At 67.1% G+C, this 52,940-nt stretch carries 53 protein-coding genes and 1 pseudogene; 32 read left to right on the forward strand and 22 right to left on the reverse strand.

What is annotated here, in order from left to right; genetic code table 11:
- Positions 1 to 181 precede the first annotated feature (181 nt).
- The 6 genes from AC07FN_RS13985 (at position 182) to AC07FN_RS14010 (ending at position 5,996) form a co-directional block, all read left to right on the forward strand.
- Positions 182 to 1,636, forward strand: coding sequence for an aldehyde dehydrogenase family protein (locus AC07FN_RS13985; protein ID WP_478395961.1), 1,455 nt, complete (start codon positions 182 to 184; stop codon positions 1,634 to 1,636).
- Between the two features lie 49 nt (positions 1,637 to 1,685).
- On the forward strand, positions 1,686 to 3,305 hold the full coding sequence (locus AC07FN_RS13990; protein WP_478395962.1) for a GMC family oxidoreductase: 1,620 nt from the start codon (positions 1,686 to 1,688) through the stop codon (positions 3,303 to 3,305).
- Positions 3,302 to 3,832, forward strand: coding sequence for a hypothetical protein (locus tag AC07FN_RS13995; RefSeq protein WP_478395963.1), 531 nt, complete (start codon positions 3,302 to 3,304; stop codon positions 3,830 to 3,832). Before AC07FN_RS13990 ends, AC07FN_RS13995 begins: the two co-directional genes overlap by 4 nt.
- Entirely contained in the window at positions 3,829 to 3,996 is a 168-nt protein-coding gene (locus tag AC07FN_RS14000) for a hypothetical protein (protein ID WP_478395964.1), read from the forward strand. Before AC07FN_RS13995 ends, AC07FN_RS14000 begins: the two co-directional genes overlap by 4 nt.
- Before the next feature lie 10 nt (positions 3,997 to 4,006).
- Positions 4,007 to 5,041: a proline racemase family protein gene (locus AC07FN_RS14005; RefSeq protein ID WP_478395965.1), complete on the forward strand. Its 1,035-nt coding sequence runs from the start codon at positions 4,007 to 4,009 to the stop codon at positions 5,039 to 5,041.
- A 67-nt stretch (positions 5,042 to 5,108) separates the two neighbouring features.
- Entirely contained in the window at positions 5,109 to 5,996 is an 888-nt protein-coding gene (locus tag AC07FN_RS14010) for a dihydrodipicolinate synthase family protein (RefSeq protein ID WP_478395966.1), read from the forward strand.
- A 101-nt stretch (positions 5,997 to 6,097) separates the two neighbouring features.
- On the opposite strand, the gene AC07FN_RS14015 is transcribed toward AC07FN_RS14010, so the two are convergent.
- A complete protein-coding gene (locus tag AC07FN_RS14015; protein WP_478395967.1) occupies positions 6,098 to 6,808 on the reverse strand; it encodes a GntR family transcriptional regulator in 711 nt (236 codons plus the stop codon).
- 460 nt (positions 6,809 to 7,268) lie between these two features.
- On the opposite strand from AC07FN_RS14015, the gene AC07FN_RS14020 reads away from it, so the two are divergent.
- Positions 7,269 to 9,413: a N,N-dimethylformamidase beta subunit family domain-containing protein gene (locus AC07FN_RS14020; protein ID WP_478395968.1), complete on the forward strand. Its 2,145-nt coding sequence runs from the start codon at positions 7,269 to 7,271 to the stop codon at positions 9,411 to 9,413.
- A 456-nt stretch (positions 9,414 to 9,869) separates the two neighbouring features.
- Positions 9,870 to 10,286: a transposase gene (locus AC07FN_RS14025; RefSeq protein WP_478396017.1), complete on the forward strand. Its 417-nt coding sequence runs from the start codon at positions 9,870 to 9,872 to the stop codon at positions 10,284 to 10,286.
- A gap of 406 nt (positions 10,287 to 10,692) precedes the next feature.
- On the opposite strand, the gene AC07FN_RS14030 is transcribed toward AC07FN_RS14025, so the two are convergent.
- Both AC07FN_RS14030 and AC07FN_RS14035 read right to left on the reverse strand, forming a co-directional pair.
- On the reverse strand, positions 10,693 to 10,992 hold the full coding sequence (locus AC07FN_RS14030) for a hypothetical protein (protein WP_478395969.1): 300 nt from the start codon (positions 10,990 to 10,992) through the stop codon (positions 10,693 to 10,695).
- A 46-nt stretch (positions 10,993 to 11,038) separates the two neighbouring features.
- On the reverse strand, positions 11,039 to 11,680 hold the full coding sequence (locus AC07FN_RS14035) for an Lrp/AsnC family transcriptional regulator (protein WP_478395970.1): 642 nt from the start codon (positions 11,678 to 11,680) through the stop codon (positions 11,039 to 11,041).
- A gap of 325 nt (positions 11,681 to 12,005) precedes the next feature.
- Between AC07FN_RS14035 and AC07FN_RS14040 the strand changes: the two genes are divergently transcribed.
- From AC07FN_RS14040 to AC07FN_RS14050, 3 genes are all read left to right on the forward strand, one after another.
- Positions 12,006 to 12,191 (forward strand): hypothetical protein, encoded by a 186-nt coding sequence (locus AC07FN_RS14040; RefSeq protein ID WP_478395971.1) that lies wholly within the window; start codon positions 12,006 to 12,008, stop codon positions 12,189 to 12,191.
- 147 nt (positions 12,192 to 12,338) lie between these two features.
- A complete protein-coding gene (locus AC07FN_RS14045; RefSeq protein ID WP_478395972.1) occupies positions 12,339 to 13,061 on the forward strand; it encodes a GNAT family N-acetyltransferase in 723 nt (240 codons plus the stop codon).
- 162 nt (positions 13,062 to 13,223) lie between these two features.
- On the forward strand, positions 13,224 to 13,388 hold the full coding sequence (locus tag AC07FN_RS14050) for a hypothetical protein (protein WP_478395973.1): 165 nt from the start codon (positions 13,224 to 13,226) through the stop codon (positions 13,386 to 13,388).
- 145 nt (positions 13,389 to 13,533) lie between these two features.
- Here AC07FN_RS14050 and AC07FN_RS14055 read toward each other — a convergent pair whose 3' ends face one another.
- On the reverse strand, positions 13,534 to 13,656 hold the full coding sequence (locus AC07FN_RS14055) for a hypothetical protein (RefSeq protein ID WP_478395974.1): 123 nt from the start codon (positions 13,654 to 13,656) through the stop codon (positions 13,534 to 13,536).
- A 785-nt stretch (positions 13,657 to 14,441) separates the two neighbouring features.
- On the opposite strand from AC07FN_RS14055, the gene AC07FN_RS14060 reads away from it, so the two are divergent.
- Together AC07FN_RS14060 and AC07FN_RS14065 are read left to right on the forward strand one after the other, a co-directional pair.
- Positions 14,442 to 14,603 (forward strand): fumarylacetoacetate hydrolase family protein, encoded by a 162-nt coding sequence (locus tag AC07FN_RS14060; RefSeq protein WP_478395975.1) that lies wholly within the window; start codon positions 14,442 to 14,444, stop codon positions 14,601 to 14,603.
- Positions 14,528 to 14,782 (forward strand): fumarylacetoacetate hydrolase family protein, encoded by a 255-nt coding sequence (locus tag AC07FN_RS14065; protein WP_478396019.1) that lies wholly within the window; start codon positions 14,528 to 14,530, stop codon positions 14,780 to 14,782. The genes AC07FN_RS14060 and AC07FN_RS14065 overlap by 76 nt, the downstream gene beginning before the upstream one ends.
- 31 nt (positions 14,783 to 14,813) lie before the next feature.
- Here the strand turns inward: AC07FN_RS14065 and AC07FN_RS14070 are convergent, their stop codons facing one another.
- Together AC07FN_RS14070 and AC07FN_RS14075 are read right to left on the reverse strand one after the other, a co-directional pair.
- Complete coding sequence (locus tag AC07FN_RS14070; RefSeq protein WP_478395976.1) at positions 14,814 to 15,254, reverse strand: RNHCP domain-containing protein; 441 nt, start codon at positions 15,252 to 15,254, stop codon at positions 14,814 to 14,816.
- A 59-nt stretch (positions 15,255 to 15,313) separates the two neighbouring features.
- Positions 15,314 to 15,688 carry an RNHCP domain-containing protein gene (locus AC07FN_RS14075; protein ID WP_478395977.1) on the reverse strand — a complete coding sequence of 125 codons (375 nt, stop codon included), beginning with the start codon at positions 15,686 to 15,688 and terminating at the stop codon, positions 15,314 to 15,316.
- A gap of 227 nt (positions 15,689 to 15,915) precedes the next feature.
- Between AC07FN_RS14075 and AC07FN_RS14080 the strand changes: the two genes are divergently transcribed.
- The 13 genes from AC07FN_RS14080 to AC07FN_RS14140 all read left to right on the forward strand — a co-directional run bounded on the left by AC07FN_RS14080 (position 15,916) and on the right by AC07FN_RS14140 (position 31,465).
- Positions 15,916 to 16,515 (forward strand): TetR/AcrR family transcriptional regulator, encoded by a 600-nt coding sequence (locus AC07FN_RS14080; RefSeq protein ID WP_478395978.1) that lies wholly within the window; start codon positions 15,916 to 15,918, stop codon positions 16,513 to 16,515.
- A 184-nt stretch (positions 16,516 to 16,699) separates the two neighbouring features.
- Positions 16,700 to 18,229 carry a serine hydrolase domain-containing protein gene (locus tag AC07FN_RS14085; protein WP_478395979.1) on the forward strand — a complete coding sequence of 510 codons (1,530 nt, stop codon included), beginning with the start codon at positions 16,700 to 16,702 and terminating at the stop codon, positions 18,227 to 18,229.
- A gap of 94 nt (positions 18,230 to 18,323) precedes the next feature.
- Positions 18,324 to 19,874: an ABC transporter substrate-binding protein gene (locus AC07FN_RS14090; RefSeq protein ID WP_478395980.1), complete on the forward strand. Its 1,551-nt coding sequence runs from the start codon at positions 18,324 to 18,326 to the stop codon at positions 19,872 to 19,874.
- Complete coding sequence (locus tag AC07FN_RS14095; RefSeq protein WP_478395981.1) at positions 19,874 to 20,821, forward strand: ABC transporter permease; 948 nt, start codon at positions 19,874 to 19,876, stop codon at positions 20,819 to 20,821. Before AC07FN_RS14090 ends, AC07FN_RS14095 begins: the two co-directional genes overlap by 1 nt.
- Complete coding sequence (locus tag AC07FN_RS14100) at positions 20,818 to 21,678, forward strand: ABC transporter permease (RefSeq protein WP_478395982.1); 861 nt, start codon at positions 20,818 to 20,820, stop codon at positions 21,676 to 21,678. Before AC07FN_RS14095 ends, AC07FN_RS14100 begins: the two co-directional genes overlap by 4 nt.
- On the forward strand, positions 21,668 to 23,386 hold the full coding sequence (locus AC07FN_RS14105) for an oligopeptide/dipeptide ABC transporter ATP-binding protein (protein WP_478395983.1): 1,719 nt from the start codon (positions 21,668 to 21,670) through the stop codon (positions 23,384 to 23,386). The genes AC07FN_RS14100 and AC07FN_RS14105 overlap by 11 nt, the downstream gene beginning before the upstream one ends.
- A gap of 61 nt (positions 23,387 to 23,447) precedes the next feature.
- Positions 23,448 to 24,971 (forward strand): N-acyl-D-amino-acid deacylase family protein, encoded by a 1,524-nt coding sequence (locus AC07FN_RS14110; protein ID WP_478395984.1) that lies wholly within the window; start codon positions 23,448 to 23,450, stop codon positions 24,969 to 24,971.
- A complete protein-coding gene (locus AC07FN_RS14115; RefSeq protein WP_478395985.1) occupies positions 24,968 to 26,563 on the forward strand; it encodes a PucR family transcriptional regulator in 1,596 nt (531 codons plus the stop codon). Before AC07FN_RS14110 ends, AC07FN_RS14115 begins: the two co-directional genes overlap by 4 nt.
- A gap of 54 nt (positions 26,564 to 26,617) precedes the next feature.
- Positions 26,618 to 27,382 carry a GNAT family N-acetyltransferase gene (locus AC07FN_RS14120; protein ID WP_478395986.1) on the forward strand — a complete coding sequence of 255 codons (765 nt, stop codon included), beginning with the start codon at positions 26,618 to 26,620 and terminating at the stop codon, positions 27,380 to 27,382.
- A complete protein-coding gene (gene menC, locus AC07FN_RS14125) occupies positions 27,379 to 28,494 on the forward strand; it encodes an o-succinylbenzoate synthase (RefSeq protein WP_478395987.1) in 1,116 nt (371 codons plus the stop codon). Before AC07FN_RS14120 ends, menC begins: the two co-directional genes overlap by 4 nt.
- Before the next feature lie 327 nt (positions 28,495 to 28,821).
- Positions 28,822 to 29,985, forward strand: a complete 1,164-nt coding sequence (locus tag AC07FN_RS14130; protein WP_478395988.1) for a serine hydrolase domain-containing protein — start codon at positions 28,822 to 28,824, stop codon at positions 29,983 to 29,985.
- A gap of 308 nt (positions 29,986 to 30,293) precedes the next feature.
- Positions 30,294 to 31,262 carry an HAD-IC family P-type ATPase gene (locus AC07FN_RS14135; RefSeq protein WP_478395989.1) on the forward strand — a complete coding sequence of 323 codons (969 nt, stop codon included), beginning with the start codon at positions 30,294 to 30,296 and terminating at the stop codon, positions 31,260 to 31,262.
- Positions 31,262 to 31,465, forward strand: coding sequence for a hypothetical protein (locus AC07FN_RS14140; RefSeq protein WP_478395990.1), 204 nt, complete (start codon positions 31,262 to 31,264; stop codon positions 31,463 to 31,465). The genes AC07FN_RS14135 and AC07FN_RS14140 overlap by 1 nt, the downstream gene beginning before the upstream one ends.
- Before the next feature lie 658 nt (positions 31,466 to 32,123).
- Here the strand turns inward: AC07FN_RS14140 and AC07FN_RS14145 are convergent.
- Positions 32,124 to 32,426 carry an SDR family NAD(P)-dependent oxidoreductase gene (locus tag AC07FN_RS14145; protein ID WP_478395991.1) on the reverse strand — a complete coding sequence of 101 codons (303 nt, stop codon included), beginning with the start codon at positions 32,424 to 32,426 and terminating at the stop codon, positions 32,124 to 32,126.
- 162 nt (positions 32,427 to 32,588) lie between these two features.
- On the opposite strand from AC07FN_RS14145, the gene AC07FN_RS14150 reads away from it, so the two are divergent.
- Positions 32,589 to 34,151 (forward strand): flavin-containing monooxygenase, encoded by a 1,563-nt coding sequence (locus AC07FN_RS14150; RefSeq protein WP_478395992.1) that lies wholly within the window; start codon positions 32,589 to 32,591, stop codon positions 34,149 to 34,151.
- A gap of 734 nt (positions 34,152 to 34,885) precedes the next feature.
- On the opposite strand, the gene AC07FN_RS14155 is transcribed toward AC07FN_RS14150, so the two are convergent.
- Together AC07FN_RS14155 and AC07FN_RS14160 are read right to left on the reverse strand one after the other, a co-directional pair.
- Positions 34,886 to 35,779 (reverse strand): PaaX family transcriptional regulator C-terminal domain-containing protein, encoded by an 894-nt coding sequence (locus AC07FN_RS14155; RefSeq protein WP_478395993.1) that lies wholly within the window; start codon positions 35,777 to 35,779, stop codon positions 34,886 to 34,888.
- A 294-nt stretch (positions 35,780 to 36,073) separates the two neighbouring features.
- Positions 36,074 to 37,303 (reverse strand): saccharopine dehydrogenase family protein, encoded by a 1,230-nt coding sequence (locus tag AC07FN_RS14160; RefSeq protein ID WP_478395994.1) that lies wholly within the window; start codon positions 37,301 to 37,303, stop codon positions 36,074 to 36,076.
- 124 nt (positions 37,304 to 37,427) lie between these two features.
- Here AC07FN_RS14160 and AC07FN_RS14165 point away from each other — a divergent pair, with 124 nt between their 5' ends.
- Positions 37,428 to 38,051, forward strand: coding sequence for a YqeB family protein (locus tag AC07FN_RS14165; RefSeq protein ID WP_478395995.1), 624 nt, complete (start codon positions 37,428 to 37,430; stop codon positions 38,049 to 38,051).
- A 334-nt stretch (positions 38,052 to 38,385) separates the two neighbouring features.
- On the opposite strand, the gene AC07FN_RS14170 is transcribed toward AC07FN_RS14165, so the two are convergent.
- The 7 genes from AC07FN_RS14170 to AC07FN_RS14200 all read right to left on the reverse strand — a co-directional run bounded on the left by AC07FN_RS14170 (position 38,386) and on the right by AC07FN_RS14200 (position 44,916).
- Positions 38,386 to 39,267, reverse strand: a complete 882-nt coding sequence (locus tag AC07FN_RS14170; protein WP_478395996.1) for a PaaX family transcriptional regulator C-terminal domain-containing protein — start codon at positions 39,265 to 39,267, stop codon at positions 38,386 to 38,388.
- A 187-nt stretch (positions 39,268 to 39,454) separates the two neighbouring features.
- Entirely contained in the window at positions 39,455 to 39,646 is a 192-nt protein-coding gene (locus AC07FN_RS14175; protein ID WP_478395997.1) for a hypothetical protein, read from the reverse strand.
- A gap of 399 nt (positions 39,647 to 40,045) precedes the next feature.
- On the reverse strand, positions 40,046 to 40,609 hold the full coding sequence (locus AC07FN_RS14180; protein ID WP_478395998.1) for a saccharopine dehydrogenase NADP-binding domain-containing protein: 564 nt from the start codon (positions 40,607 to 40,609) through the stop codon (positions 40,046 to 40,048).
- A 387-nt stretch (positions 40,610 to 40,996) separates the two neighbouring features.
- Positions 40,997 to 42,208, reverse strand: coding sequence for a diguanylate cyclase domain-containing protein (locus tag AC07FN_RS14185; RefSeq protein ID WP_478395999.1), 1,212 nt, complete (start codon positions 42,206 to 42,208; stop codon positions 40,997 to 40,999).
- A gap of 497 nt (positions 42,209 to 42,705) precedes the next feature.
- Complete coding sequence (locus tag AC07FN_RS14190; protein ID WP_478396000.1) at positions 42,706 to 43,461, reverse strand: alpha/beta fold hydrolase; 756 nt, start codon at positions 43,459 to 43,461, stop codon at positions 42,706 to 42,708.
- Positions 43,454 to 43,900 (reverse strand): nuclear transport factor 2 family protein, encoded by a 447-nt coding sequence (locus tag AC07FN_RS14195; RefSeq protein WP_478396001.1) that lies wholly within the window; start codon positions 43,898 to 43,900, stop codon positions 43,454 to 43,456. The genes AC07FN_RS14190 and AC07FN_RS14195 overlap by 8 nt, the downstream gene beginning before the upstream one ends.
- A gap of 89 nt (positions 43,901 to 43,989) precedes the next feature.
- Complete coding sequence (locus tag AC07FN_RS14200) at positions 43,990 to 44,916, reverse strand: AraC family transcriptional regulator (RefSeq protein ID WP_478396002.1); 927 nt, start codon at positions 44,914 to 44,916, stop codon at positions 43,990 to 43,992.
- Between the two features lie 397 nt (positions 44,917 to 45,313).
- Between AC07FN_RS14200 and AC07FN_RS14205 the strand changes: the two genes are divergently transcribed.
- The 3 genes from AC07FN_RS14205 to AC07FN_RS14215 all read left to right on the forward strand — a co-directional run bounded on the left by AC07FN_RS14205 (position 45,314) and on the right by AC07FN_RS14215 (position 46,918).
- Complete coding sequence (locus AC07FN_RS14205) at positions 45,314 to 45,712, forward strand: arginase family protein (RefSeq protein ID WP_478396003.1); 399 nt, start codon at positions 45,314 to 45,316, stop codon at positions 45,710 to 45,712.
- Positions 45,713 to 46,222: 510 nt separating this feature from the next.
- Positions 46,223 to 46,522, forward strand: a complete 300-nt coding sequence (locus AC07FN_RS14210; protein WP_478396004.1) for a hypothetical protein — start codon at positions 46,223 to 46,225, stop codon at positions 46,520 to 46,522.
- Positions 46,523 to 46,561: 39 nt separating this feature from the next.
- Positions 46,562 to 46,918, forward strand: a complete 357-nt coding sequence (locus AC07FN_RS14215) for a hypothetical protein (RefSeq protein WP_478396005.1) — start codon at positions 46,562 to 46,564, stop codon at positions 46,916 to 46,918.
- A 412-nt stretch (positions 46,919 to 47,330) separates the two neighbouring features.
- On the opposite strand, the gene AC07FN_RS14220 is transcribed toward AC07FN_RS14215, so the two are convergent.
- Together AC07FN_RS14220 and AC07FN_RS14225 are read right to left on the reverse strand one after the other, a co-directional pair.
- On the reverse strand, positions 47,331 to 48,113 hold the full coding sequence (locus AC07FN_RS14220) for an SDR family NAD(P)-dependent oxidoreductase (RefSeq protein ID WP_478396006.1): 783 nt from the start codon (positions 48,111 to 48,113) through the stop codon (positions 47,331 to 47,333).
- Positions 48,110 to 48,709, reverse strand: a complete 600-nt coding sequence (locus AC07FN_RS14225; RefSeq protein WP_478396007.1) for a hypothetical protein — start codon at positions 48,707 to 48,709, stop codon at positions 48,110 to 48,112. Before AC07FN_RS14225 ends, AC07FN_RS14220 begins: the two co-directional genes overlap by 4 nt.
- A 166-nt stretch (positions 48,710 to 48,875) precedes the next feature.
- On the opposite strand from AC07FN_RS14225, the gene AC07FN_RS14230 reads away from it, so the two are divergent.
- On the forward strand, positions 48,876 to 49,811 hold the full coding sequence (locus AC07FN_RS14230) for a LysR family transcriptional regulator (protein WP_478396008.1): 936 nt from the start codon (positions 48,876 to 48,878) through the stop codon (positions 49,809 to 49,811).
- Between the two features lie 262 nt (positions 49,812 to 50,073).
- Here the strand turns inward: AC07FN_RS14230 and AC07FN_RS14235 are convergent.
- The 4 genes and pseudogenes from AC07FN_RS14235 to AC07FN_RS14250 form a co-directional block, all read right to left on the reverse strand.
- A pseudogene (locus AC07FN_RS14235) lies at positions 50,074 to 50,636 on the reverse strand (IMP dehydrogenase).
- A 28-nt stretch (positions 50,637 to 50,664) separates the two neighbouring features.
- Positions 50,665 to 50,874 (reverse strand): IMP dehydrogenase, encoded by a 210-nt coding sequence (locus AC07FN_RS14240; protein WP_478396018.1) that lies wholly within the window; start codon positions 50,872 to 50,874, stop codon positions 50,665 to 50,667.
- Between the two features lie 23 nt (positions 50,875 to 50,897).
- Positions 50,898 to 51,623, reverse strand: a complete 726-nt coding sequence (locus AC07FN_RS14245) for a GNAT family N-acetyltransferase (RefSeq protein WP_478396009.1) — start codon at positions 51,621 to 51,623, stop codon at positions 50,898 to 50,900.
- Between the two features lie 161 nt (positions 51,624 to 51,784).
- Positions 51,785 to 52,243, reverse strand: a complete 459-nt coding sequence (locus AC07FN_RS14250; RefSeq protein WP_478396010.1) for a GNAT family N-acetyltransferase — start codon at positions 52,241 to 52,243, stop codon at positions 51,785 to 51,787.
- Between the last annotated feature and the right edge of the window lie 697 nt (positions 52,244 to 52,940).

Here is a 52,940-nt window from a genome sequence, read left to right on the forward strand (position 1 = left end):
CACATGGCTTCGGTAGTGAGGCAGGCAATTTTCTCACGCGCAGCCCTTCGGCGCACGGGCTGACCTGCGGTTTCGGGATCGCCCTTGACCTCAAAGTGGCACAGTAATATGTTACCTGTTACATGTTGAACATTGCTTTCGGCTGATGCTGACGGCACGCCCAGAACTGAGGAGTACAAAGATGACGACGGCGCTGGACGCCCTGGATCGCGCGATCGAGAACTTCATCGACGGGAGCTGGTCCGCCGGCACAGGGGCCGAGACCGTGGAGGTGTTCGAACCCGCGACCGGCCAGGTGATCACCCGCTACCAGTCCGCAAGCCCCGCCGATGTCGACCGAGCCGTGAGTGCTGCCCGGCGCGCCCAGCCGGCCTGGGCGGCCAAGACTCCGCGTGAGCGCTCGGAAATCTTGCGGGCACTCGCCACGGCCTTTGCGGACCGGATCGACCACTTCGTCCGGCTGGAGGTGGCAGACGCAGGTAAACCCATCACCGCCACGCAGGACGGCGAATTCAACGACCTGGTGGACGCGATCCACCACTTCGCGGGCGCTGCACGTACGTTGGGCGGACAGGCGTCGGCCGAGTACGTGCCGGGAGCTACGACGCTCATCCGACGCGAGCCGGTGGGCGTGGTCGCCGCCATCACCCCGTGGAACTATCCCTTGTGGCAGGCGGTGTGGAAGATCGTTCCAGCTCTGGCCACCGGAAACGCGGTGGTGATCAAGCCGGCCGAGATCACCCCGGTCGGTACCACCGCGTTCGTGCGGCTGGCACAGGAGTTCCTGCCGGCAGGCGTGCTGAACCTGGTGCAGGGATACGGTCATACGGTCGGCGCGCACCTGATCGGGCACCCCGGCATCGACCTGATCTCGTTCACCGGATCGACCGCGACCGGGCGCGCCGTGGCGCAAGCCGCGGCCGAACGCCCCCTCCGCACCATCCTGGAACTCGGCGGAAACGCGCCGGTGGTCGTGTTCGAGGATGCGAACATCGATGCCACGGCAGCGGCCATCGTCGAAGCCGGCCTGGTCAACGCGGGCCAGGAGTGCATGGCGGCGACCCGTGTCCTCGCCCACAAGATGGTGGCCGATTCGCTCTCCGCGGCGATCCTCGCCCAGCTGGAAAAGATCGAGCTCGGTGACCCCTTTGATCCCCAGACGATTCTCGGCCCGGTGGTCTCGGCCGACCACCGTGATCGCGTCATGCAACTCATCGAGAACCGCCCTGCGCATGCACGCCTGCTGTACGGCGGGGAACGCGACCCCCGTCCCGGCTACTTCGTGCCCGCTACCTTCATTCGCGACCTTCGCCAGGATGACGACCTGGTCCAGCAGGAAATCTTCGGTCCCGTGCTGACGATGCAGACCTTCTCGACCGAGGAGGAAGCCATCGGCATGGCCAACGGTGTCCAATTCGGACTCGCGGGCTCGGTGTGGACGCGAGACGTCGCACGGGGAATCCGAGTCGTGAACGCCCTCAACTTCGGCAACGTGTGGATCAACAGCCATCTGCTGGTCGCCGCGGACATCCCGCTCGGCGGCTTCAACCAGTCCGGATACGGCAAGGAAGGCGGCCTCGCCGGAATCGAGGAGTTCACCCGCGTGAAGCAGATCGGGATTTCCCTGGATTCGTAGCCCGTTGCCGATTGGGCTTCGGCCGCGCCGACCCGGCAGAAGGAGAATTATGACCACTACATCGGACGCTGTGGATGTCCTGATCATCGGAGCGGGTCCGTCCGGGGCCGTCGTTGCCCACACCTTGGCAGCGAACGGGTTCACCGTGCTTTGCCTGGAGCAGGGCGACTGGGTCAACCCAGCGGATTTTCCGGGAAACCATCCGGAGTGGGAACTGCTCATCCAGAACCGCTGGCATCACGACCCGAACATCCGCCAGATGCCCGCGGACTATCCGCTCGAGGTAACCGACTCCGACATGACGCCCGTCATGTACAACGCGGTGGGTGGCGGCACGATCTTCTACGGTGCCGAGTGGCCACGTCTGATGCCTTCGGACTTTCGGGTCAAGACGGTCGACGGGGTGGCCGAGGACTGGCCCATCACCTACCGCGATCTAGCGCCCTACCACGACGAAGTCGACAAGTTCATCGGCGTGTCCGGGCTCGACGGGGACACCGCATACCCGGCCGACCTCAGCTATCCGATGCCTCCGCACCCGATCGGCAAGGTCGGGCGGAAAGCGGCGGAAGGGGTCAACAACCTGGGCTGGCACTGGTGGCCCGGATCCAACGCCATTCCCACGCACAAGCACAAAGCTCTAGAACCTTGTGTTCGCTGGGGAACCTGTGAGTTCGGTTGCCCGCAGGGGGCGAAGGCTTCGTTCGACCTGGCCTACTGGCCACATGCCATGCAGGCGGGCGCCAAGATCGTGACCGGTGCCCGGGTACGTACGATCGTGACCGGGAAAACCGGGCTCGCGGAGGGCGCGATCTGGCTCGATCGCGATGGCACCGAGCATCTCCAGCGGGCGACCGCGGTCGTCATGTGTGCGAACGGCATCGGAACGCCCAGGTTGCTCCTGCTCAGCGCCGACAACCGGTATCCGGACGGCCTGGCGAACTCCAGCGGTCTGGTCGGGCGCAACCTGATGTTGCATCCGAACTCGTCGGTTATCGGTTACTACGAAGAAGACTTGCAGAGCCATCGCGGGCCGGCAGGCCAGCTCATCTATTCGATGCAGTTCTACGAGACCGACCGCGCCCGTGGTTTCGTGCGCGGTTCGAAGATGCACGTCCTGCCGACCCCAGGCCCGTTGAACGCGATAGAAACTCACCGCGCCCTGGGCTTCGACAGGCTCTGGGGAGAAGGAATCCACCGAATTGCCGCGCGGGCACAGGGTGGTGTGATGTGGGCGGCGCAGGTCGAGGATCTGCCCGAGGAACACAACCGGATTACCCTGGACGAGACTCTGACCGATTCCAACGGCCTTCCCGCACCCAAGGTCCACTACCGGATCAGCGAGAACACCAGAAGGATCCTGAAGTTCACAGTGGACCGTCTGCAGGAGTTGCACCAGGCTTCGGGTGCCGTCGAAACACTGGCGACCGAGCTGTGGATCGACCAGCCCGGGCACCTGCTCGGCACAGCCCGGATGGGCAACGACCCGGCTACCTCGGTCACCGATCCTTATGGCCGGACACACGACGTTCCCAATCTGTACATCGCGGACGGCAGCTTGTTCGTCACCGGCGGTGCGGTCAATCCGACCGCCACGATCGCCGCCCTGGCATTGCGAGTCGCGCGTGGGATCGTCGAAGACGCCAAGTCGAATCGAGTGATGTCATGAATCAGGAAAACGGCTCGGTACGTCTTTCAGTGCACCCGCGTATGACCGCCCTGCCGGGAAAGCTGACGGAATCGCAGTACGACACGTTGATGGCGGTGGCCGATATTCTGATCCCGGCATCCGGTGACCAGCCGAGCGCCTCGGCGTCATTCGCGCAGCAGGGGCATCTCAACCTGGCGATCAGTGCACGGGCCGATTCTTTCCAGCGATTCGTCACGGTACTGGACGCATTATCGACGGTGGACCGCGGAATGCTGCGTCCCACGCTGAAGGCCGTGGCCGAAGGACAGGCCACGGAGGGCGCGACGACGCGGCCCTCCGGCCTAGGCTCGGCGGATTTCCACCTGCTGTCGTCGATCATCGCCGGCGCCTACTTCATGACGCCGGAGAATGCAAAACGCGTAGGATATCCCGGCCAGGGGCGAAATGCTCCGACCCCAACTGAAGCCGCGGATGACCTCGACGGCGGCATCCTCGATGCCGTGATCGATCGTGGCGAGATTTTTGTCTCCGGCGTCGGCGAATGATCCGCCACGGCATCGACCACTGGAACACCGACTCGAAGCCGTTCGCTTGGACCGCCGTCGACGAGATTCTCGCCAAGGTCCAACTCGTACAGGCCGACATCAAGAAGGTCGTCGACAACGAGGCCGAACAAAGACAACAGAATTACGACGCGCTAGAAGGGTGAACCAGTGCGATTGGACAACCTGCTCCACGTGGTGGGCTGCCACGCCGCAGGGGAAATCGGGAACGTGGTCGTCGGCGGAGTTGGAAATATTCCCGGCGACACGATGTTCGACAAGCGAAATTACTTGCAGGAAAACCGCGACGAGATCAGGCAAATCCTGCTAAGGGAACCGCGGGGGAGTGTCGCCTGCCACAGCGACATCATTTTCCCGTCAAATAACCCCGATGCCGATATGGGGTTCGTCATTCTCGAACCCACCGAGTATCCAGCCATGTCGGGCAGTAACCTGATGTGCGTCGCGACCGTCCTGCTGGAGACGGGGATCGTCCCGATGGTCGAGCCGGTCACCACCTTGACGCTGGAATCGCCTGCCGGGCTGATCACGGTCGAATGCCATTGTTCGCAAGGTCAGGTAACCAAGGTAAAGTTCACAAATCAACCCGCGTTCGTCTACCACCTCGGCGCGCAGATCGACGTTCCACAACTCGGGTCGCTGGCCGTGGATGTGGCCTGGGGCGGGATGGCCTACGTGCTGGTCGACGCTCCCTCGCTCGGGTTCAACCTCGTCCCCGAGGAGGCCCGAGAGCTCGCCGTGCTGGGCCAGCGCATCAAAGCGGCCGCCGCGGAACAGCTGTCGGCGGTACATCCCACGCATCCCGAGTACCCCGGCATCACCCAGACCGAATTCACCACCCCGGTCCAGCGCAAGGATGGGGTGCTGACCGCGCGGAACGGGGTCGTCATTTCGCCCGGCCGATTCGATCGGTCACCGTGCGGCACCGGAACGTCGGCTCGCCTTGCGGTACTGCACGCCCGTGGAGAAATCGAACCCGGCGAGACATTCGTGCACGAATCGATCATCGGCACGCGGTTCGAGGGGACTGTCCATTCGACCACTACGGTCGGCGAGGTTCCCGCGATTGTGCCCACCATCGCGGGACAAGCGTGGATCACGGGCTTCATGCAGTACGGGATCAGCCCCACGGACCCGTTCCCGGAAGGCTACGTTCTCGGCGACACCTGGATGCAACCGGTGACCGGCTGATTTCCCACCGCTCCGGTCCGCCATATTGCGCGGCAAGTGTAAAGCCGTAATGAGGAAGGAAATTTTCGTGATTTCGAAGCCCTGGCATGGGATCGTTGTTGCCTCGACATTGCCCTTCGCTGAAGACATGTCGATCGATTACGACAGATTCCAGGAACACGTTCGCTTTCTTGCCGAGAACGGCGCCGACGGCATTGCGCCGAACGGATCGCTGGGCGAGTACCAGGTCCTCACTCCACAGGAGCGAGCCCGCGTTGTCGAGCTGGCCGTCGAGGCGGCCCCGGCAGGCTTCCACGTCGTTCCCGGTGTCGGCGCGTACGGATCGGCCGAGTCGCGTCGGTGGACCGAGCAGGCCCAGGCCGCCGGTGCGCATGCCGTGCTGGCGTTGCCGCCGAATGCCTACCGCGCCAACGATGCCGAAATCGTTGCTCACTATCGGGAGATCGCCGAGGTCGGTCTGCCGATTGTCGCTTACAACAACCCGTTCGACACCCGGGTTGACCTGACCGCGGAGCTGCTGGGGCGCATCGCCGATATCGAGAACGTGGTCGCGGTCAAGGAATTCTCCAGCGATATTCGCCGCATCACCAGCATCCAGCAGAGTGCTCCACGGCTGGATGTGCTGGCCGGCGCTGATGACAACGTGCTGGAGGCCACCCTGATGGGGGTCGTGGGCTGGATCGGCGGTTTCTCCAACTCGATGCCCAAGGCATGTGCCAAGATCTTCGAACTGGGCACCGCCGGCCGCGTCGAAGAGGCGCGTACCCTGTACGCGCGCCTCCAGCCGGCATTCTTGTGGGACACCAAGCACACGTTTGTGCAAGCGATCAAACTGTCCCAGGAGGTCGCCGGTTTGTACGGTGGCCCGACTCGTCCGCCGCGCGGTCCCCTGGGAGAGGTCGACCATGCCCAGGTGGTGAAGGACGTCGAAGCAGCTTTGTCTGTCGGCGTCTGAGCACTGCCGACCGCATGGTTGTCCATCGAGCTGCCCCGGGCTGACCGGTTCAACCGGAGCCACCCCTAAGCGGCTCGGGTGGCTCTCCTTCCGGAGGAGCTCTACCGAGTAGAGCTCCGGAAGGGGAGCCACCTGTCGGCCGGGGTTCCGGCGCCCTGTGCATCTGCCCAATCACCTTTGATGTGGTCAAAATGCCGGTACATCAGGGAGTTGATCGCGCCCGCATCGCCGGCGACGATCGCGTCCAGAATCGGCAGGTGCTCCTCGGCCGAAGCGGTCAGGTCGCCCTGCTCGGACAGCTCATGCAGGCCGAACAAGCGGGTCTGATCGCGTAGCCCATCGACGGTGGCGACGAGGCGACTATTCCCGAAAAATCCGAGCAGGCCGAGGTGAAACCGACGATCCGCATCCAGATAGGCGATCAAATCCCCGGCCTTGGCGGCATCCACGATCTCGCCGGCGATCCGCCGGTACTGGGCGTAGGCGTCGTTCACCGAGGAGTTCCCGGCCAGGTTCACCATGGCGGGAATCTCGAGCAGCGCACGGAGTTCGTAGATCTCCCGCCGATCCGAGTCGTCGAAGGGAATCACCCGAAACCCGCGATTGCGCACCGCTTCCATCAGTCCTTGATTGACCAGAGTGAGCAGCGCTTCACGCACCGGGCCGGGCGACACACCAAGGTCGGCGGCGAGGGCGGTGGCGGAGTAAATCTCGCCGGGCTTGAGGTCGCCGGACACCATCGCCTCACGGATGACGGCAAGCGCCTGGTCGCGGAGGCTTGCGCGCTTGAGGCCCGTACTAGAAGAGATCATGTGCTGGCTTCCCCTGCGAAGAACGGATTTGGATGCTCGCGGCGGCATCGGCATCCAGGTAGCAAATAACATACTACCTTGTACTCGCGTTCGGGTTGTTAGGAGCATCGTCCAGGGAGGCGGCGCAGGCAGTGACCACGACGATCTCAGCGGTGAATCTCTGAGCGGGAGCCATGTTGCAGACCGACATCACGGCAACGAGCCCGGAGCTGGTCGCGGAGATCGTTGCCACGGCTGCTTCCAGTCATGCGGCGGGCAGGGGCGCGCGTCGGCGGTTCGCCGCTTCCTGCGGCCACTGACCTTCCAGAAGGCTCCGTCGGCTGTCCTGCCGGAGAGGCTCGGCGACGACTACACCCGAGTTCCCCGGTGCCTGTACAGGCCCCGATCCCCGCCGCAGCCTGACCGGGTGCACCGACACAGTTGACCAGCCGCGCGAATCGAAAGGAATACCATGCCGATAATGGGATACTCGGACCGGCTGAGCGGGGCAGCCGGGGACACCATGCATTTCTACGTAAGTGCCTCGGAGCCGGGTAGCTACCAGGCGCAACTCGTTCGTTTTCACGGCATCGACCAATCCGCCACGCCGGCCGTCGCCGTCGAGGAGAACCTCCCGGCGTCCGCGAACGGCAGGTACCCGGCCCGGCAGCAGCCGCTGACAACAGGGTCCTACCTGAAGATCCCTACCCCGGGCGCGCCCCTGAACGCGGAATTCGCGGTGACCCTCTGGTGTCAGCCGACCCTGCCGGGGCGCACCCGGCAAGTCTTGTTCGAGGCCGCGATGGCACCGGAAGCCCTACGGCTGACGATGGGTATCGACGAGGCCGGGTTCCTTTTCCTGGCGTTGAGCCAAGGATCCGAGGAACTGAGCGTCCTCCGCTGGCCCGAGCCCGTGGAGCGCGCCCGGTGGGTGCACCTCTCGGCTGAGGTCGGCCCGGACACCGTGCGGCTGGAGCTGGCCGGGGATGATGGGGCCCAGCACGCGGTCGTCAAGGACGGTGCAGCCGGCACGATGGCACATCAGGACTGGCTGTTTCGCCCCGATGTCCTCACCTTCGCCGCCGGTGTCGCCGGTTGCGATCACTTCAACGGCCGGATCGAGAACCCCGCGGTGTATTCCTCTCTGGCCGGGGCCGGGCGGGAGGCGCTCGCCGCATGGGACTTCAGCCTTGAGGTGTCCTCGGACAGGGTCATCGATACCGGGCCGTACGGCTGGCACGGAACCCTGATCAACCGCCCTGCCCGCGCAGTTCTGGGACATCGCTGGGACCGGGCGACCATTCGATACACAGACGACCCCGCGCAGTGGAACGCCATTCATTTCCACGACGACGATCTGGGCGATGCGGGCTGGTTGCCTGACTTTGCTTTGACGGTGCCGGATGGGATGCCTTCCGGAATATATGCGTTCAAACTGACCCAGCTGGACAAGACCGATTATCTTCCGTTTTATGTAACATCACGAGAGCCCAATTCCAAGATGCTGTTCATCGCGCCCACGAACACCTACGTCGCGTATGCGAGTGAACATTTGTGGGAGGGAGAACGCGGCGAGGCGCACACGAAGCTGATGGCAAGCCCCATCGTGCTGGATGACGCGGAGAAGACACTGAGGGAAAACCCCGGACTGGGTCGGTCTCTCTACGATACGCACTCCGACGGCAGCGGGGTGGCGTACGCGACCAAGCTCCGACCACTGGTCAATATGCGGCCCAATTACGTCAATTGGCTTTCGGCGGGCAGACGGCACTTCTCCGCCGATTTGTTCATCACCGGCTGGCTGGAGCATCTCGGTGTGGATTTCGACGTCATCACGGACGAAGGCCTCGATGAGCACGGCGTGGACGCGTTGCGGCACTACGATGTCGTCCTGACTGGAAGTCATCCAGAGTACCCGACACGCGGCGAGTTCGAAGCCGTAGAACGCTACCTCGAAAATGGCGGAAACGTCATGTATCTCGGTGGAAACGGATTCTACTGGGTCACCAGTTACACCGATGCAGCCCGGACGGCCATCGAGGTGCGGCGCGGGTACTCCGCGACCCGGAACTGGACCTCGCATCCAGCGGAGCTCCACCACAGTTCAACCGGCGAACTCGGCGGTGCCTGGCGGCACCGCGGCTACGATACGAACCCGGTTCTCGGGATAGGTATGAGCGCCGTGGGCTGGGCTGGTGCCTCGCCCTACCGGCGGACACCCGACAGTTTCTCCCCAGACCTAGAATGGGTTTTTGCGGGAGTCATCTCGGAAGTGATCGGTGAGAACGGCTTGGTGCTCGGCGGCGCGGCCGGGGACGAACTCGACTGTGCCGACCCGCGACGTGGTACCCCGGCGCACGCCCGGGTACTCCTGTCCTCCTCTCACAACGAGCTCTACTATCCCGCCATTGAGGTTCGCAGCGAAATCGGTCCCGGACTCGACGGCACCTCGAACCCAGATGTGCGGTCCGATGTCGTGCTGATCGAAGGGAATGGTCGGGGCTCGGTATTTTCGGTCGGCTCCATCTGCTGGGCGGGCGCGATGGCCTACGCTCGCTACGACAATGACGTCTCCCGGATCACCGAGAACGTGCTCCGGCGGTTCCTGAACTCCACGGGGAACTAGGAAGGACGGGCGAATGGCGTGACGACCGCCCGCGGCGACGGAAGATGCCGTCCTGGTAGTCCCTGTTCGCTTTCATTTCTTCCGATGCGGAACCTGGCTCACTCCCTCAGTGATAAGTATGGCGACCGGCTTGCCATTGCGGAGGGGGTTGATCGGCAAAGCCGGTAACCGGCCGGCAATGGGCGGGCGCCTGCCAGCAAACGGCACCAGCGCGGAACTTGTCACCAAGCCAGTCGCGATGCTTAACCTTGATCTTGAACCTGTGGAGTCTGCGGCGGGACGCGGTTGATCAGGAACGCAGCCCTGGTCGATCATTCGCTCTTGCGACAGAAGGAACTCGACTCAAGGGCTGCGCACTTCGTGGACCGCGGTGCTCGACGCCCTGCGGCTACCACCGGGTGCTGATGTCGCAGCGCCCTCACTACCGCCCAGCTCCGCGAGGTCATCGAGCGACTGATCGCCGCAGGCCAGTGGAAACAAGGCGATCCAGCGATCACGGTGGTGGCCGACGCAGGCTACGACCTACCCTGCATCGCCTATCTGCTCAGTGATCTGCCGGTCGAGATCGTGGGTCGGATGCGCTCAGGCCGGGTCCTGCGTCGGGCAGCACCACTCCGCGAGCCCGGCACAAGGGTGCGACCGCCCAGACACGGCACCGAGTTTGTGTTCGGTGATCCCGCTTCCTGGGGCCAGCCGCACGCCGCGACGACCACTGATACCCGACTGTATGGAACCGCGACCGCGCAGGCGCGGGACCGGTTGCATCCTCGGCTGACACAGCGCTGCGCCTGGAGTGGCCATGGCGGAGCATTGCCGATCATCGCCGGGCACCGTGATCCGCCTTCATGTCGAGCATCTGCCCAGCGGCGGTGAGGCGAAACCGGTGCGGCTGTGGTGGTCAGGAGTGAACGCCACAGCGGCCGATGTTGACCGGTGCTGGCAGGCATTCCTCCGCCGCTTTGACATGAGCACACTTTCCGGCTGTTCAAACAAACCCTCGGCTGGACCGCTCCCAAACTCCGCGACCCCGAGGCCGCCGATCGCTGGACCTGGCTGGTGATCACCTGCCACACCCAACTCCGCCTGGCGCGGCCGCTGACAACGGACCTCAGACGCCCCTGGGAAAAACCCACCCCGCCAGACAGACTCAGGCCCGCGTGGGTCCGACGCGGATTTCGGAACCTGTGCACGATGAGCCCGTCTCCGGCGCGTGCACCGAAACCCTCCCACCCGGGACCTGGACGACCCCGGGCTCAACCAAGCATCATCGAGCGAAGCGCTACAACGTGGGACGCATCCTTGCCACCGGCCAGCCATACAGCAGCCCCACCCACCACAACAAAGCACCAAACCCTGACGCTTTGCGGCCGCGGCCGTCCTCGGTGAACTGGCCCTCTGCAACAAGGCGCTTGATGCGCAGTCGGACTTGTTGGTCGCTCATCCCGAAGGCGTTGGCGTCATCGTAGAGCTCGCCGACGTCGATCGTGGCCACGTCGCGGATCAGGCTTTCGATTCCCCCAAAAAGATCACGCGGATCGCGGGCCGGATCCGGGCGACGCCGGTGGAGCTCAAAGACCATCCGTACCGCTCTCGCGAAGCTCGTGGGGCAATTTCATCGGCTGGTCTCAGTCGGCCTTTTCCTCGGGTACTGCGGCCCACGGGTCGGGCGGGATCACCTCGATACACCGGCCGTTCTCCTCCACCAGGCGGCCATAGATCTTCACCTGTCGCAGCTCCAGCCGCCGTTCGGTGACGGAAACGCCGGGGAACGCCATGGCGATCCGGATAAGCACTTCCTCCAGGTGCTCGAAAGAGCGCAGGTTGACGATCAAAGCGAGGTTGGTCGGGCTGGCCACAGCCGCACACATGCGGGTTTCCGGCCATCTTGCCACCTGGTGTCCCACGGTCCGCAGGTCGACGTCCGGGACGGTCAGCCACAGCAACGCCATGGTGTGCCATCCGGCGAGTCCCCGAGCGACGTCGCAGCGGAAAGCGATGTCGCCGTTCCGCTGGAGCCGGTCGAGCCGGCGCTGCACCGCCTTCGGCGTGGTGTCGAGTTCTTCGGCGAGATCGGTGTAGGTACGCCGCCCGTCACAGCCAAGGGCGAGGAACGACGCCCGGTCAAGTGCACCGAACGGGCGGATCTCCTGCGGTGGCGGACCAATGGCCTCACGTATCTGCTCGGTCTGCGAGTTGTTCATCACGCCGAGGCGCCACACCATTCCACCGAACAGGCTGCTTGTGCGGTATTGCCACGCCGCGCCCATCCCTGCAACGCATCCCGCTCGGCCTGGCTCAGTTTCAGCAAGGCCAGTTTCGGTCCACGACCATCGCCCATGCCGCACTCTAACAAGATGATAATGAATTAACGACTCAGGATACTAGGTGCCGCTTATCACGACGAACGGACTCCGGCACCGATCAACGGCGAGGCCGAGAATCCGGCCGCGACGATCGTCGAGCGCGAGCCGGCCGATTCGCGACAGTCGCCCACTGACCGAAACCAGGGCCGAACAGAAAGCTGGACGCATGCCAGGAGGTGCACCACAAGAGTACTGAGCGGCGACGGAGCAGTTGCCATCGAGGAGGATCATGACCAGCATCGCGTACACGGAACACGAGCCGGGCAGGGTCGGTGCTAAGACGCCCGTTACTGGCAAGCGAGCGGTGGCATCGAGCCAGCACACTGTCGTCACCAACAGCATGCTCGACACGCTTCGGACGGGGGGCAACGCCGTCGATGCTGCCATCGCTGGCTGCCTCATCAAGCGGTTCTGACGTTCGCTGACCTCCACGCGAAGGAAATCCGGCGATGAGCTCGTCCGAAAAATAGCTTGCGTACGATCCTCGAAACCTGCCACTGTTTCGCCGCCTCGGTCGACCGCGATCGACGCCGCAAACCACATGGACTAGAAAGCACAGCAATTGTTCCCTTCCGCAATCACCGACCTCTGGCTTTCCCCGCTCTCGAAGGGAGATCTCCTGTGCAGTGATGACACTCTCACCGTCACTGTCGACCCCGACCTGCCCGAGGACGAACGCCTTACAGTGCTGAAGACCACCGACGGGAAGATGCACGTTCTCCTCACCCCAGCGGTAGCTGCAGCGATGGGCCTGGCCCCCGGGCAGCGCTTCGACGAAGCGACCTTCCGTCAGAGATTGGAGATGTCCGGAATCACGCTGCACGGCGCCGATCACCTCTTCTACTACATGAGCGCGACGAGGGAGTCGCTGCTACGCGAACCGGATGACAGCTCGGTCCGCCAACTCACCGCAGACGACGCTTCGGCATTCGCCGACTTCAAGGCCTCGGCGTCGCCGCAGGACCTGGACGATGCCTACGTCGAACTGGACCACTGGGCCGTCTACGGCGTATTCGAAGACGGTCGGCTCGTCTGCGCGGCGAGCATGTACGCCTGGGGCGATGCGCCCGTCGCAGACCTCGGAGTCCTGACTCTGCCCCCGTTCCGCGGGAACGGCCACGGACGCCGCGTCGTGCGCGCAATCTCGCGACACGCCATCTCACGAGGCCACGAACCGCAGTACCGGTGTCAGCTCGACAACCACGCTTCCGCAGCATTGGCCAGATCAGCCGGGCTGACTCCATTCGGCACCTGGGACATCGTTTCCCCCGACTCGACCGCATAAGCTGCGCCCGGCGACGGCGAATTGTCGAGCATACCTCTTCCTTCTCGGCTTTGTGTGGGTAGTGCTCGGCCACTTTTGAGGGAGGTTTTGCTGCTGTGTAACGGGATGTGCACGGCTTGGCTGGGAGAGAGTTACGCGCACGTAGGTCACTCTAGGTTCGGGTTGCCTAGACAGTCCGAGGAGTTTCTCGCTGCGCTGTCCGGCCGGCCCGAGCTGGTGGTCGCCGACGGCGGGCCCGCGCTCGCCAAGGCCACCGCGGCGGCGGCCTGGCCGGGTGACACGGCCACGAGATTGCGCCGCTGCGAAGGCATCTGCTGCGCGGGCTGACCCAGTCCCTGCCCGAGGCCGTACGCACCGACCTAGCCCACCCGGTGACCCCAAGCCCCCGCCGACCTGCCTGACCAGCCCAGCGAACTGGGTGGCGTTGGAGAACACCCTGCACCGGATGTTAATGAGCCCGGCCCGCTCAACCTCATGGCGGAGCCAGCACCCAGGCTGCTTCCCCCAGCTCGGCAACCTTGGCGAACAGTGCCAGCAACGGCCGCTCGTCATTGGCGACCCGGCGCGAGAGCAACTGCCTGCCGTCGGTGTCCACAACGCAACGGTGATGATGCGTCTTGCCTGCATCGACGCCAACCCAGACGTTGGCTGAGGGACCGTAGGATCGCCGGGGCCATTGTTCATGGCCCGCCGCGGGGCACAGTGAACCGCGTTGAACCACAGGCCGAGGTTGGGAACGCCGCAGCTCAGCGCGATCAGCTCCAGTTCAGCACCGTAAGCGCTGAAGGTGTCCAAATTCCAAGTCGTTCAAGTGTAAACGCCGAGTTGCGCGTGGCTGGGCCACGCCAGCCTGCCGCCGATTCGAGCGGCGGAGGGAACCTGCGGCATGCGCCCCGCTCCCGCTATCCCTCGGCACGCTGGACGATGTGGTGCGCGGGTGCGCCGCGGCGCTGGATGCCGTACGTGATGCGGTGACAGGTACGCCCACCGTCCCGCTAGCAGGGGTGCGCTTGGGGCCACCACTGCGGCGCTTCAACCGGGACATTCTCTGCAGGGCTGGAACTTTTGGGACCACTTCGAGGAGTCGAGGGGCAAGCGCGAGGGCCAGGACCCGCCGGAGGTGCCGAAGCACCCGACGTTTTTCACCAAGGGACCCGACATGGTGATCGGTCCGGCGGACGACATCGCTTACGATGCCGGGCTGTCAGCGAAATGGGACCACGAGGCGGAGGTCGCGCTCGTCATCGGGCGCGACGGCCGGTCCATTCCGGAGGAACGCGCGTGGGAGCACGTGTTCGGTTTCTGCGTGGCCAACGACGTCTCCCAGCGCGACCTCCAGCGCACTGTCAGTGGCTCGAGGGCAAGAGCATCGACCGGACAATGCCGTTGGGGCCCTGGATCACCACCGCGGACGAGATCGAGGATCCCTACGATCTGCGCATCGAATGCGAGGTGAACGGGGAGGTGTGCTGCAGGACGCGTCGACGCAGCAGGTCGTCTTCCGGTTCGAACGCATCATCGCCGAGCTCAGCTTCGGGATGACCTTGCGCGCCGGTGATGTGGTGCTTACCGGAACCCCCAACGGTATCGGGAACGCCCGTTCGCCTCAGGTCTTCCTCGGCGAAGGGGACCTCGTGGTGACCCGGGTGTCCCAGCTCGGCACGTTGCGGAATCGGGTGGCCGAACGCGTTGGCGGCCTTCAGCATTCGCGGTGCCGCTAGTCGGCGTCGGGGTTGGCGGCGGAAGCAGTGATCAACGGACCGCTGCGTCCCGCGCCATTGGCGGCTTGACCGCAGTCCAAATGCGATGGAAGTCCGGGGAGATTGGTTGGGCGATGGGGGCGAGGATCAGGCGCACGAGTTGCAGGGGGTTGTCGTCCCCGGCGATCCGGTTCGTGCCGAGGCGCTGGCAGCGGGCGCACTGGTGCAGCAGTGCCCATTCGCCGTCGTCGTGGGCGATGACCGCGACGACGTCCATCCTCGCCCCGCATTGCGATCTGCGGTCGCCGGGGACGAGCTCGTCCACGTGCCTGCTGGCCAGGCACATGGGGCAGTGGTTGCGGTGGGCTGTCCCGGGGGCTGTCGCGGCGATGTCGAGGCGGCAGCCGACGCAGCGGAAGCTGCGCGGGGTCGTGTCGTGATGTGTGCGTTTGGCGCGCTGCGGTGCGCGGGCGCGCGACGTTCTTCTTGGCATGTCGAGGTGTGGTTCCTGGTTGTTTCGTTCAGACGGCGCCGCCACCGGGCCGTGCCTGTTCAGAGGTTGGCCAGGTGTTCGAGGGGGAAGGGTGTTTTCGCCAGTGGTCGGGTCGCCAGCCGGATCAGCAGCAGTTGGTTGTCGTCCTCCGCGACCGGGTTGATGGACAGGGAGTCGCATACCACGCAGCGGTGGATGATCCGCCACTCCTCGTCGCGAGCGACCGTGATGCCGATCAGGCGCATGCGGCCCTGGCAGTCCGCTTCCCGTGCGGCTTTCGTGTTCGTCGACATGTGCTTGCTGCTCAGGCAGTTCGGGCAGTGGTCGCGGAACCGGCGATCCGGGGAGTGCAAGGCCACCGATCGTCCACAGTGCACGCATTCGAACAGGTCGAGGGGCCGGTAGCCGCCGCTGTTGTTGGTCGTGGTGGTCATGGGTTCTCCTGTCGGTCGTCGGACCGTTCGGTCGGTTCGGCGAGGTGGTCCTCGGTCGTGGTGAGGGGCCGCGACCGCGCGCCACGCGTCCGGGGTCGCACGTCCTCGGTCGCGTGTCGCGTTGCTGTCGTCATAGCGGGCTGCTCCTATACTCGAGCCAGTAGAGTTGAGCGTATGTTCAAGTTGGATGCGTGTTCAAATCTTTTTCCGGGCGGGAGCGACGACGCATGGCATATCTGGCGCGTGACCGGCGTCGTGAGGCGATCCTGAAGGCGGCGGCCGAGATCATGATCACCGACGGGTTCCGCGCGGTGACCGCCCGTTCTGTCGCTGCCGGGATGGGCGCTTCCACCGGTATCGTGCACCACCACTTCGCCTCGATCGCCGATCTCGTCCGCGCCGCCTGGCAGTACCACACCGAGGCGTTGATCGAGGAGTTCACCGAAGCCGCCGCCGGCCTCTCCGCTGAGGACGCCGTCGAGCTGTTCATGGAGGACCTGATCTCGCCGGGTCGCGAGTCGCACGTGCAGATCTGGGCCGATGCCTGGCACGAGGCGCAATTCGACCCCGAGTTCGCCGAGGTCTACGCGAGGGTGTTCCGTGCCTGTCGTGACTGTCTCGCGGACGTGATCGCGGCAGGACGCGCTGCCGGTGCCTTCCGCAGCGACCGGGATTCGATCGCAAGCGCGCAGACCATCGTGACGATGGCGATGGCCGTCAGCGGACTGAGAGCCGTGCGCGCGCCACTGCTCGACCAAGCGCAGGCGCGGACGATGCTGGCCGAACTCCTCGGGCAGGAACTGGGCTACCGACCACAGTGGACGTAGAAGGCCGTCGCCAGTTGTTCTACGCCAGGTTCTGCACCACGAGTTCGCGACCTGTTCCGCGCCGACCGCACCCGCGTGGTCGTCCGCGTACTCGACGCCGGTGTGCGGGACTCCAAGCCCGGGGGCCAACAGTTTGCAGAGGAGGCCAAACCCGGCGAGGGCGAGGATCCGGATACTGGAAGATATGGATCTTGAACTGGTAGAGCGCGCCATCGTCGGCTTCACCCCCGACGGGCCGGACGCCCCGGGCCTCGCCGTGGGCGTCTACTCCGGCGGCCGGGTGCTGCTTACCGCCGCCAGGGGCGTGGCTACCGTGGAGTTCGGCGTTCCGATCGACGCCACGACCCGCTTCGACATCGCCTCGGCCTCCAAGCAGTTCACCGCGGCCTGCGTGCTCATGCTGGCCCACGAGGGCAGGCTGAGCCTGGACGACGACATCAGGAAGTACGTGCCGGAGCTGGCCCTGGAGCGCGAGGTCACGATCGCCCAGTGCCTGCTGCACACCGGCGGCCTCCCGGAGTGGTACGCACTGCATGCCATCACCGGGGTCCCGCTCCAAGTGCTGACCGAGGAGCGGCTCATGAAGATCATCAGCCGCATCCGCAGGACGACCTTCGAGCCGGGCACCGCCTTCTCCTACTCCAACACCGGTTACGTGCTCGCGGCCGTCGTGATCAGGCGAGTGACCGGGAAGTCGCTCGCCGAGTTTGCAGCCGAGCGGGTGTTCGGGCCGCTCGGTATGGACGACACCGTCTATCGCGACGACGCCTCGGTGCCGTTGCCGCGGATGGCGTTCGGCTACGCGGCCGGGCCGGTCAGGGCTGACACCGAGGAAGGGGCGGTGGGCGATGGCGGCCTGGTGACCAGCGTGAGCCAGCTCGCGCCGTGGTTCGGGTTCCTGGCGGATGGGCGGGTGCTGGGAACGCGGCTGCGTGACGCGCTGCTGGAGCGGGGGGTGCTGGCCGACGGGACCGTGCTGGGTTACGCGCACGGGATCTTCCATTCGATGGTGGGCGAGCTCGACGCGTTCGGCCACACCGGCGGCATGCACGGGTACCTCTCCAACCTCCTCTACCTGCCGGGGCCCGATCTCGGCGTGGCAGTGCTGACCAACCAGAGCGCCCTGGACGCGGTCGGTCTCAGCCGTCGGGTGGCCCTTGAGCTCACCGGCCAACAGGAACGTCTCGCTCAAGGGCGGACCCCCGCCTCGGTCCTGGGGCACTGGTACCAGGAGGCGATCGACGCTCCGATCACCGTCGCCGAGGCGGGTGCAGGCCGGGTCGCCATCGTGCAGGAGGAGGCCGAGTTCGCCCCAGGTACGGACGGCCGCTGGTACGGCGTGGGCGAGGAGAGCACCACTTGGCTGGCCGTCGAGGACGGCGATCTCATCATGGGAAGCATCCATTGGGACGAGCCTCCTATGACCTTCACGCCCTGCCCGGCCCCCGGCCAGGACGGGGCCCCGGACGGCGCCTGGCTCAGCGATGAGTACGACGTGCTGGCCTTGATCAAGGACGGCAGGTTCACCATGGGCCTGACCCTGGAACTCGAGATCGAGCCTGCCCCGGCGGGAGCCTGGCGAGCGGGCCCTTTCACCCTTCGCCTGGACGCGAGTGGAGATCTGACGATCAGCGGCGAGGGCTTTCGGCGCATGCGCCTCATCGCCCAGCCGGAGGGAACCAAGCCGGTGGGCATCCCCCCTGGCCTGGTCTAGCACGACCAGTTGGCCTCCAGGACGAGGGCGGCCGCCAGGAGTTTGGCTCCCGAGTCAGTGAACGTGGGACGTCTGCCTTCTAGCGTCCGATTTCATGGCATCGGTAACCGCGCTCGCCAGGGTGGCGATGGCCGCCCTCCTCCTGCTGTCGGCAGGTTGCGCCGGGCAGAAGCAGGACCCGGCAGACACCTTGCGCTGGGCGTTGATCGAGGCGCCCAGCAACCTCGACATCGCCCGCAGCTTCAACAACGCTTCCACGATCGTCCAGTTCGCCGTCTTGGACACCATGGTCACCCTCGGAAAGAAGGGGGAGGTGATCCCGAGCGTTGCCGAGTCCTGGACCCACCCCGACCCCCGCACGTACGTCTTCACCCTGCGCGATGGCGTGAAGTTCAGCGACGGATCGCCGGTCACCGCCGAGGACGCCGCCTTCTCCCTCAGCCGCCACGTCGACCCCAAGGTCGCCTCCCAGGCGGCTAGCTACGTCACCATGGTCGAGAAGGCCGAGGCCACCGACGCACGCACGGTCACGGTGACGTTGTCCAGGCCGAACCAGGCCTTTCTGCCCACGACCGCGCTCGCCTGGCAGATCGTGCCGAAGAAGCTGACCGAGGCGCACCCGGGGGACCTCGGATCGCCCGAGGTGGGCACGCTCGGTTCCGGCCCGTTCAAGGTCGCCAAATTCAGCCTCACCCAGGGCGTCACCCTGGAGCGCAACCCGCTGTACTGGGGCCCCAAGCCCGCGCTCCGCAAGATCGAGATCAGGGCGATCTCCGACCCCGAGACGCTCCGGCTGGCCGTCGCCTCAGGCGAAGTCGACGGCACCAGCGACGTACGGCCCAGCGAGGCGCGCAAGTGGACCTCCATGTCCGGCGTCACCACGAGCTTCTACCCGGCCGACAACATCGCCTACCTGTCGCTGGCGATCAACCAGGGCCCGCTCAAGGACGTGCACGTGCGCCGCGCCATCGCGCACGCCGTCGACAAGGCCGCCCTGGCCCAGCTCCTGACCGGCGGACACGGCACCCAGGCCGACCTCCTGCTGCCCAAGCCGCAGCTCACCGCCCTGTACGGCTCAGCCTGGCCCGTCCTACCCACCTACGCGCACGACCTCGAGGCGGCCAAGGCGGAGCTGGCCAAGTCCGCCTACCCAGGCGGCTTCACCCTTGCCACGCCATACGACGCCGGCGGCGTGGACATCAAGGCGATGCAGGCCGTCGCGGCCGACCTCGCCAAGATCGGGATAAAGCTGGAACTCGAGCCGCAGCCTACCGAGAAGTACAACACGCAGATCATGGACCACGAGGGCTTGGCGGTGCAGATGGTCAACCTTTTCTACAGTACCCCCGACCCGGGCGAGGTCCTGCCGGACCTGCTCAGCCGCGCCACCGCGCAGCCGCAGGGCTTCAACTTCAGCGGGTACGGCACTGCCGCCCTGGACGCCAAGCTCGACGATGTGGGCCGCCTGGAGGGCGAGGCCAGGCGGGAGGCGATCACGGAGGTGCTGGCCGAGGTGGCCGATCAGGTGCCCTACCTGCCGCTCTATCACAACGAGTCGGCCGTGGCGCTGAACAAGCGTTTCACCGGCGACGTCAGCACCTGGACGATCAACATCCTCGGCGCCGTGCGCCCGGCAGGTACGTGATGGCCTTCCTCGCCCGGCGCCTGGGCGCCGCCGTCCTGCTGCTCGGTGTGCTGTCGCTGCTCAGCTTCGTCATGCTGGCCGCCACCCCGGGCGACCCCGAGCACGTGCTGCTCGGGCCGCGCCCCTCCACGCCAGAGGCCCGCGCCGCCATCCGGGCGCAGTTCCACCTCGACGACCCCCTCCACGAGCGCTACCTGTCCTGGCTCGGCGGGGCCCTGCACGGTGACTTCGGCACCTCGATCTACACACGGGAGCCCGTCACGAACCTCATCACCGACCGCCTACCCGTCACCGCGGGTCTGGCCGCCTACGCGCTCATCCTCACGATCGGCATCGGGGTTCCGGTGGGTCTCGCCGCTGCCATGCGCCGCGGCGGCACGCTCGACCAGGGCATCACGCTCACCGCCCTCATCGCGATCGCCATCCCGCCGTTCGCGATGAGCATCCTGCTCCTGTACAGCTTCGCCGTCACGCTCGGCTGGTTCCCCGTATTCGGCGCGGGCGAGACGGCGGCCGAGCGGATCTCCCACCTCACCTTGCCTGCCGTGGCCCTGGCCACCGCGGAGGCCGCCATCGTCGTGCGGCAGATGCGCGCTGCCGCCCTCGACCTGGCCGGGCAGGATTACCTCACGTTCGCCAGGGCGCGCGGGCTGAGCCTGCCGCGCATCTGGATCAGCTACGCCCTGCGCAACACCGCGCTGCCGGTCCTCACAGTCGGCGGGCTGCTGCTGGCCGCCAACCTCGCAGGGGCGCTCTTCGTCGAACGGGCCTTCGGGCTGCGGGGGCTCGGAGAACTGCTCGTGTCCGCCGTCGCGCAGAAGGACATCCCCGTCGTCCAGGCCCTCGTGCTGCTCGGCGGCGCCGTGGTCGTAGTGGTCAACCTTCTGATCGACCTGGCCTACCTGGCCGTGGACCCGCGGGTCAGGCACGGGGCGGTGGCCTCATGACTGCCGTCTCGGGAACGCCCCTGCCCGGCGGGCGGGTGGCGCGGCTCCGCCGTACCAAGCCGGGGTTCCCGACCATCGCGTCGGCGGCGGTGCTGACACTCATGGCGCTGGCCGCGATCGGCGGCACGTGGATCGCCCCCTACGACCCGGCCGCGCAGGACCTCGCGCTCGGCGCGTCGATGCCGAACTGGGCGCATTGGGCGGGCACCGACGACCTCGGCCGCGACGTGCTCTCGCGCTGCCTGACCGGCGCGCGCTCGGCCCTGCTCTGGCCGGTGATCGTGACGCTGTGCACGTGCGCGATGAGCACCACGCTCGGGCTGCTCGCCGGTTACCGGCTCGGCCGGGTAGACGCGATCATGATGCGGGTCGTCGACCTGCTCATCGCCCTGCCGAGCATGCTCGTCCTCGTCGTGCTGGTCGGGGTGCTCGGCGGCGGGATCGGCTGGGCGGTGCTGGCGCTGGCCGTGCTGTTCACTCCCGGTGACATCCGCGTGGTCCGCAGCCTGACCATTGCCCAGCGCGAGCTGGCCTACGTCGAGGCCGCTCGCACGCTCGGGTTGAGCCCGGCGCGGATCATGTTCAGACACCTGCTGCCCAACGTCGCGCCGACGGTCGTCGCAGGCGCGCTGCTCAGCTTCGTCGCCGCGTTGGTCGCGCTCTCTGGGCTGTCGTTCCTCGGGATCGGGCTGCCCGCCGGGACCCCCGACTGGGGACTGATGATTGAGGAGAACCGCATGGTGCTCGACCTCAACCCGTGGGCCTCCGTCGTCCCTGCAGCGCTGGTCACCATCGCCGCCACCGCCGCGACCCTGCTGGGCGACCGGCTGTTCGAGAGGCTCTCCGATGCTGCTTGAGATCAACGAACTGACGATCACCGGGCCCGCCGGAACGATCGTCGACGGCGCCGGGCTCACCGTCGAGGCCGGGGAAACGGCCGGGCTGGTGGGCGAGTCCGGCAGCGGCAAGTCGCTGACCGCGCGCGCTGCAATCGGATTACTGCCCAAGGGCCTGCGTGCCTCCGGCTCCATCCGGGTCGGCGGGGTGGAGATCGTCGGAACGGCCAGCGAGCGGGTGCTGCGCGGCTTAAGGGGACGGCGCGTCTCGCTGCTGATGCAGGATCCGTTCTCCATGCTCAACCCGCTGCGCACGGCCGGGGCGCACATCGCCGAGACGATGCCGGGCCGGGCGACGCGCGAGGAGGTGGCGCGCAGGCTGGCCGAGGTCGGCATCGACGACCCGTCCGTCGCCAAGCGCTATCCCTTCCAGCTCTCCGGTGGCATGCGGCAGCGCGTGGCCCTGGCCGCCGCACTGGCCGGAGACCCGGAACTGCTGATCGCCGACGAGCCCACCACCGCCCTGGACGCCACCACCCAGCACGAGATCCTCGCCCTCCTGGCCAGGATCCAAGCCGACCGCGGCATGGGCGTGCTGCTGATCACTCACGACCTGCGGGTGGCCTTCGCCTTGTGCGACCGGGCTTCGGTGATGTACGCAGGACGCATCCTCGAACAGGGACCGGGCGCATCCCTGGCCCAGACGCCCGCCCATCCGTACACCGTCGGGCTGCTGCGCGCCCTCCCCGCGGTGGAGCACACGCTCGAACGCCTCACCGGCATCCCGGGCAGCGTCCCGCCGGCCGCGCAGGTGGCGTCGGAGTGCGCGTTCGCCGCCCGCTGTGACCACGCGACCGCGGAATGCAGCGCCTCTCGCCCACCGCTCCGCGAGATCGGCGGCGGGCGCCTGACCGCTTGCGTCCACGACACCGTCCTGCGGCTCACGGCCCGCGACGTCGCAACCGCCGCGCTCCCCACCGGGGCCGGCGCGCCGCTGCTCGTCGTGGACGACCTCGTCAAGCGGTACGGCACGCACACCGCGCTCGGCGGCGTCAGCCTCCGGGTGGCGGCGGGGGAGACGGTCGGGCTGGTCGGCGAATCGGGCTCCGGCAAGACAACCCTGGCCCGCTCCGTCCTCGGCCTGGTCGCCCCCGACCAGGGACGCGTCGAGCTGGATGGCCTCGACATCACCCGCCGTCGGGCCCTGACCAGGCAGGAGCGGGCTCGGGTCCACCGGCTGGTCCAGTGCGTGTTCCAGGATCCCAGTACCTCGCTCAACCCCGCCATGACCGTGGGCGCGACTCTCGCCGAGGCGGCCGCGCAGGCCGAACCGGAGGGACGGCTCGCGCCGGGCGACCTGCTGGAGCTGGTCGGCCTTCCTCCCGGTTACGCCACGCGGCGGCCTAAGGGGTTGTCGGGCGGCGAGCGGCAGCGGGTAGCCATCGCCAGGGCGCTGGCGGTGCGGCCGTTACTGCTCATCTGCGACGAGCCGGTGGCCTCGCTCGACGTCTCCGTCCAGGCCCACGTGCTGGAACTGCTGCGCCGCCTCAGCCGGGAGCTGGGCACCGGGATGCTCTTCATCACCCACGACCTCGCCGTGGTCCGGCAGATCGCGATCAAGACCGTGGTGCTGCTCAAGGGGCGGGTCGTCGAGGAGGGTGACACCGCGACGGTCCTGGACACCCCCACGCACGCCTACACCCGTCGGCTTGTCACAGCCATTCCATGAAATTGCAAATTGCATACCAAAAGACGAAGCAAACTCGGTCGCTTCAGGAAAGGCTTCCTCCATGCACGACCTCATCCTGCGCGCGGGCACGGTCCACGATGGATTCGGCTCGCCCGGCCGTACCGCCGACGTGGCCGTGAGCGGCGGACGGATCGCCGCGATCGGGCGCGAGCTCGGACCGGCCTCCCGCGTCACCGATGTGGACGGACTCATCGTCGCACCTGGCTTTGTCGACCCGCACAGCCACTCCGATACGGTGCCCTTCCTTGACGGCGAGCACCCGTTCAAGCTGCTGCAGGGCGTCACCACCGAGATCGTCGGCAACTGCGGCTTCTCCTGCGCGCCGATCACCCCGCTGACCTCGGCCCTCGCGCCGGAGATCCTGAGCGACCGGGCCTTCCCGGCCTTCGGCGATTACCTCGACGCTGTCGAACAGGCGGGGACGACCGGCAACCTCGCCGTTCTCGTCGGGCACAACACTCTGCGCGAAGCCGTCGCCGGGATGGACGCCGCCCTGCCGCCGGGCGCGCTCTCGACGATGGAACGGCTGGCGGCCGAGGCGTTCGAGGCGGGCGCGGTGGGGTTGTCGAGCGGGCTGGAGTACGTGCCCGGGGCCTACGCGGGCATCGAGGAGCTGATCGCGCTGGCCCGCGTCGCGCGCCGGTGGAACCTCGTCTACGCCACCCACATGCGCAGCGAGAGCGAGGGCCTGGCCGACGCGCTCGACGAGGCCATCGCCGTGGCCGAGGGGGCGGGGCTGCGGTTGCAGGTCTCGCACTGCAAGGCCTCGGGACGCGCTGTGCACGGGGACTCGGAGATGCTGCTGGCGAAGCTGACCCAGGCGCGGGCGCGTGGCGTCGATCTGCGCGCCGACGTCTACCCGTACCAGGCGTTCGGCACCGAGCTGGTGGCGTTGGTGCCGCCGATGGCCAGCGAGGGCGGGCAGGACGAGCTGCTCAGGCGACTGGGCGACCCCGGCGAACGCGCCAAGCTGCGCGCCCTCGCCGAGGACCCGCACCAGGGCAGCGGCGTCGGCCTGTGGCGCGAGGTCCACCCGGAGGACGTCCAGCTCATGAGCCTCGGAAAACGCCTGTCCGACGTGCTCGACGGCCGCGACCCTTGGGACGCGCTATGCGACCTGATCATGGACGACCCGCACGGCTCCGGCGTCTTCCACACAATGCACGAGGACGACGTCACGCGGATCATGCGGCACCCGCTGGTCTCCATCGGCTCCGACGGCGGGCCGCCGGTCGGGCCCAACCACCCGCGCACGTTCGGCACGTTCCCCGTCTTCCTCGGGTCCTACGTCCGCGAGCGCGGGGTCGTGCCGATGCCGGAGGCCATCCGCAAGATCACCTCGGCCACGGCCGCCCAGTTCGGGCTGGCCGACCGCGGATGGCTCGGAACGGGGGCCGTGGCCGACGTCTGCGTCTTCGACCCCGCGGCCATCAGGCACGATGGCTCCTACGAAGTTCCAGACGTTGCCCCGGTTGGCGTCACACACGTGCTCCTGGCCGGTCACCCCGTGATCGAGGGCGGCGAGTTCACCGGTGGAAGGCGCGGGCGGGTGCTGCGCCGGTGAGCGCCAACGGACGCGTCACGCTCGGCGTGCTGCTCGACAGCCTCGGCCCCGACGCCGTCACCGCGATCTGCCTGCCCGGCGGCAGGCAGACGTTGGTCGGCGCACCCGTCATCCACGGCGCGGGCGAGCCGCTCGCTAGCCCCGCCGAGGGCGCGCTCCTCCTGGTGACCGGCCGCCCCGACCCCGCCGACGTCCAGCAGGCCGCCGCCGCCGGGGTGGCCGCCGTAGTGGTCCGAGGCCCGGACGTTTCGGGAGGTTCGGTGGGTTTTGCGGCTCTGGAGGAGGCCGCAGGTGCGGCGAGGATCGCGCTTCTGGCGGCCGCTCCCGGCCTGTCGTGGGGTCAGCTCTACACCCTGGTCGACGCCCTGCTGGCCGTCGTCGCCCCGGCCGCAGACCTGGGCAGGACGACGGCGGCCGACCTGTTCGTCCTGGCCAACCAGGTGGCGGCGCGCGCGGGCGGAGCAGTGGCCATCGAGGACCTGGCCATGCGCGTCCTGGCCTACTCCACGGTCGGCGGGCAGCGGATCGACGACCTGCGCAGGGACGGGATCCTGGGTCGCAGGGTCCCCGAGCACCCGACCCATGCCGAGGAGTACGCCGCCGTCCTCCGCTCCGACGAAGCCGTCTGGAGCTACGAACCCCGCGAATACCTGCCCCGGCTGGCCATAGCGGTCCGGGCCGGGGGCGAGGCGCTCGGCACCATCTGGGTCATAGAGGCCGACACCCCGCTCGAACCCGACACGCCCCAGGTCCTGGCCGAGGCCGCGAGAAACGCCGCCCCGCACCTGGGCAGGCTCAACCTGGCCGCTGACGAGGCGCGCAGAACCAGGGACGAGTGGCTCGGCTGGCTGCTGCGCGGCCTCGGCCCGGTGGGCGAGCTGGCCACCTCGTTCGGCCTCAACCCGGGCGAACCGGTCGTCGTCGTCGCCATCGGATCGGGCGATGGCGACGCCTTCGCCGCAGGCCACGCCGGAGACCTCCTGCGCACCGCCTACCTCGCCTACCGCATCAGGGCCGCGGTGGGCGCAGTCGACGGCCGCGCCTACGCGGTCGTGGCCGCTGACTCCACCGCGCCCCTCCTGCGCAAGATCACCGCCGGAACGCTCGGCCAGATCGAGGAACGGCTGGGCGACAGGTGGCGGGCCGGGATCGGCAGGACCGTGCCCTCCGTGGTCCAGGCGCCGCTCAGCGCCCGCCAGGCCGATGAGGCACTGCGCGCGATGTGCGGGCCGTTCGCCACCGGCAGGGTAGGAGGGCACGAGGAGCTGGCGGCGGCGCTTTACCTGCAGGAGGTGGCGGCCTCCATGCGCGCCAGGCCCGCCCTCCTCGGCGAACCCCTGTCGGTGCTGGCCGAGCACGACGCCAGGCACGGCACCGACTGGGTGCACAGCCTGCGGGTGTGGATGGCGAAGCACTACGACGTGCCCAGGGCGGCCGAGACGATGTCGCTGCACCCCAACACCCTGCGCTACCGCCTGCGCAGGATCGGCGAGCTCATCGCCCTGGACGACCCTGACGTCCGGCTGGTCCTGGCACTGCAACTGCGACTAGCCCCGGCCGCACTGCGCCCGGGCACAAACGAGGACGGATGAATTTCTGCCTCCACGCCAACGCCTGAGCCCCGGCAGCGGCGGGATGCTGGGCCCATGGTCGAAACCCTCACCAGGGTGCGCGTCGCCTCGTTGCACGGCACCCCCCAACTCCAGGCCGCCGACCAGCTGCTGCGCCGCGTGTGGAACACCCAGGACGGCGATGCCCTTCCCGTCGCTGTCGACATCATGTGCGCCCTGGCCCACACCGGCGGCTACGTCGCAGGAGCCTTCCTCGGCGAGGAAATCGTCGGGGCGGCGGCAGGCTTCCTGGCGGCGGGAGAGAGCCTGCACTCCCATGTGACCGGCGTCGCCCCCGAAGCGCGGGGGCGGGGGATCGGACGGGCGATCAAGGAGCACCAGCGCAGGTGGGCGATCGAGCGCGGGCTCCGGTCGATCTCCTGGACCTTCGACCCGCTCGTACGCCGCAACGCCTACTTCAACCTCACCCGCCTGGGCGCGCGGGCCGAGCGCTACCTGATCGACTTCTACGGCCCGATGACCGACGGGATCAACGACGGCGACGTGTCGGACCGGTTGTTCGCCGAATGGCCCGTGGACGGCGCGCGGGCCGAATCCGCTGACAGCAGCGGGGCACGAGTGATCCTCGACTCCTCCGGCCGGGTGGCCGGGCCGGGCGGCTCCGCCGTACTGAAATGCGCGACCCCCGCCGACGTCGAACGGATGCGCCACGAGGACCCCGGCGCGGCACGGGCCTGGCGGGCCGCGCAGCGCGAGGCCCTGGGCGGCGCGCTGGCCGAGGGCTACCGCGTCACCGGCTTCACCCGCGACGGGTGGTATGTCCTGGAGCGTGCTGCATGAACCTCGCCGATCTCTCTGTGCGAACGGTCGTGCTCCCGCTGATCAGCCCGTTCCGCACCTCGCTCGGCACCCAGACCGTGCGCAACGCCCTGCTCGTGCGGGTGCGCGGCGCCGACGGCGAGGAAGGCTGGGGCGAGTGCGTGGCCGAAGACGACCCCACCTACAGCCCGGAGTACCTCCACGGGGCTGCTGACGTCATCACCCGCTTCTTCGCGCCCGCGCTGCGTGCCGTACCCGACCTCGACCCCGCGGGCGTCGGGCCCGCGCTCGCTCGTTTCCGCGGCCACCCCATGGCCAAAGCGGCGGTCGAGATGGCCGTCCTGGATGCCGTGCTGAGGTCGCGGGAGACGCCGCTCGCCGTCCACCTCGGAGGGGTGCGGCCGAGCGTGCGCGTGGGCGTCTCGGTGGGGATCGCCGACAGCCTCGACGCCCTCCTCGACGCCGTCGACCGGCACGTAGGCGCCGGCTACGCGCGGATCAAACTCAAGATCGAGCCCGGCTGGGACCTCGAACCGGTCCGCGTGGTGCGCGAGACGTTCGGCGCTGAACTGATGCTCACCGTGGACGCCAACACCGCCTACACCCCCGCCGAAGCCCGCCACCTGACCAGGCTGGACGCTTTCGGCCTGGCGCTCCTGGAGCAGCCCTTCGCCCCCGACGACCTCCAGGCCCACGCCGACCTGGCCGCGCGCATGGACACACCGATCTGCCTCGACGAGTCGATCACCTCGGCCCCTGACGCGGCAGCCGCCCTACGGGCCCGCGCCTGCTCGATCATCAACATCAAACCCGGCCGGGTCGGCGGCTACCTGGAAGCCCGCCGCATCCACGACCTGGCCCAAGCCAACGGGGTGCCCGTCTGGTGCGGCGGCATGCTGGAGACAGGCCTCGGGCGCGCCGGCAACCTGGCTCTGGCCTCGCTGCCGGGCTTCACGCTGCCGGGCGACATCTCCGCCACGGCTCGCTACTACGCCAGCGACATCACCAGGCCCTTCGTCCTGGAGGGCGACTCGATTGGCGTGCCCACCGGCCCCGGCCTCGGCGTCCGGCCCGACCCCGAGGCCCTGGAGCGCCTCACAACATCGCCCGCCGGACCAGCACGGTGTCTGTGAACTTTGATGGCGCTGCGATCCCGACCGGGGTTGCTCGCAGGAGGCCCGGTGATGCGCCGCGCAGCCCTGACAAAGGCCTCGGCGGTGCGCCGCTTGAGGGGCTCGGCTTTCTCACCGCACGCGCACCGCGCGCCTTGGCCGCACCTTGAAGAAGATCGCGGCTGCGCAGCATGCACAGGTCGGACTCGCCCGCCGGATCCCGGGGGGTCCGCGTCTCGCACAGATGCACTGCTTGGCGATCTAGCCAAAGAGCCGCCGCGGAACCGAATTCACAATGATGCGCGCTCCTCCAAGGAGGAAAGCCGCAGACCTCGCGAAAGGGCAGCGATGATCAGAGCACTCGTGCTGGCACTCAGCCTCCTCATGGGCGGGCTGGGCATCCTCCAATCGTCCGCAGCGGTGGCCCAGGCCAGCGAGGACCCGGTGCAGGCCGCCTTGGACAGGGCGTTCACCAGGGCGGCCGCGGCGGTCGGTGATCCCGGCGTCCAGGCGGTCGTGATGCGCGACGGCAAGGTGATCTGGTCGGCGAACTCCGGCGAGGCGATCAATGACCCGTCCTCGCCGGTCACCGGCTCGACGATGTTCGGCTTCGCCAGCTTCGGCAAGACGATCCTGGCCACGTACACCCTGCACCTGGTCGAGAGCGGCGTCCTGGCGCTGGACGAGCCAATCGCGGCCTATGTCGGCGAGGACGTGCCTGGCTCGGATGTGGTCACGCTCCGGATGCTGCTCACGCACACCGCGGGCTACGCGGACATTTACGACGTCCCCGAGACCGCCCCTCTGTTCGAGGGCGGCGACCAATACGATCCGAACAGGCCCTACACCTACGCCATGCTGGCGCCGGGCGTGCACGAGCCGGTCTCCCCCGGCAAGGAGTTCGCCTACTCCAACACCGGATTCATCATCCTGGCGCATGTGCTGAGCAGGGCGTCCGGTGGAGACGAGGCGCTCGAGCGCGGCATCCGGAGCTTCTTCCATAAGGCGGGGGAAACGAGCGACCTGCTGACCGCTGAGCGATCCGAGGACGCCTTCCTCCGGTTCGCCCACGGCTACACCGCCGGGACCGGCGACGTGCTGACCGACTACTTCACGGCCTACGGAGCCACGGGCATCCCCACCGACCTGTACGGCCTGCCGTTCGGGGACGGGATGTTCGCCGGCACCGCGCTCGGCGCCGCCCGGTTCCTCGACGCGCTGTTCATCGAGAATCAGCTCCTGCGACCCGACACGGTCACGGCGATGACCACGCCGTCACCGCAGTCGCTCGCGCAGGGCGGCACCTACGGGATGGCCACCAGCCGCACCGTGGTCGCGGAGCGTACCTGGCAGGGACACTCGGGCGCCTACGCCGGTTTCACCTCGATGGGAGGGACCGACGTGGCGCGAGGCGTGACCCTGATGGTCGTGGCCAACCGGATGGCACCTATGGAGGTCGCTGACACGATCTGGAAGCAGCTGGCCAACGCGTACGCCTCCGTCACCCCCTGACCCCGCCGGATTCGCGTCGGCGAATCCTCCTGACCGTCCGATGGCGGGTGTCATATTGATTCTGGGTGGAACAGCGCGGGTGGACCGGGAACTGTACCGGCAGACGATCGAACGTGGCCACCGGTGACGTGCCTGGCCCGCGGCGCCAGTTCGGCATCGCGGATGGTGCGCGACTGGTGGCCGCCGATCGGTGTGATCCTTCGGTGCACGAACCGCTGCTCGACCGTGGCTGGAACGCTCTCGTCGAGGCGTCTGTGGCCGAGTGGTGGCGTGGCCGTCGTCCACAGTGGCGCGCTCGTCGTCGGTGAGTGGGACGCTCGGCAGCATGCGCTGCTGGTTGTCCGTCGCCTCGAGCAGCTGGGTTTTGTCGAGTTCTTCGGCGTATAGAAGCACTTCGCGCAAGCCATCCGGGGGGGATTGCTCAAAGAAGGTGTAGGAGCACAAGCCGTAGTCCAGGTCATGATATTGCCGGGGTTCTCCGGTGGTCGCGGGAAGCGACCAAGAACATCGACGCCGTGGTACTGGACAAGACCGGCACGGTCACCGCCGGTCGAGTGTCCGTTATGGACATTCGGTGCGTCGATGACACGGACCGGGCCACCGCGCTGCGCCTGGCTCGCGCGTTGGAGGACGTCTCGGAACACGCCGTCGCGGCGGCCATCAGTGCCACGGCCCGTGAAGAGGCCGGGACGTTGCCTCGCGTGGAGCAGTTCACCAGCGAGCCCGGCCTGGGCGTGCACGGCATCGTCGAGGGGCGGGAGGTCGCCGTCGGGCGCGCCAAGCTGTTCACCGACCGCGGTCAACCCGTTGAGCTCGACCGGCAGCGCGAGGCGTGGGAACAGCAGGGGAGAACTGCGGTCTTCATCCAATGCGACGGCCAGATCGGGGCGGTCCTCGCGTTGGCCGACGAGGTCAAGCCGTCCGCAAAGCGAGCGATAGCCGAACTGCACCGCCTCGGCCTGCGCACGGTCCTGCTCACCGGCGATAACGACGCCACGGCACGGGGCGTGGTCGACGAGATCGGCATCGTTGAGATGATCTCCGAAGTGCTGCCCGCCGACAAGGTCGAGATCGTGGCACGCATGCGGCGAGCCGGCCGGACCGCCGTCATCGCGCTCACCTTCCTCTTCGGCGTTGGGAACGTCTTGACCCTGGGACTCCGGCTCGGAGTTCCGGCGTATGTGGCGCCGCTGGTGGCTCCCGCCGTCGGCCTGTCAGTCTTGGGTCTGCTGCTGGGCACGCTCCATCTCAGTTGCGCCCGGCGCAGCGCTTGTTGATGTTCGCCACTGCGGTCTCGCCGGCGTTGAACGTGGCGGACCCGATTTGCGAGGGCCAGTTCGGCAAGGCGGCCTTCGATACGGTCGGCCCGCTGCTGCTGATCGGGTGGGCGGAGGTCGGGCCAAGCATGTTGAGGTCCATTAACGAAGTTGATCGGTCTGGCCAAGAACACGCCCAGGCCGATCTGCTGGGCGGATTTTGAGACCGGCGAAGCACCAGCGCCGCGCACGGCTGTGAACAACGCTCCTGGTCAGCGTGATGTCAGCAAGAAGGATGGATCATTGGCGGGCAGCGAGAGTGAGGACCCGTTGATCAACGGTGCATGGCGCCTGGAGGTGAACACTGGGAGCGGCGTCACCGACCGATCTCTTCCGACGCCTTGCGGCGTGAACTCCGCGTTGGGTCCAGCGTGCTCGAATACTGGCCCGCCTCGTTCGGAGCACGAGCGGCTTGAATACGGCGTTGTCGTGGGTGTTGGCCGCGGAGGCACCGACCGTGAGCGGGATTGCCTGAGCGGTCGGACAGGGCGTGGATCTTGGAGCGGGTCTTGCCTCGATCAACCGGGTTCGGGCCGGTTGCAGTTCGCCTTTTCGCCCGTAGCGATGCTCCATCCAGCATCGCCCAGGAACATGGTCCTCCGCCGATGGCGGAGAGCTCAGAACTGCTCCAGGTGGTCATTCTCATGTCCCTCCACGTTTTCAGATTGAAAGGTGACTGTCCTCTTCGGACGGAAAGACGTCCGGATCCGCCGAAACCCGGTGTCACTCCCCGGGCGGGAAGTCCGTGGAGGCGGCGAGTTCCCGCTGCCCCTCGAAGTCGTCGATGCGCTTGCGCAGCGTTGCGAGGGTGCTCTCTAGTGCCTACGAGCCCAGCACCCTGCGCAGCGGCGCGGGCCCGACGTCGACGCTCTCGATGATCCGCGCGGCCATCCGCGCAGGGTCGCCGGGCGCCAGGCCGTTGGCCGGGTAGAGCATCTTCAGGAAGGCGTGCGCGGGGTTGCCGTCGTAGGCGGGCACGAGCTCGGCCACCTGCGCGCTGCCACAGCGGAATTCAGTGCGCACGCCGCCCGGCTCGACGATCGTCACTCCGATCCCGAACGGCGCGACCTCCTGCGCGACGGACTCGACGAAGCCGTTGATGCCCCACTTCGTCGCGCGCATCATCCTCGACTGGGCCTGCAGGGACGTATCCGCCGCGGGGGCCAAGGCCGGGAGGCGGGTTGCGTATCAGGGCGAAGCCGTTCCAAGTAAACTCTCATTACGCAGACGATCGTAAATTATATGATAGTTTTGTTTTCGATTGATGAGCTTGTGGGAGGAGTTGGGATGATGCCGAACGGGAGTCGGCCGAGCGCGGACAAGCGCTCGGTTCAGCGCCGCGGCACGGTCGAGCGGTCCGCTGACGCCCACGTCGACGTGCTGATCGTCGGTGCCGGTTTCGCCGGGATCGGTACTGCAATCCGGTTGCTGCAGAACGGGTTTCGCGATGTGATCGTGATCGAGCGGGAGAGCGAGGTGGGCGGCACCTGGCGTGATAACACCTACCCGGGCTGCGCGTGCGACGTTCCGTCCCGGCTCTATTCGTACTCCTTCGCGCCGAACCCCTCCTGGAGCAGGCGATACGCGTCTCAGCCGGAGATCGCCGACTATCTGCGCCGGTGCGCCGATGACTTCGGTGTGCGCCCGCACATCCGCTTCAAATGTGCGCTTGAGAACGCGGAGTGGGACGTCGAAAGCCGGGTGTGGCGCGTGCAGACCAGTACCGGTTCGCTAACTGCGAGTGTGCTGGTGCTGGCGCAGGGACCTCTGTCGGAGCCGGCGATCCCCGCGTTGCCAGGCCTCGACTCGTTCGGCGGGAAGATGTTTCATTCCGCGCGTTGGAACCACGATCTCGACCTCACCGGGCTGCGCGTGGGTGTTGTCGGAACCGGTGCCAGCGCAATCCAATTCATCCCGCATGTGCAGCGGCAGGCCGGGTATCTCACGGTCTTCCAGCGCACGCCCCCGTGGGTCACGCCACGGCACGACCGAGCAATCCCGGCATGGCGGCAGGAGTTGTACCGCCGCCTGCCGATTCTGGACCGGATCGCGCGGGGCATCGAGTACGTGCGACGCGAAGCGTCGGTGCCTGCGCTGATGGGCAACAGGGCGCTGCTCGATCTTGGTCGGCGGGAGGCCGAGTCGCACCTTCGGCGACAGGTCTGCGACCCGGTACTGCGGGCGAAGCTCAAGCCGAGCTACGCCCTGGGCTGCAAGCGAGTGCTGCTGTCCGACGACTATTATCCCGCGCTGACGCAGCCGAATGTCAGCGTCGTCACTGATTCGATCAGCCGGATCGAACCGGGACGGGTGATCACGACGGTTGCCGACGCTGATGCCGAGGCCCACGACCTGGACGTGTTGATCTTCAGCACTGGTTTCCGCGTCACCGACGGTTCGCACCAGCGGGTTGTCTTCGGCTCCGACGGGCGCTCGCTGGAGGAGGCGTGGCAGAGCAGTCCGCAAGCGTACCGAGGCACGACGGTCGCGGGCTTCCCGAACCTGTTCCTGATGGCCGGACCCAATACCGGCTTGGGGCACAACAGCCTCATCTACATGATCGAGTCCCAGATCGCTTACCTGGTTGGCTGCCTGCAGCTGATGCACAAGCAGCGGGTCGACGCCGTCGAGGTCCGGGCGAGCGTGCAGGAGTCGTACAACGCCCGCCTCCAGCGGCTGCTCGGCCCCACGGTCTGGGCCAATGGCGGCTGTGCCAGCTGGTACCAGGACGGCAAGAACCGGATCACCACTATCTGGCCAGGACATACCTGGCACTATCGCCGGGAAACCGCCATCTTCGATCCGGACGCCTATGAACTGACCATGGCGAACAACGCACCCGCGGCGTGATGGAAACCAGCGCGAACGGTCGCCGACGGGGGCTCGGGGTGCGACATCTGAGGCCCGCTCGGCGATTCGTCGTCTTCGAAGGGGCGAGTGCGCTGGTCCTCGCGGTCATAACGCTGCCGTTCTCGTAGCCCGAGGTGGGCGATCCGCCGGTGTGGGTGCAGCTGCTCGGCGCGGCGTTCATAACGCGATAGATCGCGGCCAGTGTCTACGCGTGGCGCACAGCCGTGGTGGGCAGCCTGCTAGCGCGGGGCGAGCTGGCGGGCTACCCCGCGGAGGCACGACGCCGTGCGCACGTCCGCGACGACCGGCGGCTGCGTGTGGCCGCGGTCATGTAACCCGGTGATGTTCCTTCCTCGTACTGCTGCCGTTGCCACAGGCCTGGCGATGGTTCTGGTTCGTTCTCACCGTGCTTGCCGCGTTGATGGGGGCGGTGTCACTGGTGCGGCTGCTGCGGTCGGAATCCGCTAGGTGACGACGAACGTGCGCGTCGAGGCTGCCTGCTGGCCCGCTGGCCGGACCGCGTTCTCCCGTTCGAAGACGACCCCCTGCGGACCCGACGACCGGGGATCTGGTTGTTGTGTCCGGGACCGCGGAACTACCCGAGTGCACGCAATGCTTGCTGGCCTGCTTCGAGCACCGCAGCTGAAAAGCCAATCCCGTAGTTTGGTCGCAGACGAGCGACAATTCCTGCAGTTGCCGCGGTAATCCGGGGAACACGGTACGGGAGTCCAAGGTCATGTGTCCTGGCCTCTGTCGGCTGCCATGGGGTTGGAGACCCCTGCAGCCACGTCCGAGTACCAGCGGAACAGCCGGATCTTTTCCGAAGGTTTCGACTTCAGCAGTTCCGACCAACAGGCCGCGACCGCGGCGCGGGCGGCGGTGCCGACCCAAGGTTGTGGCAGCAATTGAGGGGGCAGCAGCAGATCTGGCTCCACGGCGTTGGTGAAGGCCGCCGTAAGTTCGATGGCGATTGTGAGCGCTTCGATGTGGGTGGCGCCGCGCAGCGCCTGCAGGGAATGTTCGGCGATGTCGAGGAGTCGTCGATGGCCAGCGGCGACGCGGTCTAGGGACCACAGGCGCTCGGCGAGTTCGCGGGTGGCGACGATGTTGCCGATCGTCAGGTCGGTCGTGGTCAGTGTTGTGACGTAGTCGGTGACTCCGAGTTCGGTTGCGACCTCTCGAACGCGGGGCTCCAGTGGATTCGCCAACACGTAGAGGCCGCCTTGGATAGGCGCACCGCCGAGATGCAAAATCGCATCACGCATCGTGTCGCGGGCCTGCCTGGCCGACTCCGGGATGGCGAAGGCAACCAGATGCCAGACACCGTCCCAGGATGCCTGCCCGCGGTCCTGGGCGTACATGTGCCTGATGTATTCCAGGTCCGGTTCGATCGAGCTGCGTGTCTGTTCGGTAGCGCGTAGCAGGGCTTTGCGGCCGCGGCCGTCCTGGGTGAACTGGCCCTCTGCAACAAGGCGCTTGATACAAAGTCGGACTTGTTGGTCGCTCATGCCGAGGGCGTTGGCGACTTCGTAGAGTGCACCAGCGTCGATCGTGGCGTCCTCGCGGATCATGCTTTCGACCACGGTGCGGGTGGATATGTCGGTGGTGCGGTCCTGGCTCGTGTCCAACGGTTCACCTCTTGCGGTCGCTTCGCGCAATGTCCGCTGCGTTCATCCATCCTACGTTCGAAATAATTTCGATCGTCGACTATGTGCGCGAGGCGTTGCGAGCTTGAGGGCCGGTCGCGGTGAGGCCTGACCCGCCGAGAAGACCAGGCGAGACCGTGCTGGTGGGCGCAACACTCGTTGCTTGGGCAGGTGGATGTCGGTGATGCCACCGGTGGCGAAGGTGCGCACGCCCGGTCAGGAGTGTGGTGCAGGGCCAGCGGGGAGGAAGGGGTCTCCCCGCTGGCCAATGCGTTATCACCTGATCGATTCTCGTTCTACCAGGAAGATGGGCGTGGTGGTGATGCGTCCGAGTTGGCGGTCGAGGTCGTCGAAGAAGCGCTTCGGGTCGATGACGGCTTCTGGTGGGTGCACGCCCGGTAGGCGCGCGGTGCCGTCGACGACCTGAGACATGCCCATTGCCAACGGTATTCCGGTGACGCGTGCCATGTCACCGAGTAGTCCGCGGACGGGATCATCGCTCGGGCCGGACTGGGACAGGTGTGCCAGGACCATGTGTTCGCGTCCCTGCTTCGTCCCGGAGACGGCGGCGAAGAACGGGGGAAGTGTTCCGGGTGCTTTGGATCGGAGTGCGGTTGGAACGGCGCGGATGATGCGAAGGGCGTTTGGCTTGGCAAACTGCCCAGCGGCGGCCTCGTTCGTCAGCCGACCACGGTCGATATCGCGGCGGAGGGTGTCGAGGTAGGCGACGGTCCACGGATTGATGACCATGAGGTTGACTGCTTCGCCGGCGGGTTCGAGGGTGCGCTGGAGGGTCACCGGTTCGGGGTGGCCGACGGTGTAGGCGGTACCGTGCCGACCACCGGGCAGTGCGAGCGTCACGGGCCGCAGGGGTCGCTGCTGGGTGAGCTGCCCGGCCTGGACGGCCGAGATCGTCCCGCTGATCTGCTGCATCCAATGCACGGCGGCCGCCGAGTGCTGGTTGTCGGGGCCTAGGAGCTGCGCACCATTCTTCTCGGAGTCTCCGGCGCCGGGAACGTCGACCGGCCACGCCGTGTACACGTCCAGCACCGAGTCGAGCTCCGCGGCGGCAGTTGCGGCGAGCAGATTGCTGATGCCCGGGCTCGCCCCCATGCCGATGACCGCGCAGACACCGGCGTCACGCGCGGCTGTGTCGAGGTCCAGCATCTGGAGCGTCGGCTCCCAGTCGTCGCAGATGTCGAGGTAATGCGTTTGCGTCTCGATCGCCGCGCGCAACACGGTGAGGCCGAACCGGTAGTACGGCCCGACGGTGTTGAGCACCAGATCCGACGACGACAGCGCCTCTCGCAGCTCGGCGTCGTCGGTGACGTCGACCTTGCGGGCGCGGACCGGCACCGACGCGGAAGCTAGCCGGTGCGCCAAGCGCTCGGCGGCGGCGAGGTCGCGATCGGCGATGACGATCTCCTCGACACTCGGCAGGTTCACGGCGGTCTGGACCGCGACGGCACCCATCGCGCCCGGCCCGCCCAATGCGAGGACCTTCATCACATGCTCCTAACTTCGAGAAATCTGGTCAGCCGACTGCCTTCCATGAAACTATCGTAACACAAACGATCGTTGAATGATCGTTGAATCAATGAGATAAACCTAGTACGATCGTATGATGAAGATGTCAGATCTTGCCGAGACTGAACTCCGGATGACCCTCGAAACCAAGGTGGTCATATGGATCTTCTGCGGCGCGGTCGGTGCCGGTCTCGGCTTCGTCCTTCCCTGGGTTCTTCAGTTCGCCGCCGAGCACCCGCTTCCGTATGTGGACATGCTGAAGTTCCTCGGTTCGTTCGAGTCCCCGATCATGGTGATCGGCCGACCCGCGGTGCTCGCTATCGTCGGCCTTGTCATCGCCTTCTTCGTCACTTATCAGAGCGCCACGCTGCGCTTCTCGAACGAGAGAATCATCATCGCCGAAGGCGACGACGCCCGAGTCCTCGCACGTGACCAGGTTGGCGGCGTCTATCGCCACGGCGGCAAAGTGCGGATCGAATCGCCAGAAGGACGCGTCCTGTTCGACGACGACGTCGAAGGCGTGGAACGCTCCCTTCGCCTGGCAGGCCAAATTCCGCCGCCTCGTACGCGACTACGAGACCCTCCCCGCCACCCACGAAGCCATGATCTGGACCGCCGCCACCTGGCAGCTCGGCAATCGTCTCACCCGCTGACCCAGTTCACAGACGCTCTCTCAGTGAGTTCGCCCCCCGGTCGATATCGCTGGCGCAGCGCGGGCCTCGGGTAGGTGACCAACGGGTTGGTGTCGGAGCTCGACACCAGTGCGCCGGGAGCCGTATCACGTTGCGCTGCGCGGGATCTTGGAAAGCTCAGATGTCGATGAAAGCACCGAGGTACTGTCCAACGCGGTACGTGCGAGCAGTGCGAACTACCCTGTCGCGTCGCACGATGGGTTCGCCTGCAACGTCGAGTGCCTGCCTGGTGACCGAACCGGAACGCGGATCACCGGCTCGCGACAACTGTCGCGTCGCTGCGGTGATGTATCTGGTGCCCCTCTTGATCCTTATTCCGCTGCCGCCGACGTGGCGGAACTGCGGCCAGTGCCCGAGGAGCGCTGACCGTCACGAGTGGGCGCCGACGGGTTTCGCGATCTCGTTGATGGCGTCGGCGTACCAGCGGAACAGCCGGATCGGTTGCTCCAGCTCTGATTTCAGCAGTTCCGCCCAGCAGGCGGCCACCGCTGCACGCGCGGCGGTACCAACCCACGGCTGAGGGAGTAGTTGCGGTGGGAGTAGCGGATCCGGCTCGACAGCGCGGGTGAATTCCGCCGCCAGTTCGACTGCAATGGTCAGGACCTCGGTGCGAGAAGCGGTACGCAGCGCCGGGAGAAATCGTTCTGCAGCAGCGAGAAGCCGTCGATGGCCGTCTGCGATACGCCCGAGCGGCCACAGGTGTTCAGCGAGTTCACGGGGTTGCCCGATGTCGCCGATCGCGAGGTCCGCCGTGGTCAGTGTGGCGATGTGGTCGGTGACCTCGAGTTGCGCTGCGATGGACCGGATTCGGTCCTCCCAGGCGTTCGCCGAGACGTAGAGGCCGCCCTGGATCGGAGCGCCGCCGTGCCGCAGGATCGCATCGCGCATGGCGTCGCGGGCCTGGCGCGCCGATTCTGGAACACCGAACGCGGCGAGGTGCCATACTCCGTCCCAGGTCGCTTGACCGCGGTCCTGGGCGTACATGAATCGGACGAACTCCAGATCCGGCTCGATCGAGCTGCGTGTCAGCCCGGTGGCGTGCAACACCGCTCTCCGTCCGCGACCCTCCTGCGTGAAGCGCCCTTCCGTCGCCAGGCGTTTGATGCAGAGCCGGACCTGCTGGTCGGTCATGCCGAGCGCGTTGGCGACGTCGTAGAGCTCGCCAGCATCGATCGTCGCGTCATCGCGGATCATGCTCTCGACGAGGGTTCGTGTAGAGACATCGGTGTCGCGGTTGTGGTTGTTGTCCAACGTTCACCTCGTGCGGTCGGTGCACAGCATGTCACTGAGCTCGACCATCCTACGCTCGATCTCATTTGATCGTTGACAATCCGCACGAAACAGTTTGACGGCCAGCCGTTCCTTCAGCGGACGCCTACTCGGTCGAGTACGTGTCATGGGCCGGGCGGTGGATTACCACCGGCCGGCGCCATGACACCTACGGGATCGGTTCGCATTCGACGATATAGATAAGTGTGTCGTTTCTGCGATCGAGTACGCGGTCGAGATCGTCGAAGAACCGTTCCGGATCGATGACGGCTCCGGGCGAGTGCACTCCGGGGCAGCGTGCGGTGTCGTCGATGATCTGTGACATGCCCAACGCCAGCGGAATTCCGGTGACGCGGGCCATATCGCCGAGGAGGCCGCGGACCGGATCGGCGGGCGGGCCGGACTGGTTGAGACGCGCGAGGACCGTGTGGTCGCGGCCCTGCTCCCGTCCCGGAGACGGCGGCGAAGAACGGCGGCAGCGTGCCGGGGCAGTGGGATCGAACGGCGGTCGGGATCGATCGGACGATGCGCGACAACGTCGGCTTGACAAAGTCCGCAGCGGCCGACTTGTTCGTCAGCCGCTCGCTGTCGGTGCCTCGGCGGAGAACGTCGAGGTAGGCGACCGTCCACGGACGGACGACCATCAGGTTGAAGGCGTCACCGATGGGTTTCAGGCTGCGCCGCAGGGTAATCGGTTCCGGGTGGCCGAAGGAATAGGCGGTACCGCTTCGGCCGCCGGGTAGCCTCAGTGTCACCGGGCTCAGCGGCCGTTGGGCTGTGAACTGTCTGGCGCGAACGGTGGTGATCGTGCCGCTGCTCTGCTGCATCCAATGCTCAGCGGCCGCCGAGGGGCGGCCTCGGAGCCAATCATTTGCGCGTCGTCCGCCGTCACATTTCCGGCGCCTCCGACGTTGACCGGCCATGCGGTATACGAGTTCTGCACGGAGTCGAGCTCAGCGGCAGCAGTCGCGGCGAGCAGGTTGGCTGATACCCGGGCTGGCGCCCATCCCGATGACGGCACAGACATCTTGCTCGCGGGCGGCCTGGTCGAGGTCGAGCATCTGCAACGTTGGTTCACAGTCGTCGCAGATATCCAGATAGTGTGGATGGCCGCTCGTAGCACGGTAAGGCCGAAGCGGCAGTAAGGACCGACGGCATTGAGGACCAGATCGGTCGAGGCCAGCGCGTCGCGCCACTCCGTGTCGTTGGTGACGTCGACTTTGACGGCGCGGGCTGGCACGGGCGATCCCTCGAGGCGGCGTACCAGCCGCTCGGCGGCTTCGAGGTCGCGGTCGGCGATGACGATCTCGTCGACTCCCGGCAACCGGAGCACGGGCGATCGCAGCGCCCCCTACGCGGGCTTCGCCGTGCAGCAATGGTCCCGGTGAGTGACCGAAGGTGAGCTCAGCGTGGACGTGACGAGCGTCGTAGGTGCCGCGAGAGTCGGAGTGAATCTTGTGGGTCGGGCCGCGAATGGTGAGGTCCTCGGCGGCGCAGACTTGCTGAACCGGCCCGTCAGGCCCGATAGCTGACAGGCTGCGAGCTGATCGACGCCAGGGCACGTCCGTGCACAGCGTACGAGTCCCGTTTTACTCTCCGGTGTTTTCCATGATCAGCGCCAGATGGCCGTGCCACGCACGGTTTGGGGCCATCGGCAGGATTGCCAAAGGTTGATGATGTCTAGCTTGGCCAGTGATTTTCAAATCGTGTGTTACTTGTTCCGGGTTTTCTTGCGCGTGTACATGTCTTGATCGGCTGCGTGGAGGAGTTCTTGGGGTGGAGTGGTGGGGTCTTGGGTCATGGCAATCCCTACGCTGGCCTTCAGATTGAGCTGATGTCCGGCTGCGGTGATCTGGGTGTTGAGGAGTTGCGCGATGTGGTCCTGGAATGCTTCGGCTGCGGGGATGTCGTCGACGAGGCCGGCGACGACGAATTCGTCGCCGCCGAGTCGCGCCACCGTGGCGCCGGGTTCCACGCCGCCCAGCAGTGCGTGGGCGGCTGCGATCAGGAGATGGTCGCCGACGAGATGGCCGTATTGATCGTTGACTTGTTTGAGCCCGTCGAGATCGGCGACGAGCACAGCGAGAACGCCGCTGCCACCGGCGAGTGTGGCGAGGTTGTGGTGGAGGCGGTCGGCGAGTAGGGCGCGGTTGGCCAGTCCGGTGAGCGGGTCGTGCAAGGCGAGGTGGGCCAGTTGGGTATCGGTCATGCGTCCGTTGCCGATCGCCTCGTAATGGCTGACGAGGAAGGAGGGCATGCCGTCGGGGCCGGTGATCACGCCGGACCGGATCAAGACCGTGATCGGGTGTCCGTCCTTGTGCCGGTAGCGTTTTTCGATGCTGACGGTCTTGGTGCGGCCCTCGCGTAGTTCAGCGAGCGCGGTGTTTCCCTGGTCGTGATCGCCGGGGTAGGTCAGGTCGGAAAAGTGCATCGCGAGCAGCTCGCTGCGGCGGTAGCCCAGCAGGTCGCACAACGCGTCGTTCACCGAGGTCCACTGTCCCTGCAGGTCCAGCAGGGCCATCCCGATCGGCGCAGTGGCGAAACACCGCTCCCACAGGGTTTCGCGGCTTCGGTGGGCGGTGATGTCCTCGGCCTGCACCAGGATGTGGCAAGCACCGCCGGCGGTGTCGTTGATCGCGGAACCCGACAGCCGCAGCCAGATGGTCTGGCCGTCGGGCTTGTGGTGCCGGGTCTCGGCTACAGCGTGTCCGCGTGCGAGGGTGTCGGCGACGATGGCGGTTCGCGGGAAAGCGTTGCCCGGACATGAGGTGTCGTGCGGGCTCGGCTGCAGGAAGTCTCGAGCATCCTGGCCCACGAGAGTGCACAACGCCGGGTTGACGTACCGGCAGCGGCCTTGCGCATCGAACACTGCGGTGGGCACGGGCGCCTGATCGAAAACCGCATGCCACTGCACACCACCCACCCTGCCCAGCGTCGCCGGGACGGGGTCGCCTGAGCGGTCTGGCGACGAACCGGGCAGGGCGCAGCCGTGGGCTGCGCAGTGAGCCTGCGCAGTGAGCATGTCGCTCCGGCACCGTCGTACCTCGTCCCAGCGGCGCTGTTCAAGAGCACGATTCATCTTGTCTTCGGCCAGCCTGACGGGATGCTCGAAGTCACGTGGGGAATGCATGGTGGGAAACTCCGTCGAGGTGCGAGACGTATAACGAGGCCAGGGAATTCAACACGTTGCCCCAGGGGTGTCGCACAATTTTCTCCTCACATTGGCAAGATCCGCATAAATGATTACGGTTCTCGTGGCGACTCGAAATCTTCTTTTCGACATCTCGATTGCTAGGTCAACGTTGCCCGACAAGGCACTAGATGAGCGCCGGATGGTTCCGGCGGTCGCGCCGCCCCGACCGCCGGATGGTTGCGGCGGTCGGGGCGACGCGGACACGAGGTCAAGCCGCTTTCCGCGGCTCAGGCCGACAGGGCTCCGGCCGCGCTCAGGTGAGCCAGGAGTTCGTCATTGAACCGCTGGCCGATCCGTTGCACGGCGTGTGGGCTGCCGTCGAAGAGGACGCGCTTGGCGTCCATCGCCTCGGCCAGGGCGTCGGCCACGTCCTCGAATCCGGGAGTGCCTCCACCGGTCACAACGAGCTTGGGGAACGGCGCTTGCGCCAGCGCTTCCGCCAGAACACCTGTCTCCCATGGCCGCTCCGTCGTGAGATTGCGGGCCGCCTCGAGCAGCGGCGGTGGAAGCGGTGTGGGCAACTGCAGGTCAATGTTCAGGACCTTGAGGAAGCCGGCCACGAAGGATTCGGGATCCCCGCTGTCGGCCTCTGCCCAATGGCGGCGAAGGGCAGTTGAGAGCCGGTCGGCCGCCGGCCGGCCCGCGCCGTTGGGCAGTGCGGGCGGCTCGATCACCGTCAGCGACCAGACTTTCTCCGGCGCGATTGCCGCAGCGCGCATGGCGACCACACCGCCCATCGAGGTTCCGAGGAGGTGCGCCCCATCGCCGAGCAGTCCGACGATCTCGGCAGCATCGCGATCCGGATCGATTCGATCGGTGCGCGGGCTGGGGCGGTAACCCCGGCGGTATGGGGCGATGATCCGGAACCGGTCCGCGAGCACCCGCTGCTCGCTGAATGCCGCCGCAGCCGAACTCAGGCTGCCGTGCACCATGACGATCCGCGGCCCGGACTCTCCCCACTGTTCCACGGCGAGCTCAGCCATTGGCCGCCCCGTTCGCAGCGGCCTCGACCTCGGCCCGCGCGAAGACGCCGTGGTCGATGTCCAGCTGTCGCGACTCGAACTTCCAGCCGTCGGGGGTGCGCACGAGGGTGTCGGTGTAGATACCCGTGGCGATGATGAACGGCGGCTTCTCGACCTGGAGCTTGGTGACCGCACACCGCGCGGTGCCGCGGTCACCGTGCCTGTCGACGACGTAGTTCGTCAGCAGGTGCCGGACGCCGTCTTCCTTGCCGGCCGCGATGTGGCCCTTGATGAACGCGCGGATCGCATCGTGTCCGGCGAACGTGCCGTAGGTGGCGATGAACTTCCCATCAGGGACCCAGGCCCCCACCCATGCTTCGACATCGTGGTTGTCGAGCGACCGCATCTGCGAGTTCGAAAGTTCGATGATCGCGAGTTTGTCCTCATTGGACAGAGACATGGCGGTTGTCTCCTTGCTGAATTGGAGTGGCACGCCGGGCTTCCGGCCCGAACCAGTGCGTCGAGTCTGCGGACGACGCGGACGCGCAACTACCGCCTGCGCGAACCGCCACGATCGGATTTGCGAAGCACTGTCGACGGCGACTCACCGAAGCGCTGCTTGAACTGCGCGGCGAAGTCACCGAGGTGAACGAAGCCGCACGCGAGAGCGGTCGCAGTCACCGTCGTGCTCGCCGGATCAGCCGCCGCCAAGAGCGCGTGCGCCCGGTCCAGGCGTTGCGCCCGGAGCCATTCGCCGGGTGACAAGCCGAGCTCGCGCCGGAACCCGATCTGCAAGCTGCGCAGCGATACCTCGCAATAGCGCGCCACGGCTGACAGCGAGAACGATTCCGGCAGATTCGCCAGCATGTACTCCATCGCGCGCCTGACCCGGTCAGACGACGGCGATTCGGCAGCGCCACCGAGCTTCTTGCTGAGATTGTTCGGGTAGCCGAGCAGCAACGTTTCGGTCAGCAGAGTCTCGAGCTGGACGGCCAGCCGAGGCCGGTTGTCGAGACGTGGGTCGGTGGACAGTTGGACTGCCGCCTCGATGAGTCCCAGCAACCCCGTGGAGACGCTGCCGGCCGCGAGGTCGAAATGCACCGGCACCGCCTCTGCCGAGCCGGTCAGCAGCGCCGCGGTCCTTTCCACCCGTTGCCGATCAAGCCGCAGCACCACCTGGTCGAACCCGCCGTCGATGTCGAGCCGGAAGTCGCGGTACGGGCTCACCACCGAGGCGGTGCCCGGTGCGAGGACCGCGGCCGTCTCGCCGTAGGCGAATCGCGCCCGCCCGCCAACGGGCAGTGAGAGCAGGAATTCGCCCTGCTCCGGAGCGACCTCCGAGATGGTGACGTTCGCACCGTAATGGAGCCGGTTCAGCGAGACCGAGCCGCTGTCGAGGTGATCCAGGCGCGCGGACAGGCGTTCACCGCGATCGCGAACCCGAAGGGCATGCGGCCGCAGGTTCGAGGTGACCACGTGGACGACTGCGTCGACGTCGTCGGTGGTCGCCAGCAGCTGATCTCCCCGCACGCGCACGAGCTCGGCGATATCTGCCACGGACACGGCTCACCCCCCGTCCTGAACCAGCGTAAGCCACATCCGGGGGCTCCCGGAGATCAGAGCGAGGTCGGCGGATCAGCGTCTGCGCATCGAGTACGCCGCAGCGCCTCGCGCACACCTTCGACTTCCGCCTCTTCGGCACCAAGAAGTAGCTCTTTGCCAAATCCGCAAGTCCGGCGTTCGGCTTGACGTGGGCGGGTGGCAGCAGGATTCGTGCACATCACGACCCATGTAAACGTTCTGCGTGATGGACGGATTTTGAACCTTGCTGCGTCGTAGATCGACGATCTTGGATTGAGGTAGGGCCTCCGCGATGCTGCGGGCCGTCACCCGCGAGCACGGCCCAGTGTCGCTCGTGCGCTTCGACGCACATCTGGACACCTGGGACACCTACTTCAACGCCCCGGTGACGCACGGAACTATCTTCCGCCGCGCCTTCGAGGAAGGACTGCTCGTGGAGAACCACTCGATGCACCTTGGGATCCGCGGCCCCATTTTCGACCAGCTCGATCTCGACGACGACAAGTCCTTCGGATTCCGCACGATGCGTGCCCACGACCTCGACATGATCGGCATCGACGGGTCCGCCGATGCCGTCCGGCAAGGATGCTCGTTGAGGGAAAGCGGGAACCGTGTTCGGCGATGTCTTCGGTGGTGCGTAGGTATTCCAGTGTGCTGGGGTGTCGTAGCCGGGCAGGCATGGGGCGGATAGGCGTCTGCCGAGGGCGTCGAATCACATCGACGATGGTCCGGGCAGGATGCGGATGGCGTGCCCAGGCCAGATCGGGTTCCAGTTCGGTGTAGTGCCACATGCGGTCGCGGTTGACCAGCGGCACTCCCGCGGTGGCGCTGATGTCGAGCATGCATCCGTCGACGTAGGCGGGCACGCCTTTGACCACGTGCGACGGCGCGGTGCCCAGGCGCTTGGGCCAGTAGCCGCGCTCGGTGACGTTGAGCACATCGACCGGGTCCAGCTGGGACTGGTCTGCTCGCGCAGGTGATCCACCGCGGCGGCATCGGTGACATTGCGGGCTCGCTGATCGCGATTCCGCTCTTGTCGGTGATGTCGGCGACGCCATGGGCCAGGGCTTGCTGGTCGCGTCCCACCACGCAGACCCAGGCTCCCTGGGCGGCGCAGACAGACGTTGGCGCACATCTGCTCGACAGCTGATCTGCGTAGTGTCAGTTCATGCTGCCTTGACGCATCCGGAACCCGGAGCAGATGCGCGTGTTCATCCGGCAGAAGATCGCCGAGCAACTCCCGGCCGGATTCGACGTCGACGTGCATTTCAATCCGCCGTACAACCCCTGGGAACAGCGGCTCTGCCTCGTTCCCGACGGGGACCTGTTCGGGGCCATCCGGGAAGGTCGCGCGTCCGTTGTGACCGACCGGATCGCGACCTTCACCGAGAAGGGGATCGAGTTGGTGTCCGGGCAGCACCTGGACGCGGACATCATCATCATCGTGACGGGGCTCAACATCCAACCCATCGGCGGGGTCACTCTGCGGGTCGACCGATGACCAGTCGAGCTCTCCGAGCCGGTGACCTACAAGGGCAGGATGTTCACCGGCGTCCCGAACTTCACGATGACCACCGGTTACACCAATGCGTCATTCACCCTCACGGCCGATCTGATCGCACGCTACCTCTGCCGGATCCTGACGCTGATGGACCAGCGGGGCTGGCACATCGCTACCCCTGTCGCCCCGGCCGACGAGAGACGAGAGCCGTACTGGGAACTGTCCTCCAGTTACGCGCAGCGCGCGGCCGCCGCACGGCCGAAGCAGGGCGCGCGCGTGCCGTGGCGGCTCCACCAAAACTACCTGCGCGGTCTCCTCCTGCTTAGCCGTTGCGGGCTGGAAGACGAGGGGGTCAGCTTTGCACGTCGTAAGGCCGACGCCGAGATGGCCAGCTGAGCGGGACCCTTCCCGGGCGCATCGACAACGACGCAACTCGCGCGACGCCACCGCGGCGCCGTCCTGTCCCTCAACGACGAACCAGGAACGGGACCAGGTCACTGTGTTCCACGGCGTCCCACGATGTACGCCGGGATCCTTCAGCACCCCGCAGCCGAGGGCAGCGACCTCTCGTCGCTGCGCAGCGGCGTCACCCGCGGATCCACCATGCCCGTCGAGATTCTCACCGCTTTCGAAAAGCTCTTCGTCCTTCAACCAGCGCAGACGTCGCGTCGCCTTCATACGCCTGGCGCAGCTGCTTCCGGAGCCTGCTGCGCAAGGTACTGCTGGGTGACGGGGCCGGCGGTGTCCCGCGCCGCCAGCACCCCGTATCCGTGGTCAGGTCATGACCACGGATACGGGGTATCCGTGGTCAGGTCATGACCACGCCGCCATCGACGGCCACGGTCTGGCCGGTGATGTTGGCTGCCCGTTCGGACAGCAGGAATGCCACCATCTCGGCGATGTCCGATGGGGTCTGGGGACGCCCCATCGGAACCATCTGCCCGACAAACCCTGCGAAGAGCTGCTCGGGGGTGGCGTTGGCATGTGCGGGATCGTTCGCGTTCAGCCACTCGCTGGTCTTGCGCCACATGTCGGTCCAAATGAGGCCCGGCATCACCGCGTTGGCCCGCAGCCCGCTCGGCGCCCCGACCCGGGCGACCACGTGGGTCAGCTCGATGACAGCGGCCTTCGAGGGGCCGTAGTCGGCGAGCATCTCCATGCCCAGCCGGGCACCGACCGAGGCGATGTTGACGACTGCGCCGGGGCGGCCGGCACGGCGGCGGACGAATTCCTGGCAGGCCAGGAACGTGCCCCGGGTGTTGACCGCGAACGTGTGGTCCCACTGCTCCTCGGTCAGCTCGGTGAACGGCATGAACCGCCCACCCCCGGCAACCCCGGCGACGTTGGCCAGCGCGGTCACCTCGCCGAGCTGTTCCTCGGCGGCCGCGAACGCGCCCTGCACGGATGCCCGCTCGCTGACGTCGCACACGGCGTGGGCGACGTCAGCGCCCTCCGCGGCCAGTTTCGTGGCGGTCTCCGCAACACGTTCGGCGTCGACGTCTGTCAGCAGAACTGCCTGGTCCTGGGCGAGGCGAGCTGCCACCGCCGCGCCCAGCCCACCGGCCGCACCGGTGACCAGCGCGATACTCACGGCAGCACCTTCGCGATCTCCGGGGCGAGCAGCTCGGCTGCCCGCTCGGCGGTGATGACGTCGGCAGGGTCAGGCTTGGTGATCTCCCGGGAGGCGGTGTCCTCGTAGACGTGTTCGCCGATCAGCCGGCAGCGCTCGTCGTAGGGCCAGTAGAACGCGAGCGTGCGCTTGAGCAGGTAGACGTCGCCCGGGTCGTCCCCGGCCCGCACCGAGCCGAACACGGTCTCGCCGAGCATCGCTTCGGGCACGAACTCGAAGAACTCGAGCTCGCCGGAGAACCCGTGGTCATTGACCGCGATGTCCTGCTTGCTCACCCACATAACCAGAGCGTTCGCCTCGACCAGCGACTGGTAGAACCCTTTGACCTCCGCCATTCCGTCCAGGATCGTCGACGTGCCGCCCTCGTGGATGCGGTAGTGCGGGTGCTCGACGGTCATGCTCGGCGCCAGCAGCTCCTCGTAACGCCCCGAGACCTCCAGCAGGGCGTGCAGGCGGTAGTTCTTCAGGATTGCGCGGTGCCGCGGGTTGTCGGTCTGCGCGATCTGCTTCTCCAGGGAGGCGAACATGTTCTTGAAGTCGTGTTCGTAGCGGCTCATCGTGGCTCCTCGTCGAGTCGGTTCGGGTGCCTCATCCTTGGGCGCGCCGCTCGCAAAGGTCCATGACAACCATCCGCCGATCCGTAAACGTATCGGTTAACCCCACAGGTCAAGGCGCTACAGTCGAGCGAGCTGCGCTACCAACTCGGCGGCGGGAGGAGTCGACGTGGACCTCAACCTGCATCTCGTGCGCTACCTCGTCGCGGTCGTCGACGCGGGTCACTTCGGCCGCGCGGCGGAGTTGCTCTACATCAGCGCGCCCGCGCTGAGCCAGCAAGTGCGCAAGCTCGAGCGCGCGCTAGGCGTCGAGTTGGTCGACCGCTCCGCTCACCCGGTGCGTCCCACCCCGGTCGGCGAACGTTTTCTGGCCGAGGCGCGTCCTGCGCTGGCCGCGGCCGACCGGGCCGTCGCCGCCGTGGAGGCCCACCGCCGCGAGCTGGCCGCCACGCTCCGGGTCGGGTTCATGAGCGCCTCGGCCGGTCCACACACCCGGCATGTGCTCGAGGAGCTACGCCGCGAGGTGCCCAGCGTATTGGTGCGGCTGGTGGAGCTGGCCTGGCCACAGCAGGCCTCGGCCGTGCGCGACGGCATCGTCGACGCCGCGCTGGTGCGGCCGCCGATTAGCGACGTCACCGGCCTCCGCTTCGACGTGGTGCACCACGAGCCCCGGGTCGTGGCGCTGCCCGTCACGCACCGCCTCGCGGCGCACGAGGCGGTCGAGCTCGCCGACCTCGATGGCGAAACCCACGTCACCGATGACGAGGCCGATCCGGCGTGGGTGCGTTGGTGGGCGTGTGATCCGCGCCCCGACGGGACTCCCGTGCGCTACGGCCCGTCGGCTCGCACCATGGATGAGTTACTGGAGGCCGTCGCTTCGGGGCAGGCCGTCGCCATCACGGGCGGCTTCGCTGCCGACCGCTACCGCCATCCCGAGGTCACGTTCGTCCCGGTCACCGACGTCGAGCCGTGCCCGATCTCGCTGTGCACTCGAGCCTCCGACAGGTCGGCCCTCGTCGCGGCGCTGCGCCGGGCGGTGTGCCGGCCGAATGCGAAGGACCCGACCCTCCTCGGGAGCGCCAGCGAGCCGGTCCGGGCAGGGTGAATCCTGCCGCTGCCCGGCTGCTGGCCAGCCGGCAACGGCCGACACCGGAATTTCGCGCTCACCGCAGTCGGTGCGGTACGGCGTAGTTCTCCAGTAGCCGGTACACAACCCATGCCTGTCGATCCGGCACGACCGCATCGCACCACTTCAAGCGTTCTGGAGATTGGAGATAGGGGCGTTCCGGGTGCGTTCTGGCTGGCTGCGATACAGGCAGGGTGGAGCACTTCTGCCAACGGAGGTGGCGGCGGCGCCCTGCCAGAGTTCAGGCGATGACGGTCGGCGTGTCTTGGATTGACACGTTGGGGTGGTTCGCTTGGAAGCTCTGCTCCGAGACCAGCGTCAGGCGGGCCGTGGACCGAAACTCCGGCAGAGTCATGGCACCGCAGGAGGCCATCGTGGCCTTGATCTTCGCACCGGTCACGGCGAGGCCCTCGTTGAGATCGCCGGCGTAGGGGACGTAGCCATCGACGCCTTCCTCGAAGATCAGTCCCTGTGCGCCCTGGCCGTACCGCTGCCAGTTGCGGGCCCGATTGAAGCCCTCGCCCCAGTACTCTTTGACGAAGCCGTCAGCGGTGGGCAGCTTTGCCCCCGGCGCTTGATCGAAGCGTGCGAAGTAACGGCCCGTCATGAGAAGTCGGCGCCCATCGCCAATGCCACGGCCACGTGGTAGTCGTGCACCAAGCCACCAACTGAGCAGATCGGCACGTGCTGACCGATCCGCTCCCGGAAGCCATCACGAGCTGCGGCGACGTCGACAACGGCGCTGGCCTGGCCACGCCCGATGCCCTTCTGATCGCGGGTGATGCAGATGGAACTCCTGCCCACGCCGACCTTGACGAAGTCTGCGCCGGCTTCAGCAAGAAAAGTGAACGCCCCCGTCGACCACGTTGCCTCCGCCGACCGGGATCTCCGGATAGGGCTTCTTTGTCCAGGTAAGCGCCTGCGCCTGCCAGTCGCTGTACCCGTCGGAGGAGTCGAAACACAGCACGTCTCCACCGGCCTCGATCAGGGCCGTGATGCGCTCGCGGTAGTCGTGGGTATTGACCCCGGCGCCAACCCGCAGCCGTTTGTCACTGAATCATGCCCCTACACGGCCGAGTCCGGTGAGACGACGTCCCAGGTCCCGAATCGGGTCAGGCCGGCCGATGCGGCCGCCGCGACCGAGGCGTGGTTGTCGAGCTGGCAGCGGTACTGCGGCTCGTGTCCCCGTGCGAGGGCGTGCCGGGAGGCCGCGCGCACGAGGCGCCGGGCGTGGCCCTTGCCGCGGTGCGGCGGGAGCGTCAGCACGCCGAGGTCGGCCAGCGGCGCATCGTCCCACGGGTACATGCTCGCCACGCACACCAGCCGCCCGCCTTCGAACACGCCGTAGGCCGCCCAGTGGTCCAGATTGACGTCTGCGTCGTCGAGATCCTGTTCCGACGCCGCTTCCTCGAACTGTCCGAACGCCCGCGCGTCGGCCTCGGTGAGCGGGCGGATCGAGGGGGCGTCCGGTTCGCCGAGCAACGTCTCCCGGGCCTCGTCGGTGAAGTAGAACAGGTTGTCGGCTCCGTGCAGCGAGATGCCTGACTTCGCCAGCCGCTGCTGGAAGCCCGCCTCGTCGATCGGCTGTCCGTCGTCCAGGCCCGTCGTCCCGGCGACCGCCGGGGTGAGCAGAACGCGCGTCTTCCCGTCGGTCGTCGTCAGGATGGTGAGCCGTTCGTCCTCGGTGTCGAGGGCGGCGTCGGCGAAAACCCTGAAGGCGTCGTCACCGTAGAGGAGCCGACTCGTTGGGGAGGGGGTCAGCCAGAAATCGGTGATGGTGGAAGGGAACATGTCGGGTGCTTCCTGCTCGTCGTGGTCGGGCAGCTGGGTGATGTGCTGCGGGTTGTATGCAGGACGCCTCGGTGAGGCGTTGTCGGCGGCGGCGCGGGTAGCTGTCGGCCGGGTGGGAGCCGGGTGGCTGGGCCCGGCTGTAGGGCTGGGCCCGGGGGAGGTCAGAAGCGCTTGACGAGACTGACCGCGCGGTCGGTGACGGTGAAGTCGAGGCTCTGGTACAGGCCGAGGGCGCCGGTAGGGCTCTCGGCGTCGACGTCGAGTACGGCGTGGTCCAGCCCGTCGGCCCGCAGCGCCCGCAGCACGTGGGCCAGCAGTGTGCGGGCCAGCCCCTGTCCTCGCGCGTCCCGCCGTACGCCGACGGCCGTGACGTAACCGGACGGGCCGCCGTGCAGCGGCCACTCGTCCTGTGCCACGTCGACGAAGACAAAGCCGACGACGCGTTCGCCATCGTGTGTGTCGGGGGTGACGGCGAGTACGGACAGGTCCGGGCGGAATGCTTCCAGACGGTCACCAGCGGCCCATTCGGCGGCGGTGACCGGCTGGGCACCCCAGTGGTCGCGAAAGGCATCGTTCGTCGCGGACCTGGTTCGCTCCTTCCACTCCTCTCCGTAGGGCACAAGCCGCACTCCTGGGATGGACGGCGGCTCGGCGACCGGGGCCTTGAGGTCGCGCTCCAGCTCCAGCCACCACCGGGCGCGCTCGTAGCCGTGTGCTTCCAGAAGCCGGATCGCAGGGGTGGCATGGTCGTGCGCGCTCGAGGCGAGCCACCCGGGCAGGGCGGCGTCGCAGGCCGCGAGATGCTGAAGCTTGCGGGCTTCCTGCCATGCCAGCAGTGCACTGCCGATGCCTTTACGACGGCGGTCCGGGCCACCGTTCCGTCGAGGCCGACCCAGACGATCGTCTCCTGGCTCGCCGGGGCCGCGGCCGAGCCGTAGGCGACGGCCCGCCCGGTGGCATCGACGGCGATCACCGCGTCGCGCTCGGGGTCGAAAGTCGCGCCCCTGAACTCCTCCTCCAGCTCGTCCATCATCACCAGCGAGCGCGGATGATCGATCTTTCCGGCGGCACGCTTCAGATCGAGGATCAGGCCAATGTCGGCGGCGGTGACAGGTCTCCAGGTGAGCCCGTCGCCGGCAGTGGGCAGCACGATGGTCGACGGCGCGGTCACCCGGTCGCGCAGTGCGCGGAGTTCGGGGCTGTGAGGTGCTGTCTCGCTCACGGGGGGTGTTCCTATGTTTTTGTCAAGCGGCGGCTGGGGGCGCCGTGGGTTGGGTTGTGGGTCGGGCTGGCTGGTAGAGGGTCTTGTCGCGGAGC

Source organism: Saccharopolyspora sp. NPDC045941 (assembly GCF_056431445.1).

What these genes read in the sequence shown, in the direction of transcription:
- AC07FN_RS14225 (WP_478396007.1), bottom strand. Translation starts at nt 48,709, where the DNA reads ATGAGCCGCTACGAACACGACTTCAAGAACATGTTCGCCTCCCTGGAG.
- AC07FN_RS14030 (WP_478395969.1), bottom strand. Translation starts at nt 10,992, where the DNA reads ATGGTCTTTGAGCTCCACCGGCGTCGCCCGGATCCGGCCCGCGATCCG.
- AC07FN_RS14165 (WP_478395995.1), top strand. Translation starts at nt 37,428, where the DNA reads ATGTCAGATCTTGCCGAGACTGAACTCCGGATGACCCTCGAAACCAAG.
- AC07FN_RS14160 (WP_478395994.1), bottom strand. Translation starts at nt 37,303, where the DNA reads ATGAAGGTCCTCGCATTGGGCGGGCCGGGCGCGATGGGTGCCGTCGCG.
- AC07FN_RS14210 (WP_478396004.1), top strand. Translation starts at nt 46,223, where the DNA reads ATGCGCGTGTTCATCCGGCAGAAGATCGCCGAGCAACTCCCGGCCGGA.
- AC07FN_RS13985 (WP_478395961.1), top strand. Translation starts at nt 182, where the DNA reads ATGACGACGGCGCTGGACGCCCTGGATCGCGCGATCGAGAACTTCATC.
- AC07FN_RS14075 (WP_478395977.1), bottom strand. Translation starts at nt 15,688, where the DNA reads ATGACCACCACGACCAACAACAGCGGCGGCTACCGGCCCCTCGACCTG.
- AC07FN_RS14140 (WP_478395990.1), top strand. Translation starts at nt 31,262, where the DNA reads ATGTTCGCCACTGCGGTCTCGCCGGCGTTGAACGTGGCGGACCCGATT.
- AC07FN_RS14080 (WP_478395978.1), top strand. Translation starts at nt 15,916, where the DNA reads ATGGCATATCTGGCGCGTGACCGGCGTCGTGAGGCGATCCTGAAGGCG.
- AC07FN_RS14190 (WP_478396000.1), bottom strand. Translation starts at nt 43,461, where the DNA reads ATGGCTGAGCTCGCCGTGGAACAGTGGGGAGAGTCCGGGCCGCGGATC.
- AC07FN_RS14215 (WP_478396005.1), top strand. Translation starts at nt 46,562, where the DNA reads ATGTTCACCGGCGTCCCGAACTTCACGATGACCACCGGTTACACCAAT.
- menC (WP_478395987.1), top strand. Translation starts at nt 27,379, where the DNA reads ATGAACCTCGCCGATCTCTCTGTGCGAACGGTCGTGCTCCCGCTGATC.
- AC07FN_RS14085 (WP_478395979.1), top strand. Translation starts at nt 16,700, where the DNA reads ATGGATCTTGAACTGGTAGAGCGCGCCATCGTCGGCTTCACCCCCGAC.
- AC07FN_RS14120 (WP_478395986.1), top strand. Translation starts at nt 26,618, where the DNA reads ATGGTCGAAACCCTCACCAGGGTGCGCGTCGCCTCGTTGCACGGCACC.
- AC07FN_RS14000 (WP_478395964.1), top strand. Translation starts at nt 3,829, where the DNA reads ATGATCCGCCACGGCATCGACCACTGGAACACCGACTCGAAGCCGTTC.
- AC07FN_RS14110 (WP_478395984.1), top strand. Translation starts at nt 23,448, where the DNA reads ATGCACGACCTCATCCTGCGCGCGGGCACGGTCCACGATGGATTCGGC.
- AC07FN_RS14095 (WP_478395981.1), top strand. Translation starts at nt 19,874, where the DNA reads ATGGCCTTCCTCGCCCGGCGCCTGGGCGCCGCCGTCCTGCTGCTCGGT.
- AC07FN_RS14245 (WP_478396009.1), bottom strand. Translation starts at nt 51,623, where the DNA reads ATGTTCCCTTCCACCATCACCGATTTCTGGCTGACCCCCTCCCCAACG.
- AC07FN_RS14145 (WP_478395991.1), bottom strand. Translation starts at nt 32,426, where the DNA reads ATGATGCGCGCGACGAAGTGGGGCATCAACGGCTTCGTCGAGTCCGTC.
- AC07FN_RS14100 (WP_478395982.1), top strand. Translation starts at nt 20,818, where the DNA reads ATGACTGCCGTCTCGGGAACGCCCCTGCCCGGCGGGCGGGTGGCGCGG.
- AC07FN_RS13995 (WP_478395963.1), top strand. Translation starts at nt 3,302, where the DNA reads ATGAATCAGGAAAACGGCTCGGTACGTCTTTCAGTGCACCCGCGTATG.
- AC07FN_RS14175 (WP_478395997.1), bottom strand. Translation starts at nt 39,646, where the DNA reads ATGGCCCGCGTCACCGGAATTCCGCTGGCGTTGGGCATGTCACAGATC.
- AC07FN_RS14070 (WP_478395976.1), bottom strand. Translation starts at nt 15,254, where the DNA reads ATGCCAAGAAGAACGTCGCGCGCCCGCGCACCGCAGCGCGCCAAACGC.
- AC07FN_RS14205 (WP_478396003.1), top strand. Translation starts at nt 45,314, where the DNA reads ATGCTGCGGGCCGTCACCCGCGAGCACGGCCCAGTGTCGCTCGTGCGC.
- AC07FN_RS14150 (WP_478395992.1), top strand. Translation starts at nt 32,589, where the DNA reads ATGATGCCGAACGGGAGTCGGCCGAGCGCGGACAAGCGCTCGGTTCAG.
- AC07FN_RS14015 (WP_478395967.1), bottom strand. Translation starts at nt 6,808, where the DNA reads ATGATCTCTTCTAGTACGGGCCTCAAGCGCGCAAGCCTCCGCGACCAG.
- AC07FN_RS14090 (WP_478395980.1), top strand. Translation starts at nt 18,324, where the DNA reads ATGGCATCGGTAACCGCGCTCGCCAGGGTGGCGATGGCCGCCCTCCTC.
- AC07FN_RS14130 (WP_478395988.1), top strand. Translation starts at nt 28,822, where the DNA reads ATGATCAGAGCACTCGTGCTGGCACTCAGCCTCCTCATGGGCGGGCTG.
- AC07FN_RS14105 (WP_478395983.1), top strand. Translation starts at nt 21,668, where the DNA reads ATGCTGCTTGAGATCAACGAACTGACGATCACCGGGCCCGCCGGAACG.
- AC07FN_RS14020 (WP_478395968.1), top strand. Translation starts at nt 7,269, where the DNA reads ATGGGATACTCGGACCGGCTGAGCGGGGCAGCCGGGGACACCATGCAT.
- AC07FN_RS13990 (WP_478395962.1), top strand. Translation starts at nt 1,686, where the DNA reads ATGACCACTACATCGGACGCTGTGGATGTCCTGATCATCGGAGCGGGT.
- AC07FN_RS14040 (WP_478395971.1), top strand. Translation starts at nt 12,006, where the DNA reads ATGACCAGCATCGCGTACACGGAACACGAGCCGGGCAGGGTCGGTGCT.
- AC07FN_RS14195 (WP_478396001.1), bottom strand. Translation starts at nt 43,900, where the DNA reads ATGTCTCTGTCCAATGAGGACAAACTCGCGATCATCGAACTTTCGAAC.
- AC07FN_RS14060 (WP_478395975.1), top strand. Translation starts at nt 14,442, where the DNA reads ATGCCGTTGGGGCCCTGGATCACCACCGCGGACGAGATCGAGGATCCC.
- AC07FN_RS14035 (WP_478395970.1), bottom strand. Translation starts at nt 11,680, where the DNA reads ATGGGCGCGGCGTGGCAATACCGCACAAGCAGCCTGTTCGGTGGAATG.